At 65.3% G+C, this 56,117-nt stretch carries 51 protein-coding genes, 4 tRNA genes and 1 riboswitch (1 of these 56 running past the window's edge); of the genes, 30 read left to right on the top strand and 25 right to left on the bottom strand.

What is annotated here, in order from left to right:
* Positions 1 to 144: transposase domain-containing protein (locus DW2_RS19465; RefSeq protein ID WP_156102981.1), on the top strand; the 144-nt coding region annotated here is incomplete at its 5' end.
* A gap of 635 nt (positions 145 to 779) precedes the next feature.
* Positions 780 to 1,037 (top strand): helix-turn-helix domain-containing protein, encoded by a 258-nt coding sequence (locus tag DW2_RS13810; RefSeq protein WP_038147783.1) that lies wholly within the window; start codon positions 780 to 782, stop codon positions 1,035 to 1,037.
* Between the two features lie 78 nt (positions 1,038 to 1,115).
* Here DW2_RS13810 and DW2_RS13815 read toward each other — a convergent pair whose 3' ends face one another.
* Genes DW2_RS13815 through DW2_RS19835 form a run of 3 tightly spaced genes read right to left on the bottom strand, consistent with a single transcriptional unit; the run spans position 1,116 to position 6,635 of the window.
* A complete protein-coding gene (locus DW2_RS13815; RefSeq protein WP_038147554.1) occupies positions 1,116 to 1,862 on the bottom strand; it encodes a hypothetical protein in 747 nt (248 codons plus the stop codon).
* A gap of 14 nt (positions 1,863 to 1,876) precedes the next feature.
* A complete protein-coding gene (locus tag DW2_RS19470) occupies positions 1,877 to 5,221 on the bottom strand; it encodes a site-specific integrase (protein WP_081874995.1) in 3,345 nt (1,114 codons plus the stop codon).
* Positions 5,202 to 6,635: a site-specific integrase gene (locus tag DW2_RS19835; protein ID WP_038147558.1), complete on the bottom strand. Its 1,434-nt coding sequence runs from the start codon at positions 6,633 to 6,635 to the stop codon at positions 5,202 to 5,204. The genes DW2_RS19470 and DW2_RS19835 overlap by 20 nt, the downstream gene beginning before the upstream one ends.
* A gap of 200 nt (positions 6,636 to 6,835) precedes the next feature.
* Between DW2_RS19835 and DW2_RS20310 the strand changes: the two genes are divergently transcribed.
* Positions 6,836 to 7,042, top strand: a complete 207-nt coding sequence (locus tag DW2_RS20310) for a DUF2312 domain-containing protein (protein ID WP_038147560.1) — start codon at positions 6,836 to 6,838, stop codon at positions 7,040 to 7,042.
* A gap of 12 nt (positions 7,043 to 7,054) precedes the next feature.
* On the opposite strand, the gene DW2_RS13835 is transcribed toward DW2_RS20310, so the two are convergent.
* On the bottom strand, positions 7,055 to 7,930 hold the full coding sequence (locus DW2_RS13835) for a hypothetical protein (protein WP_038147562.1): 876 nt from the start codon (positions 7,928 to 7,930) through the stop codon (positions 7,055 to 7,057).
* A 109-nt stretch (positions 7,931 to 8,039) separates the two neighbouring features.
* On the opposite strand from DW2_RS13835, the gene DW2_RS13840 reads away from it, so the two are divergent.
* From DW2_RS13840 to DW2_RS13870, 7 genes are all read left to right on the top strand, one after another.
* Positions 8,040 to 9,734, top strand: coding sequence for an ABC transporter permease (locus DW2_RS13840; RefSeq protein WP_081874996.1), 1,695 nt, complete (start codon positions 8,040 to 8,042; stop codon positions 9,732 to 9,734).
* A gap of 48 nt (positions 9,735 to 9,782) precedes the next feature.
* Positions 9,783 to 9,858 (top strand) — tRNA-Thr (locus DW2_RS13845).
* 22 nt (positions 9,859 to 9,880) lie between these two features.
* Positions 9,881 to 10,585 carry a MotA/TolQ/ExbB proton channel family protein gene (locus DW2_RS13850; protein WP_081874997.1) on the top strand — a complete coding sequence of 235 codons (705 nt, stop codon included), beginning with the start codon at positions 9,881 to 9,883 and terminating at the stop codon, positions 10,583 to 10,585.
* Positions 10,585 to 10,968 (top strand): ExbD/TolR family protein, encoded by a 384-nt coding sequence (locus DW2_RS13855; protein WP_337588245.1) that lies wholly within the window; start codon positions 10,585 to 10,587, stop codon positions 10,966 to 10,968. The genes DW2_RS13850 and DW2_RS13855 overlap by 1 nt, the downstream gene beginning before the upstream one ends.
* Positions 10,965 to 11,378, top strand: coding sequence for an ExbD/TolR family protein (locus tag DW2_RS13860; RefSeq protein WP_038147566.1), 414 nt, complete (start codon positions 10,965 to 10,967; stop codon positions 11,376 to 11,378). Before DW2_RS13855 ends, DW2_RS13860 begins: the two co-directional genes overlap by 4 nt.
* Complete coding sequence (locus DW2_RS13865) at positions 11,375 to 12,214, top strand: cell envelope integrity TolA family protein (protein WP_038147568.1); 840 nt, start codon at positions 11,375 to 11,377, stop codon at positions 12,212 to 12,214. Before DW2_RS13860 ends, DW2_RS13865 begins: the two co-directional genes overlap by 4 nt.
* A 56-nt stretch (positions 12,215 to 12,270) precedes the next feature.
* Complete coding sequence (locus DW2_RS13870) at positions 12,271 to 13,443, top strand: M20 aminoacylase family protein (RefSeq protein WP_038147570.1); 1,173 nt, start codon at positions 12,271 to 12,273, stop codon at positions 13,441 to 13,443.
* Positions 13,444 to 13,446: 3 nt separating this feature from the next.
* Here the strand turns inward: DW2_RS13870 and DW2_RS13875 are convergent, their stop codons facing one another.
* A complete protein-coding gene (locus tag DW2_RS13875; protein WP_038147572.1) occupies positions 13,447 to 13,854 on the bottom strand; it encodes a universal stress protein in 408 nt (135 codons plus the stop codon).
* An 87-nt stretch (positions 13,855 to 13,941) separates the two neighbouring features.
* Positions 13,942 to 14,949: a GTP 3',8-cyclase MoaA gene (gene moaA / locus DW2_RS13880; protein WP_038147573.1), complete on the bottom strand. Its 1,008-nt coding sequence runs from the start codon at positions 14,947 to 14,949 to the stop codon at positions 13,942 to 13,944.
* 197 nt (positions 14,950 to 15,146) lie between these two features.
* Between moaA and DW2_RS13885 the strand changes: the two genes are divergently transcribed.
* The 3 genes from DW2_RS13885 (at position 15,147) to DW2_RS13895 (ending at position 18,909) form a co-directional block, all read left to right on the top strand.
* Positions 15,147 to 15,599, top strand: a complete 453-nt coding sequence (locus tag DW2_RS13885) for a methyltransferase family protein (protein ID WP_038147575.1) — start codon at positions 15,147 to 15,149, stop codon at positions 15,597 to 15,599.
* A gap of 288 nt (positions 15,600 to 15,887) precedes the next feature.
* Positions 15,888 to 17,462, top strand: coding sequence for a Re/Si-specific NAD(P)(+) transhydrogenase subunit alpha (locus tag DW2_RS13890; protein WP_038147577.1), 1,575 nt, complete (start codon positions 15,888 to 15,890; stop codon positions 17,460 to 17,462).
* Positions 17,463 to 17,475: 13 nt separating this feature from the next.
* Complete coding sequence (locus tag DW2_RS13895) at positions 17,476 to 18,909, top strand: NAD(P)(+) transhydrogenase (Re/Si-specific) subunit beta (protein ID WP_038147578.1); 1,434 nt, start codon at positions 17,476 to 17,478, stop codon at positions 18,907 to 18,909.
* A gap of 242 nt (positions 18,910 to 19,151) precedes the next feature.
* Here the strand turns inward: DW2_RS13895 and DW2_RS13900 are convergent, their stop codons facing one another.
* On the bottom strand, positions 19,152 to 19,580 hold the full coding sequence (locus DW2_RS13900; protein ID WP_038147580.1) for a SufE family protein: 429 nt from the start codon (positions 19,578 to 19,580) through the stop codon (positions 19,152 to 19,154).
* A gap of 139 nt (positions 19,581 to 19,719) precedes the next feature.
* On the opposite strand from DW2_RS13900, the gene DW2_RS13905 reads away from it, so the two are divergent.
* Positions 19,720 to 20,220 carry a hypothetical protein gene (locus DW2_RS13905; protein ID WP_038147581.1) on the top strand — a complete coding sequence of 167 codons (501 nt, stop codon included), beginning with the start codon at positions 19,720 to 19,722 and terminating at the stop codon, positions 20,218 to 20,220.
* A 71-nt stretch (positions 20,221 to 20,291) separates the two neighbouring features.
* Here the strand turns inward: DW2_RS13905 and rnd are convergent, their stop codons facing one another.
* From rnd to purM, 4 genes are all read right to left on the bottom strand, one after another.
* A complete protein-coding gene (gene rnd, locus DW2_RS13910; protein ID WP_038147583.1) occupies positions 20,292 to 21,455 on the bottom strand; it encodes a ribonuclease D in 1,164 nt (387 codons plus the stop codon).
* A 125-nt stretch (positions 21,456 to 21,580) separates the two neighbouring features.
* Entirely contained in the window at positions 21,581 to 22,333 is a 753-nt protein-coding gene (locus DW2_RS13915; protein ID WP_038147586.1) for an acetyltransferase domain-containing protein, read from the bottom strand.
* A 71-nt stretch (positions 22,334 to 22,404) separates the two neighbouring features.
* Positions 22,405 to 22,992, bottom strand: coding sequence for a phosphoribosylglycinamide formyltransferase (gene purN / locus DW2_RS13920; RefSeq protein ID WP_038147589.1), 588 nt, complete (start codon positions 22,990 to 22,992; stop codon positions 22,405 to 22,407).
* A complete protein-coding gene (purM, locus tag DW2_RS13925; RefSeq protein ID WP_038147592.1) occupies positions 22,989 to 24,035 on the bottom strand; it encodes a phosphoribosylformylglycinamidine cyclo-ligase in 1,047 nt (348 codons plus the stop codon). The genes purN and purM overlap by 4 nt, the downstream gene beginning before the upstream one ends.
* 133 nt (positions 24,036 to 24,168) lie before the next feature.
* Here purM and DW2_RS13930 point away from each other — a divergent pair.
* The 3 genes from DW2_RS13930 (at position 24,169) to ybaK (ending at position 25,717) form a co-directional block, all read left to right on the top strand.
* Positions 24,169 to 24,245 (top strand) — tRNA-Ile (locus DW2_RS13930).
* A gap of 154 nt (positions 24,246 to 24,399) precedes the next feature.
* Complete coding sequence (locus DW2_RS13935) at positions 24,400 to 25,227, top strand: aldo/keto reductase (protein WP_038147595.1); 828 nt, start codon at positions 24,400 to 24,402, stop codon at positions 25,225 to 25,227.
* Positions 25,228 to 25,237: 10 nt separating this feature from the next.
* Complete coding sequence (gene ybaK / locus DW2_RS13940; protein WP_038147598.1) at positions 25,238 to 25,717, top strand: Cys-tRNA(Pro) deacylase; 480 nt, start codon at positions 25,238 to 25,240, stop codon at positions 25,715 to 25,717.
* Here ybaK and DW2_RS13945 read toward each other — a convergent pair.
* Positions 25,711 to 27,000, bottom strand: coding sequence for a DUF3422 family protein (locus DW2_RS13945; RefSeq protein ID WP_038147786.1), 1,290 nt, complete (start codon positions 26,998 to 27,000; stop codon positions 25,711 to 25,713). The genes ybaK and DW2_RS13945 overlap by 7 nt on opposite strands.
* Before the next feature lie 326 nt (positions 27,001 to 27,326).
* A riboswitch (glycine riboswitch) is annotated at positions 27,327 to 27,417 on the top strand.
* 165 nt (positions 27,418 to 27,582) lie between these two features.
* Here DW2_RS13945 and gcvT point away from each other — a divergent pair.
* The 3 genes from gcvT to gcvP are packed head-to-tail and all read left to right on the top strand — an operon-like array spanning position 27,583 to position 31,914.
* A complete protein-coding gene (gene gcvT, locus DW2_RS13950) occupies positions 27,583 to 28,686 on the top strand; it encodes a glycine cleavage system aminomethyltransferase GcvT (protein ID WP_038147599.1) in 1,104 nt (367 codons plus the stop codon).
* A 24-nt stretch (positions 28,687 to 28,710) separates the two neighbouring features.
* Entirely contained in the window at positions 28,711 to 29,070 is a 360-nt protein-coding gene (gene gcvH, locus DW2_RS13955; protein ID WP_038147602.1) for a glycine cleavage system protein GcvH, read from the top strand.
* 6 nt (positions 29,071 to 29,076) lie between these two features.
* Complete coding sequence (gene gcvP / locus DW2_RS13960; RefSeq protein WP_038147605.1) at positions 29,077 to 31,914, top strand: aminomethyl-transferring glycine dehydrogenase; 2,838 nt, start codon at positions 29,077 to 29,079, stop codon at positions 31,912 to 31,914.
* A gap of 105 nt (positions 31,915 to 32,019) precedes the next feature.
* Here gcvP and glpX read toward each other — a convergent pair whose 3' ends face one another.
* The 4 genes from glpX to DW2_RS13980 form a co-directional block, all read right to left on the bottom strand.
* The gene (glpX, locus tag DW2_RS13965) at positions 32,020 to 32,985 is read right to left on the bottom strand and encodes a class II fructose-bisphosphatase (RefSeq protein ID WP_038147608.1); all 966 of its coding nucleotides are present in this window, start codon (positions 32,983 to 32,985) and stop codon (positions 32,020 to 32,022) included.
* Between the two features lie 84 nt (positions 32,986 to 33,069).
* Positions 33,070 to 33,480, bottom strand: coding sequence for a VOC family protein (locus tag DW2_RS13970; protein ID WP_202900119.1), 411 nt, complete (start codon positions 33,478 to 33,480; stop codon positions 33,070 to 33,072).
* A gap of 3 nt (positions 33,481 to 33,483) precedes the next feature.
* Positions 33,484 to 34,788, bottom strand: a complete 1,305-nt coding sequence (locus tag DW2_RS13975) for a homoserine dehydrogenase (protein ID WP_038147611.1) — start codon at positions 34,786 to 34,788, stop codon at positions 33,484 to 33,486.
* Between the two features lie 73 nt (positions 34,789 to 34,861).
* A complete protein-coding gene (locus DW2_RS13980) occupies positions 34,862 to 35,077 on the bottom strand; it encodes a hypothetical protein (RefSeq protein WP_038147613.1) in 216 nt (71 codons plus the stop codon).
* Positions 35,078 to 35,186: 109 nt separating this feature from the next.
* Between DW2_RS13980 and DW2_RS13985 the strand changes: the two genes are divergently transcribed.
* On the top strand, positions 35,187 to 35,777 hold the full coding sequence (locus DW2_RS13985) for a TetR/AcrR family transcriptional regulator (RefSeq protein ID WP_038147615.1): 591 nt from the start codon (positions 35,187 to 35,189) through the stop codon (positions 35,775 to 35,777).
* A gap of 57 nt (positions 35,778 to 35,834) precedes the next feature.
* Here DW2_RS13985 and DW2_RS13990 read toward each other — a convergent pair whose 3' ends face one another.
* Together DW2_RS13990 and hisA are read right to left on the bottom strand one after the other, a co-directional pair.
* Positions 35,835 to 36,287, bottom strand: coding sequence for a hypothetical protein (locus tag DW2_RS13990; protein ID WP_038147616.1), 453 nt, complete (start codon positions 36,285 to 36,287; stop codon positions 35,835 to 35,837).
* Positions 36,288 to 36,398: 111 nt separating this feature from the next.
* The gene (gene hisA, locus DW2_RS13995; protein ID WP_038147617.1) at positions 36,399 to 37,118 is read right to left on the bottom strand and encodes a 1-(5-phosphoribosyl)-5-[(5-phosphoribosylamino)methylideneamino]imidazole-4-carboxamide isomerase; all 720 of its coding nucleotides are present in this window, start codon (positions 37,116 to 37,118) and stop codon (positions 36,399 to 36,401) included.
* Positions 37,119 to 37,273: 155 nt separating this feature from the next.
* On the opposite strand from hisA, the gene DW2_RS14000 reads away from it, so the two are divergent.
* Positions 37,274 to 37,660 (top strand): DUF2147 domain-containing protein, encoded by a 387-nt coding sequence (locus DW2_RS14000; RefSeq protein WP_038147618.1) that lies wholly within the window; start codon positions 37,274 to 37,276, stop codon positions 37,658 to 37,660.
* A 9-nt stretch (positions 37,661 to 37,669) separates the two neighbouring features.
* On the opposite strand, the gene DW2_RS14005 is transcribed toward DW2_RS14000, so the two are convergent.
* From DW2_RS14005 to DW2_RS14030, 6 genes are all read right to left on the bottom strand, one after another.
* Positions 37,670 to 38,335 (bottom strand): Dph6-related ATP pyrophosphatase, encoded by a 666-nt coding sequence (locus DW2_RS14005; RefSeq protein ID WP_038147619.1) that lies wholly within the window; start codon positions 38,333 to 38,335, stop codon positions 37,670 to 37,672.
* Positions 38,335 to 38,973 (bottom strand): imidazole glycerol phosphate synthase subunit HisH, encoded by a 639-nt coding sequence (hisH, locus tag DW2_RS14010; protein ID WP_038147620.1) that lies wholly within the window; start codon positions 38,971 to 38,973, stop codon positions 38,335 to 38,337. The genes DW2_RS14005 and hisH overlap by 1 nt, the downstream gene beginning before the upstream one ends.
* The gene (gene hisB / locus DW2_RS14015; RefSeq protein WP_038147622.1) at positions 38,973 to 39,560 is read right to left on the bottom strand and encodes an imidazoleglycerol-phosphate dehydratase HisB; all 588 of its coding nucleotides are present in this window, start codon (positions 39,558 to 39,560) and stop codon (positions 38,973 to 38,975) included. Before hisB ends, hisH begins: the two co-directional genes overlap by 1 nt.
* A gap of 129 nt (positions 39,561 to 39,689) precedes the next feature.
* Positions 39,690 to 39,764: transfer RNA gene (locus DW2_RS14020), tRNA-Gly, on the bottom strand.
* Positions 39,765 to 39,786: 22 nt separating this feature from the next.
* A tRNA-Gly gene (locus tag DW2_RS14025) sits at positions 39,787 to 39,861 on the bottom strand.
* Between the two features lie 280 nt (positions 39,862 to 40,141).
* Positions 40,142 to 43,576: a pyruvate carboxylase gene (locus DW2_RS14030; RefSeq protein WP_038147624.1), complete on the bottom strand. Its 3,435-nt coding sequence runs from the start codon at positions 43,574 to 43,576 to the stop codon at positions 40,142 to 40,144.
* A 162-nt stretch (positions 43,577 to 43,738) separates the two neighbouring features.
* Between DW2_RS14030 and DW2_RS14035 the strand changes: the two genes are divergently transcribed.
* On the top strand, positions 43,739 to 45,187 hold the full coding sequence (locus DW2_RS14035) for a TrkH family potassium uptake protein (RefSeq protein ID WP_038147625.1): 1,449 nt from the start codon (positions 43,739 to 43,741) through the stop codon (positions 45,185 to 45,187).
* On the opposite strand, the gene DW2_RS14040 is transcribed toward DW2_RS14035, so the two are convergent.
* Complete coding sequence (locus DW2_RS14040; protein WP_038147627.1) at positions 45,188 to 46,999, bottom strand: trypsin-like peptidase domain-containing protein; 1,812 nt, start codon at positions 46,997 to 46,999, stop codon at positions 45,188 to 45,190.
* 208 nt (positions 47,000 to 47,207) lie between these two features.
* Here DW2_RS14040 and DW2_RS14045 point away from each other — a divergent pair, with 208 nt between their 5' ends.
* From DW2_RS14045 to folP, 7 genes are all read left to right on the top strand, one after another.
* Complete coding sequence (locus DW2_RS14045) at positions 47,208 to 48,131, top strand: glycine--tRNA ligase subunit alpha (RefSeq protein WP_038147629.1); 924 nt, start codon at positions 47,208 to 47,210, stop codon at positions 48,129 to 48,131.
* Entirely contained in the window at positions 48,128 to 48,604 is a 477-nt protein-coding gene (locus DW2_RS14050) for a DUF6446 family protein (protein WP_038147630.1), read from the top strand. The genes DW2_RS14045 and DW2_RS14050 overlap by 4 nt, the downstream gene beginning before the upstream one ends.
* Position 48,605: 1 nt before the next feature.
* Positions 48,606 to 50,840 carry a glycine--tRNA ligase subunit beta gene (glyS, locus tag DW2_RS14055; protein ID WP_038147632.1) on the top strand — a complete coding sequence of 745 codons (2,235 nt, stop codon included), beginning with the start codon at positions 48,606 to 48,608 and terminating at the stop codon, positions 50,838 to 50,840.
* 165 nt (positions 50,841 to 51,005) lie between these two features.
* Positions 51,006 to 53,546 carry a putative PEP-binding protein gene (locus tag DW2_RS14060; protein WP_038147634.1) on the top strand — a complete coding sequence of 847 codons (2,541 nt, stop codon included), beginning with the start codon at positions 51,006 to 51,008 and terminating at the stop codon, positions 53,544 to 53,546.
* Between the two features lie 243 nt (positions 53,547 to 53,789).
* A complete protein-coding gene (locus tag DW2_RS14065; protein WP_038147636.1) occupies positions 53,790 to 54,479 on the top strand; it encodes a cell wall hydrolase in 690 nt (229 codons plus the stop codon).
* Between the two features lie 93 nt (positions 54,480 to 54,572).
* A complete protein-coding gene (locus DW2_RS14070) occupies positions 54,573 to 55,493 on the top strand; it encodes a dihydroneopterin aldolase (RefSeq protein WP_038147639.1) in 921 nt (306 codons plus the stop codon).
* 40 nt (positions 55,494 to 55,533) lie between these two features.
* Positions 55,534 to 56,117, top strand: partial view of a dihydropteroate synthase gene (folP, locus tag DW2_RS14075; RefSeq protein ID WP_038147641.1) — the 5' portion only. It continues 436 nt past the right edge of the window; only the first 584 of its 1,020 coding nucleotides appear in the window; its start codon is at positions 55,534 to 55,536; the stop codon falls past the right edge of the window.

Consider the following 56,117-nt stretch of genomic DNA (forward strand, 5'->3'; position numbering starts at 1 on the left):
ATCGCGTCGCTCATCGAGACCGCAAAGATCAACGGCGTCGAGCCCTTCGCCTATCTCAAGGCCACCCTCGAAGCCATCGCCGCCGGCCATCCGCAAGGCCGCATTGATGAACTTCTCCCGTGGAACTTCAAGCCGTCAAGCTGAACCTGGGGTGGGATGCAGCCGCCGCTTACGAAGAACGAAACCGAGTATCACTGGACGAAGGAGGCCACTGCTTGATCTGAATTCTCGCCGGAAAGGCGGGAAGCGAAGTCCTGATGGGACGGAGGCAGATTGATCTCGCAAGACACGTTGGGGCGAACGATCATCCTAACCCCGCTAACGACATTGGAGACAATCCGCCCTCGAACACCATTGTGAGGCGCAAAGGCTGCGACCTCGGAGAGAACCATGACCCGGACGGACGTCGCGATCCGCACTTGACGAAGCCGCAATCAGAGAACAGCCGGTTGGAAGAGTGTCCGCTCAACCGGCACTGCGAGAAGGTTTTCGATAAGCAACCGGGCTCCAACCAAGCTAGTGCAGTGGTTTGTGACCAGCTCAGCTAAAGATAGAAGGTAAGGGTGATCGACAAGTCGAGCGAACGCTTCAGCGTCCTTCGGTTCTTGGAGCACCCTTAGAAGCTCTCCGTCCCGCGCACGGCGAGCCTCTCTAAGAGCCAGTGCGATCGTGTTTTGCTTCCGAATAGTCATCACTTTGGCTCGCCTGCGAATTATCTGAATTTTAGATAATCTGAAAAGCAGATTACGGCAACCATGATCCTTTAGATGTTGGTTGCTTTGCCGAAAACAATCAGAAGTGCAGGACAGCTTGCACTGATCCAGTTACTTGTAGACGAGAGGAAGCGGGCGGGGCTGACGCAAGCTGACCTCGCGCTGCGGCTGCGGTGCCATCAGTCGCTCGTTGCCAGGATTGAAAGCGGCGAGCGTAGGATCGACGTGGTGGAACTTGTCATACTGTCCCGCGCGATCGGTGTCCTGCCCGAAGATCTGACCAAGCGGGTCGCTGTCGAGGTGAGCGATGACGAGAGGTTATGATCGGCAAGTTTCCCGGCTCACGACTGATCCACACAAGGCCAATACTCCTGGCCAAAGCCATAGCGAACGAAATTTGGCTTAATTATCTGATCTTCCTAAGATTGATCGAAGCGCGTCCAATTCAGACTTCGACACGACGAGGGAATTGCTGAAGCTGAGAATGTCCCCTTGGTCCATCTTCAGCCCGAGATGGCGTAGCCTATCGATGTCGTCGAAACGATTCAGCATGCTTTGGATGGACGACAGGTGCTCCTCCGCAATATCTCCGTTCGACATATCTGAGTGAAGAAATGTCCTGTCAGTGCCCGGCTTGCGTGCTGCCAATAGCAATGTCTGAAGGTCGATCTGCGGGATGCGTTTTAATCCATTCTTGATCATATTTAATTCTTGCTCGATTTTCTTTCGGAGCTCGAGTTGATGTCTGAAAAATTGCCGCGTCTCAATATCTTCAATCTGGTCCAGAAGGCTTTCATACTGCGTCTTCGGCTTTCTCTTCTGCTCCGCACCAACAGCGGCACGCTCATTTTCTCGAGCGCGAATATATTCTATCAGGCCATTGCTTCTGTTGCTTAGGAAAGTCCTGGTAGGTCCGCTCCAACCTTGGCGCTTGGCATACGCTGCTATGTTCTGCGCAGTAATGCGGAGCAATCTTGGGTCGTGGCGATTTTGGCTTCCGTCCTGAGCTCTGACAAGTTCGCCGCGCGCGATGGCGCTGCAAGCGACTGTCAATCTATCGATCGTCGCGATGCGTCGCTCAGGTTGCGCAAATTCCTGTGCTTCGTTTCTTAGGCGCGCCTCAATGACACTGCTTGTTGTCGGCTCCATGATCTACAACCGCCTCATCCGTAGGTGGGCTCAAGGAAAGTTGGGGGCATGTTCTCCAATTGCTCTCGGAGCGAGCTGACCGAAACTTCTGCGCGGCGGTTTTCGGGCACAGCCGCTAAAAGTGCCCCATAACGGTCCATTGCCTCTTTTCGTTCGATCTCTGGCAATGAGAGCAGATACTGTCCAACGTCTCCGTTGCGCGCCGCAATCTCCCAGAGCATCTCATTTCTTCGTTCGACTAAGCCGGTTGGCATGTCCATGCGTGCACCAACGATCATATCAGTATTTGACACGATCGTCTGGACGAGGTCAAAAAGGTCGCCCTCTCTGATGTAATGCGAAACGTGTCCTAGCTCGACAGGCATCGATGAATTCTCTTGTTCCTGTAGCTTCACGCACTCTTCGATCGTCTTATATTCAGCTGCCCAGTCCGCCCAGAGTTCGTCTCGAAAGCTCCGCTCCTGAGAGATCCTGGTTTCGATAACGCCGACAGGCTCGCCTTCACGGCCGGCGTTCAAGAGTTCCATATTCAGCTGTTGTTCCTTGCGAACGGAGTCGCCAATCTCCAAGATCAAGATGTTCGCGTTCATTACCAGTCCGTTAAGGAATGCGGGCCCTGTCAGTCTGAAACGACACCGCGAGCATGCCTTGTCGCGATGAACCCCGAAGTAATAGTTCCCCTTTTTCTCTCCGCCGGACGAACACGACGCACCAGGACATATACCATGGCTAAACACAGAGATGGCGTCTGGGGAGTTTGCCAGCGGGCCGCGCTTGGTGAGTAGCTCTTTGGCCAGCTGCAAACCTTCCCCCGATCCGACTTGTGCGGCGAGCCCGCCGAACAGCCCGTGGATAATCGAATCGAGTTCCTCTTCGCTCTCCGCTTCAGACAGCGCTCGGGCGGCCTTCACACGTCGTGCTTCGCGTGCGGCGTTGATTTCAGCGTGCACCCGTTCAGGACTGTAGGCATGATAGTGTAGAGTCATTACGAGTGATGCGTGACCCAAGAAGTGCTGCACAACAGTAGGCGGCACTCCTTGATCCAGCAGCGTCGTGGCAACAGCCACCCGAATGCTGTGGATGTCCCAAACAGGGCTTCCTGACTTGTCGAAGAACGTGAGCCTTACCGCGTTCGGCCCAAGCTCTTTGACCCGCTTCTCATGAACTATATCCTCACATATCTTTAGCAGCTCGCGCCACCAGTAATGTAGAGAATTAGCGGAGATTGGATCTTCACCAGTTAGCGGGTTCAAGAAGAGAGGGTAAATATATAAATTGTTCGCCTGAAGGCTGGCGGAGGATTTTTCATCTACAGCCGCCACGGGTTCAGAGATTGGGTTGTGCAGTGATTGTGCGTCAGCGATGTATTCGAGCCTCCCGTGTATGTCATCCGGTAGGAACGGAATCTCAAGCGGTTGATCGTTCTTGGTCTTCAAGAGGAGTAGAGAGAAAATCTGATTGTCATCAGATATATCCATTATTTGAATGGCTCCAGCACGCCTTCCTTTCGTGGCGCTGATGTTAGTGTTCTGAACGAGTGCGCGACTCATCTTTTCGACACTAAATTCGTCTCCTTGCCCCGAGTCCATCCATCTGGCGGATGAACTGCGCATGCCAAAATTTAGGATGCAGTCGAGTGCAGCCGCCGTTGCGGGAATGATTTCCTCGGGTTGCTTTCCGTCAAGCTTAATGAGTGAACGCCCCTTGCTTCCTGACTTCCACCGTCTATACCGGGCATATGGTAATCCGTCATCGTCGGGCTTTGCATTTTCTTCGATTAATGTCTCTACGATCAAAGTTGGAATGGCTTTTCGACCTGTTCCAAATTTTTTGGGTGGGTTCCTCCAATCCCTTCCGGATTGGATTGGATTTCGATACTCGCCCTTCTGATCGCTTGCCCACAAGTCAAAGAGTTGCTGCAAGCTTCTAAGCGGTTCGCGAGTTGTAACTCCCCATTGCTCCAGAGCGGCTTTGAATGTAAAAATCCCTTGTTTGGAATGACCGGATATGTGCTCAGACCTAACTACTTCGGCGAAATCACGTGGCGGATTTCTAAGCATGAAAATATACATTAACCAAAGTCGGCAGGATCGATAAATTTCATCGAATTTTCGACGTGGTGCGAGTTTAACAAGCCTGTCAAGATCATGGGCCCAGGATACTATCTCGGGCGGAAATGAGTCAGGGAATTTCTTTCCGGTTTTTTCTTCGAAGTTGCGAACTTGAACTGACATCGCGATCTTTATTTTATATGGCTCCTCAGTAAAAAAGGCGAGAGGGGCTTCCATGTATGCTTTTGATTTGCGCTCTTTGAACTTCTGCATCCACTGTCGGGTCGTGTCTGAGGTTATCCCGTGAAAGTTTGCACATCCGTTCAGATATAACCTGAGGTCGTGCCTTTCTCCCTTCATCACGCCTCTGGTCATATAAAGATATTCTGGTTCAAATCCAGAACTATCGAAGTATGTCGTCCCACAGAAAATAGAAAAATTGTTAAGTGGAGATACTGATCGACATGCGTGATTTGTTCTAATATATTGGTGCGCGTGAAGAAACTCGGATGTCCTCTGACGGGTCATGCGGAGAATAACTGGTCCTCGCATAATTGCCGGATAGAGATTTGACATCGCGCTCCGGGTATCTGCCATTCTTGATGTTGGCAGAAGTATCTGTCCGTCGTGCGCCAAGTAGTGCAAAATATGTAGTTGAGCACGGCGGATCGCGCTGAACCCAGGCTTCTTGTTTTGGTCCTTCTCAACCTTGAGAGCGTCTTCAAGTAAATGGTTCAGCGCCGTCGGTATATCAACTCGATCGGATTCCTGCCTTTCAAGGTCTTTGATGACCTGATCGAAGTCTATCTCCAGGCTGGCTTCAAGAAACCCAGCTGTGAGCCCGACACGTGTATCGGGTTCAAGAATGTGTTTGGATAGAAAGGAGTCCAGTTTTGTATCAGACATTTCAAAGAAGTTTTGAGCAATGGGGAAGCCTTTCGGTAGACGGCTATAGGGTTGACCTCGGAAATTCTTGGATGGCAGATACCCTTCTTGCTGTAGCCAATCTTTGCAGAGCGCGAAGCTCTTTATGTAGAAGAATTTTCTGGTATTCGCGGTTTCTGTGGATGACCGGATTAGTTTATCGTTATTCCCCTTGGTTTTTGGCTTTCGCTTTGCTGAATTAAAGGGGTGCCTATGTGCTTCATCCGCTGGGCCTGATAGTGTCGAATGCAATGCTTCTCTATAAAGCTGCTCGGAGGCACCTATGGCGCAAATTAAGTCATCGTATGAAATCTTCCGACGAATGAAGAGTTCCTGCCCGCTATTGACGACAAACTTCCCGTCATCAGATTCCAAAATAGTCATTAGTTTTCTCCTGCGGAAAACCGCGCTTTAGAGCTGTCCGTAGTGCGTCGATGCTAACGCCGTAATCTTCTTGAGACTGTATGTTGGTGTCTCCTCTCATGACTTGGATCAATCGAGGCGGGAGTCCCAGCTCTTCGGCATAGGCTTTAGTAAAGTGGCGAAGGCCCTGAATATTCCTGCCCCGAATATTGGGCTCTATACCGACCCGCTTGCATGCGGCTTTCCAAGCTGCATCAACACGCGATTTTTTTATCGGCGAGCCATAGTGCGAACCCTTGGTGAGCATGTTCACGAAGAAATACGGGTGATACCGGCTTGTTCGGTGGTGTAGGTGGAAGGCTCGAATTTCATCGGCGCATTCGTCGAACTGTTGAGCTGCCTTCTTGCTCAACCAATACGTATCTGCCGTAGAATGTAGGCCGGACAGAACTTTGGTCTTAAAGCCGGCATATAGTTTATGTCTATTCGGTAATGTGCTGCGCGGGCGAAACCCGTAGCGTTCGATCATGAAGGCTTCGCGGGTCTGCTTTCCTCTATTCTGAAAGTCTCCCAAGTAGGTGCTATCGGTCGGATGGGCGATTAGAACTAAAGGCCCTTCATCGTCGAAATAGGAGCCGAAAAACTCGCTACGATACTCACCGGGTAAAACGTCGGCTTGCCACAAGTTGAGCATCTCGGACACACGATGTGAACCACCGTAGGCCAAAACGAGCCAAAGTGCGCGGAACACCGGGTTCGCTTCCCTTTCAATAATGAGGTCAACTTCTGATTTTGGCGGAAAAGGTCGGACTGTTCTCAGCGTGGGGTTGATGCGACCGCGTGATGGCATCTGCATAGTGGAAGTCGAGCGATGTTTTTCCCAGAACGAGCGAGATTTGTTAAGGTGCACCAACATGTCTCTCGAAGATGACTGAGCCTTCACCAGAGTAGAGAGCTTGGCGCGAGGCAGAGAAAGGACCTTGTTTCCGAGGGCACGGGTATCACCGGCACTTGTCTCCTCGATGAACTGGAAGAAACGGATCAAGTCGGTGAACTCAATCCTGATAGTATTTCGCGAGACTGGTTTCCATTCCAAGGGACGAAGAGGGTGTCCGGCTGCCATGCGTTCGGTGCCAGCTCTTCGGTAGTCGAGATAGGTAAAGATCAGTGCTGTCTGCTCATCGACGCTTTGGGGTGATCCATCTCCGAAAAGCCTTGAGAAGTTAATGAACCGGCACAGTGTTTGGACGCTTCGCAACACGGTCGGGAACTTCACGAATTGGGACAGGCTGATGGCCCAGGAGCATGCCAGCGGGTCCAGTTCTATGGTCGAGCCATCCGAACCTTCGTGGAAGATCACTGGGACCGCGGAGAGAGCGACGTCCTTGACGGCTAAAGTGACGATAACAGCGAAAGGATATCGGCTGATTGTCATGCAGGCACCTGTGGTTCTGAGTTCGTCGGCCGAAAGCCAATCAGCTGAGATTTCGCTAACTCTTCAATTAGGTCGTGCTTGCGATGGCTAGAGCGCTCGAAGGATCCGGGTGGCAGCGGTGACGCGCGCCAAGCGCTTGAGCTATTTGAGGGCTCCGCGCTTGGCGCGCTCGCTCCCCTCGAACCTTTCACTGTGTGGAGATGTTTTTTGGTGTCCGCGATTTCGACCATACTTTCAGCCTATGGTGCGGTGATAGGCCCCGCAATACATTTTGCAAGACGGGGGTAAAAGGCTACGACACCAAGGTGATGAAGAAGCTGATCGCGATGCGCAAGCGCGACAAGAACGATCTGGCCGAGGAAGAGGCGATCCTCGATCTCTACAAATCCGCATTGGGGATGGGCTGAGCCCACCCCCGATCAGGGTGCGATGAACTCGACCCCCGGGATCCGCGCGATCTCGGCCACGTCGGCATCGTATTGCTCGGTGATTTCCTCGACCAGCGCCTCGGTCCAGCCGGGGAGGGGCGCCTCGATCTCGATCGCCTCGGGCCGGACGAACTTGTCGAGGAAGGCCGAGACGACCTTGCGCCGCTGAAGCGCGGATTTCGGCGGCCGGCTTTGCAGATATTCCTTGAGACGCGCGATTCCGTCGGGCGGCATGATCTGCTCGAGGATCATCAGCTCGCCCTGCAGCGGCTGGGTCTCGGGCAGTCCCCCGACCGAGCGCAGCACCTCGGGCCAGATCATCGGCAGATCCTCGTTGCACCAGACCACGAAGCGCCGCCCGCCTGCGGCCGCCGCCATCTCGCGGATCACCGGCTCCCACCTGAGGTCGCGCGGATCATGCCCGGCCATCAGTTGATCGTAGCTCGCCTTGGGCAGCCGCTGCGCGAGCTGCGGGATCAGGCTCGCGGGGTTGATCAGGGCGAGGTGGAACTCGGTCTCGGATTGCGGAAAGAGATTGGCCAGCGGGGCGAGCTTGCCCGGCGCCATCACGTAGAACCCGTTCTCGGTCACCACCCGTTCGGGGATGCACAGAAAGAATTCGTGGCTGAAGACCAGCCGTTCGATCGAGGGCTCGTCCGTGCAGGCTTCGAGGATCGCATCCTGCACGTCCTGCCCGGCGGGCCCGCCCTTCAGGGAGACGAGCGCGTCGCGCAGCACCATCCGGTACCGGCGCGGCGGCGGCACGGCGATATGGTATTGCTCAAGCACCTTGGGATTGCCGGCCAATACGCGGACGATCCGGTCCTCGTCGGTGGAATGCGCCCCGAGATGAAATACGACCTTCATGCTCCGCACCCCTTGGAAATTCGCTTGGTGTCCAAGCTCTTATGATTTCGGCTCACTCTAGCTTCGGAATTCTGGACAGGCAAACGCGTTTCGGGTTAGACCGGAGCACATGAATTCCGACCAAACCACTCAGGCAATCGGGCGCGGTCAGCGCCTCTCGCAGGCCGCGGGCCGCGCTCGGGGGACGACCTTGTGGTCGCTGGGCGCACTGGCCATCGCGGCGCTGATCGTCGCGCCGATCCTCGCGGTGGGGTGGATGGCGCTCGATCCGCGCGAGAATGTCTGGCCGCATCTGATCGCGACGACCCTGCCGCGCTATCTGGTCAACACGGCGGTCCTCACGCTGGGCGTCGGCGCGCTTGCCTCTGCGGTGGGGGCGGGCGCGGCTTGGCTCGTGGTGATGTACCGCTTTCCCGGTCACCGGCTGCTCGAATGGCTGCTTCTCCTGCCACTCGCGATCCCGGCCTATGTCGGGGCCTATGCGCTGACCGACTTTCTCGATTATTCCGGCCCCGTCCAGGTGGCCCTGCGCGAGGCCTTCGGCTGGGCATCGGCGCGTGACTACTGGTTTCCCGAGATCCGTTCGCGCGAGGCGGCCGTCGTCGTGCTCGCCGCGGCGCTCTACCCTTATATCTACCTGATCACCCGCGCCGCGCTGCGCGAGCAATCGGGGGCGAGCTACGAGGTCGCGCGCGCGCTCGGCACCGGACCCTTCCGCCTGTTCTGGCGCGTCGGCCTGCCGCTCGCGCGCCCCGCGATCGCAGCCGGGGCGGCGATCGCGATGATGGAGACGGTGGCCGATTACGGGGTGGTCGATCATTTCGGCGTGCAGACCCTGACCACGGGGATCTTCGCGACATGGCTGTCGGGCGGAAATGCCGGGGGGGCGGCGCAGATCGCGCTGGTGATCCTCGGGATCGTCTTCGCGCTCTTCGCGCTCGAGAAAGCCTCGCGGCGCAAGGTGCGTTATTTCCAGACCGCGCGACAGTCCCGCCCGGTCCTGCCGCAACAGCTGCGCGGTCCGGCCGCCTGGGGGGCGGCGCTGCTATGCGCGGTGCCGGTGGCGATGGGCTTTGTCCTGCCGGTCGCGGTGATGGGCGCGCATGCGGCTGCCAACCCCGAGGCGTGGTTCGGTCGCGGCCTCGGGCTTGCGCTCTGGCACACGCTTTTCACGGGCGGGATGGCGGCGCTGATCACGGTGAGCCTCGCGCTCTTCATGGTCTATGGCGTGCGGCTTTCGGGGCGCAGACTGCCGCGTCTCGTGCTGCCGCTCACGACGCTCGGCTATGCCGCGCCGGGCGCGGTGCTCGCGGTCGGCATCCTGATCCCGCTCGCCGGTGTCGATCATGCGCTGGCCGATACCATCCTCGCGCTGACCGGGCACGATCCGGGGCTGTTGCTCACCGGTTCGGCGGCGGCGATCATCCTCGCCTATGTGGTGCGTTTCTTCGCGATCGCGCAGGGGGCCTCGGATGCCGCTTTCGGGCGGGTGCCGCCCTCGCTGCCGATGGCCGCACGCTCGCTTGGCCGCACGCCGGGCGGCGTGTTGCGCGTGCTCTACCTGCCGCTGATGCGCGGTTCGGTGGCCTCGGCGCTGCTCCTCGTCTTCGTCGATTGCGTGAAGGAGCTGCCCGCGACCTTGCTGCTGCGCCCGTTCAACTTCGAGACGCTGGCCACCCGCACGCAGGAAAAGGCGAGCCTCGAGAACCTCGGCGACGCCTCGCCCGCGGCCCTGCTGGTGAGCGCGGTCGGCCTTGTCGCGGTGGCGATCCTTGCGCGCGCCAATCTCGGCCGGCGCGGCTAAGCCGCCGCTTGCGTGGCCGCGCGCGTCACGCTATTGCGGGCAAGATGCGCCGGCGTAGCTCAGTTGGTAGAGCGTCTGATTTGTAATCAGGGGGTCGGGGGTTCGAGTCCCTCCGCCGGCACCAGTTGTTTCCTGGAGGGGGCGCGATGGGCACCACCGGCCAGATCCCCGGCTCGATCCCGGGCCGCATGCTTGACGCGCTCATCCTGGGCGGGCCGGCGATGTGGGCGATCGCCCTGCTCTCGGTTCTCTCGCTTGCGCTGATCCTCTGGAAAATCTGGGACCTGCTCGCGGCTGGCGCTTGGTCGGGCGGGGCGCATACGCAGGCCGCGATCGAGGCCTGGTCGCGTGGCGATATCGACGCTGCCGAGGCACGGCTCTCGGGCCGCCGCTCGCTGCGCGCGCAACTGGCCCGTGCCGCGATGTCCGCCCTGCGCGACCCGCAGCTTCACCGCGACGGGGCCGAGGCCGAGACGGCCCGGGTCGCGCGTGCGCTTCTCGCCCGTGCCCGGAGCGGATTGCGGGGGCTCGAACTGGCGGTGGTGATCGGCCCGCTTCTGGGGCTTCTGGGGACGGTGGCGGGCATGATCGCGGCCTTCCGCGCCCTGCAGGAGGCGGGCGTTCAGGCCGATCCCGCGACGCTCGCGGGGGGCATCTGGGAGGCGCTGCTCACGACCGCTGCGGGCATGGCGGTCGCGATCCCGGCGCAGATCGCGCTGTCGGGCTTCGATGCGGTGGTGGACCGGCTGCGCCACGACATGGAGGATGCGGCGACGCGGATCTTCGCCCGCGCGCCGAAATCCGAAGCTGCGAAGGCGCTCGAGGAGCGGCCCCGCGCCGCGGCGGAGTGATGTTTTCCTTCGGGCCCGATCGCCCGCGCCGCCGCCCGGCGCTCACCCCGATGATCGACGTGGTGTTCCTGCTGCTCGTGTTCTTCATGCTCGCCTCGCGCTTCGGGGTGGAGCGGACCTTGCAGCTCTCGCTTGGCGGAACCGGCGCGCAGGCCACCTGGTCCGGCCCCCCGCGCCTTGTCGATATCGGGGCGCAAGGCGAGCTCAGCCTCAACGGCCGGAGCGTCGCGCTCGCCGATCTGGCGGGCGATCTCGAGCCGCTGATGGACGCCCCCGCCGATCCGGTCGTGCTGCGCCCAAAGGGCGGCGATCTGTCGGCGGTGACCGCGGTGATCGACGCCTTGCGCGCGGCGGGGCTTTCGCAATTGGTGCTCGTGCCATGAGGTTGTTCGACGACCCTCCGCGGCGCAGCCTCCCCGAGCCGCTCCTGCCGATGATCAATGTGGTGTTCCTGCTTCTGATCTTCTTCCTGCTGGCCGCGACGCTCGCGCGCCCGGCGCCGTTCGCGGTCACCCCGCCGGAGGCAAGCGGGGAGGGCGAGGCCGACGCCGCAGGGCTGACGCTCTTTGTCGGTGCCGATGGCGAGTTGGGTTTCGGCTCGACGCGGGGAGAGGGGGCGCTCGCAGCGTTTGGCGCTGCAGCGCAAGAGGCGCGCGCGCAATGCGGGGACTGCGCGGACCGGCTCACCTTGCGCGCCGATGCGGCGCTCTCGGGCGAGACGCTGGCCCGGCTGATGCCGGAACTGGGCGGGCTGGGTTTCACCTCGCTCGACCTGGTGGTGCGGGGCAAATGAGCGCGCGGCGGCTGGCTTTCGCGCTGGCGGTTCTGGCCGCGCTCGCGCTTCATGCGGCGGCCTTCGCGATCTGGCGCCCGCCAGCGGAGGGGGCGCAATCGGCCGGGAACGCGGGCGAGGCGCTGATTTCGCTCGCGCCGTCCTCGCCGGCGATGGCCGCGCGGGTGGCCGAGTGGGAGACACCGCCTGCAACCGCGACCGAGGCGCCGCAGATGACCCCGACCGAGCCCCGGCAGGCAAGCGCGAACCTGCCCGTCCCCGACGAGGCCCCCGCACCCCCCACCGCGCCCCCCTCCGCAACGCCGCTGCCCGCGCTCACCGCACCGCCGCAGCCCGACGCGCCGCTGCCCGCGCAGGCCGCGCCTGCAGCGCCGGCGCCGCAACGTCCGCCCGAGAAACCGCCGCGCCCCGATCCGCAGCCAAAATCTGCCCCGAAAGCGAAGACGGCCTCGCGCCCTGCGCCAGCCCAGCCGGAACAGACCGCCAAGGGGCAGGGGGATCAGGGCGCGGCCGGAGCGTCGCAACCGGGCGTTTCGGCCACGCTGTCGCCTGGGGCCGAACGCGCCCTGATCGCAAGCTGGGGCGGCGAGATCCGCGCCGCGATCGAGCGCCACAAGACCCCGCCCGCCGGCGCGGGACCGGGCCGGGTCCTGCTGGCATTGCGGATCGGACAGGACGGGCGGTTGCTGGGAGTTTCGGTCGCGCAAGGGTCGGGCAAGCCCGCCCTCGACCGGGCCGCGCTCGATGCGGTGCGCCGCGCGCGCCGCTTTCCCGCCGCGCCCGCCAGGCTGGACCAACCGAGCTACGCCTTCACGCTCCCGATGGCCTTCCGCTGACGCGCTTGCACCTGCCGCGCGGCCAATGCAGGGTGTGCGCGAACCAAGGAGCCGCCATGCCGATCAAGAACCGATTTGCCGAGATGCTGCCCGAAGCGGTGGAATGGCGTCACGATTTCCACCGCAACCCCGAGCTGCTCTATGACCTGCCGCGCACCTCCGCGCGCGTGGCCGATCTGCTGCGCGCCTTTGGCTGCGACGAGGTGGTCGAGGGGATCGGCCGCTCGGGCGTCGTGGGCGTGATCGCAGGGACGGGCGCACGGGCATCGGGCCCGCGGGTGATCGGGTTGCGCGCCGATATGGATGCGTTGCCGGTGCGCGAGAAAACGGGCGCGCCGCATGCTTCCGAGGTGCCGGGCAAGATGCATGCCTGCGGCCATGACGGCCATACCGCGACGCTGCTCTCGGCCGCGAAATATCTGTGCGAGACGCGGGCCTTTGCGGGCCGCGCGGTGGTGATCTTCCAGCCGGCCGAAGAGGGCGGGGCGGGCGCGCGAGAGATGATCCGCGACGGCCTGATGGAGCGGTTCGGGATCGAGGAGGTCTATGCGCTGCACAACATGCCCGGCATGGCGCCCGGCAGTTTCGGCATCCGTCCCGGCGCGATGATGGCGGCGGCCGATTTCTTCGAGATCACACTCGAGGGCAAGGGCGGCCATGCGGCGAAACCGCAAGAGACCGTCGACCCGGTTCCGGTCGCGGCGCATCTGATCCTCGCGCTGCAAAGCATCGTCGCGCGCGCCGCCGACCCGCTGCAGGAGATCGTGCTTTCCGTGACCACGCTCGAGAGCGACTCGCAGGCGCTCAACGTGATCGGGAACTCGGTCAAGCTCGGCGGCACGGTGCGCACGATGAGCGCCGAGACCCGCGATCTGGCCGAGACCCGTCTGCGCGAGATCGCCCAAGGGGTCGCCGCCACCCACAATGCCCGCGCCAGCGTCGATTACCGGCGCGGCTATCCCGTCACCCGCAACGATCCCGAGCGGGCCGAGGCGGCGGCGCAGGTGGCCGAGGCGGTGGCCGGAGAGGTCGACCGGATGGTCGATCCGATGATGGGAGCGGAGGATTTCGCCTATATGCTCGAGGCGCGCCCGGGTGCCTATGGCTTCATCGGCAATGGCGACAGCGCCCCGCTCCATCACGCGCAATACGATTTCAACGACGCGATCCTGCCCGCGGGTGCGAGCTGGTTCGTCGGGCTGGTCGAGGCGCGGCTCGCGGCGGAGTGAGGCTCAGCGCATCACCATGACCGCGCAGGTCGCGTGACGCACCACGCGCCCGGCGGTCGAGCCGATGAGATAGTCGCCGAAGCCGGGGCGGTGCGAGGCGATGACGATGCAATCCGCGCCGATCTCCTCGGCATAGGTCAGGATCTCATGCGCGGCCTGGCCCGCGAGGATCTTCCAGGCCCCGTCATCGAATTCGGCGGCGCGCGATCTCAGCTCGCTCTCGATGGCGCCCTGCAGCTCCACGGCATACCCTTCGGGCATGTAGCTGATCGCGTAGGCCGGCACGTCCTCCATCACATGCAGCAGCGTCACCCGCGCGCCGTCGCTGGACAGGGCGCGCGCGACATTGAGCGCGGCGTCGGGATTGTGCTCTTCGTCGAAAGCCACCGGCACGAGGATATTCGAATACATGGTCTCACTCCGCTTGTCTGGCGTGTACACTCGCCCGAGCGGACCTGCGGTGCCTTGATTCAGGTCAGGTCGACCTGAGGCCGGTCCTCAGCCGCCGGTATGGCTCATATGGCGCGTCATCCGGCCCGAGACCGTCTGGCGCGAATAGTCGAAATCGTGGCCCTTGGGCTTGCGCGCGATCGCGCCGCGGATCGCCTCGATCAGCGCGGCGTCATCCGCGCTCGCGCGCAGCGGGGCGCGCAGATCGGCATTGTCTTCCTGGCCGAGGCACATGAACAACTCGCCCGTGCAGGTCACCCGCACCCGGTTGCAATTCTCACAGAAATTATGGGTGAGGGGCGTGATGAAGCCGATCTTCTGCCCGGTTTCCTCGAGCCGGACATAGCGCGCCGGCCCGCCCGTGCTCTCGGCAAGCTCGGTCAACGTGAACCGCTCGGCCAGACGTTTGCGCAGATCGGAAAGCGGCCAGTACTGATCGAGCCTCAAGTCGTCGCCCATCTCGCCCATCGGCATGACCTCGATGAAGGTCAGGTCATGGCCCTCATTCGCGCACCAGTCGATCAGCGGGAACAGTTCGTCCTCGTTGAAGCCCTTGAGCGCGACGGTGTTGATCTTGACCTTCAGGCCTGCCCGCTTGGCGGCCTCGAGCCCTTCCTTGACCTGTTCGAGCCGGCCCCAGCGGGTGATCTGCGCGAACTTGTCGGCATCGAGCGTGTCGAGCGACACGTTGATCCGCCGCATCCCGAGCGCATGGAGATCGGCTGCGAAGCGTCCGAGCTGCGAGCCGTTCGTGGTCAGCGTCAGCTCGCGCAGCGCGCCGCTCTCGAGATGGCGCGACATGGCGCGGAAGAAGGTCATGATGTCACGCCGCACCAGCGGCTCGCCCCCGGTGATCCGCAGCTTCTTCACACCGAGTTCGACGAAGGCGCTGCACAGTCGGTCGAGTTCCTCGAGCGTGAGCAATTCCTTCTTGGGCAGGAACTGCATATGCTCGGCCATGCAATAGGTGCAGCGGAAATCGCAACGGTCGGTGACCGAGACCCGGAGATAGTCGATCGGACGGGCAAACGGGTCGATGAGGGGCGCGTATGTCATGCGCGAGAAGGTAATGCGCGGCCAAGGGGGCGGCAAGGGGCAAGCCGCCACACAGGGGGGTGTGCACGGGGATGGCGCGGGCGCCGCATCGGGGCTATGGTCGCGATACAACCCTTGCGGGAAGGGTGTGCGGCAATCCGGGCCCGGGCGGGACCGGCGAGCCGTGGCTCCGCTTTCCGCGCTGCCCGGGAGGTTTCATGCTCCTCGATCTCTGGCGTGATGTCGACATTCCGCCGCTCTGGCTGGGCCTGTGCCTCGCCCTGGTATGGAAGCTGGGGCAGGTGATGCCCATGGCGTTCCCCTTCGAGCCCATCATCGGCGCGGCCCTCATCCTGATCGGGCTGGTTCTGATGGGCGCGGCGCTCATTCAGATGTTGCTGCACCGCACGACGTTCATTCCCCGGCGCGATCCCCATGCGCTGGTGACCGGCGGGGTGTTCTCGCTTTCGCGCAATCCGATCTATCTGGGCGATGCGCTCGTGCTCGCCGGTGCGGCCCTGTGGTGGAACGCCCCCTACGCGCTGGCGCTCGTGCCGGTGTTCATGTGGTTTCTCACCTGGCGCTACATCCGCGGCGAGGAGGCGACGATCGCGGCCCATTTCGGCGAGGAATACGCCGCCTACAGGTCCCGGGTGCGGCGTTGGATCTGAGTGCGGCGTGATGAAAATGTTTCAGCGGAAAATTTCTCTTTTTCGCGACTGCTGAGGTTCCTGGCGTCCGCGCGCCTTCAAGTGACTGAATTGAAATGAAAAACACCGAATAAATACAGTATTCTTAGGTATACAATCAGGAAAGGAAATCATTCAAAGCGATTAAGATCCTTTTACGCCCTATCCGTGCTTGTGAAACATTCTTGCGCGATGCTAAGGAAGGCGTCGCCAGATTCCGGGCTCGCAAATTCGTGAGAGAAGCGGGCCGCTATCGAAGGGGGAGTTAGAGTGAAAATCGGAGCTCCGAAGGAGATTTTCGAGGGCGAGGCGCGTGTCGCCATGACGCCCGACTCGGCTCTGCAACTGCAGAAGCTGGGCCATGAATGCTTCATCGAGACGGGGGCGGGCCTGAAGGCCGGCTTCACCGACGAGGCCTATGAAGCCGCCAACGTGACCGTGATCAAGACCGCCGCCGCGCTCTTCAAGGAGGTGGATTTCCTGATCAAGGTCCGTCCGCCGACCGATACCGAGGTCAAGCGGCTCAAGCCCGGCCAGACCCTGATCTCCTTCTTCTATCCGGCGCAGAACGAGGCGCTGCTGAAGGCCGCCGAGAAGACCGGCGCGAACGTGATCGCGATGGACATGGTGCCGCGGATCTCGCGCGCCCAGAAGATGGACGCATTGTCGTCCATGGCCAATATCGCGGGCTATCGCGCGGTGATCGAGGCGGGCAACAATTTCGGCCGCTTCTTCACCGGCCAGGTGACGGCGGCGGGCAAGGTGCCCCCGGCGAAGGTCCTCGTGGTCGGTGCAGGTGTGGCGGGTCTCGCCGCGATCGGCACCTCGACCTCGCTCGGTGCGATCACCTATGCGTTCGACGTGCGTCCCGAGGTGGCGGAACAGATCGAGTCGATGGGCGCCGAATTCGTCTATCTCGAATTCGAGGAAGAGCAGACCGACGGCGCCACCACCGGTGGCTACGCCGCGCCCTCTTCGCCGGAGTTCCGCGAGGCGCAACTCAAGAAATTCCGCGAGCTTGCGCCCGATATCGACATCGTCATCACCACCGCGCTGATCCCGGGCCGCGACGCCCCGGTGCTCTGGACCAAGGACATGGTCGAGGCGATGAAGCCCGGCTCGGTCATCGTCGACCTCGCCGCCGAGCGCGGCGGCAACTGCGAACTGACCAGGCCCGACGAGAAGATCGTCAGCGACAATGGCGTGACCATCGTCGGCTATACCGACTTCCCCTCGCGCATGGCCACGCAATCCTCGACCCTCTACGCGACCAATATCCGTCACATGATGACGGATCTGACGCCCGAGAAGGACGGTGTCGTCGTCCATAACATGGAAGACGATGTGATCCGCGGCGCGACCGTCGCCTATCAGGGCGAGATCACCTTCCCGCCGCCGCCGCCGAAGGTGGCTGCGATCGCGGCGAAGAAGCCGACCGAGAAGCCGAAGGAACTGACGCCCGAGGAAAAACGGGCGCAGGAAATCGCGGCCTTCAAGAAGCAGACCAAGAACCAGGTCACGCTGATCACGATCGGCGCGGTGCTGCTGCTCGGCGTGGGCCTCGTCGCGCCCGCCAGCTTCATGCAGCACTTCATCGTCTTCGTGCTGAGCTGCTTCGTCGGCTTCCAGGTGATCTGGAACGTCTCGCATTCGCTGCACACGCCGCTGATGGCGGTCACGAACGCGATCTCCTCGATCATCATTCTCGGCGCGTTGCTGCAGATCGGCTCGGGCTCGTGGCTCGTGATCCTGCTCGCCGCGCTCTCGGTCTTCATGGCCGGGATCAACATCTTCGGTGGCTTCATGGTCACCCGGCGCATGCTCGCCATGTTCCAGAAATCGTAAGGGGGCCGGGATTATGGAAAACGGATTCTCGACCGCCGCCTATGTCGTCGCGGCTGTTCTCTTCATCCTCTCGCTCGGCGGCCTCTCGGGGCAGGAGAGCGCGAAACGCGCCGTGTGGTACGGCATCGTGGGCATGGCGCTGGCGGTTGTCGCCACGCTGATCGGTCCCGGCTCGGGCCTGTGGCTGCTTTCGGTCGTTCTGATCGCGGCGGGGGGCATCATCGGCTGGTTCGTCGCGAACCGCGTGCAGATGACCGAGATGCCGCAGCTCGTCGCCGCGATGCATTCGCTGGTGGGCCTCGCGGCGGTCTTCGTGGGCTATAACGCCTATATCGAGGCCGCGCGCGTCGGCGCGATGGACGAAGCCGCACGCGCTTCGCTGACCGGTTTCGCCGCGATCCTCGCGCATAAGAGCCCGGTGGAGCTGTCGATCCTGCGCGTCGAGCTGTTCCTCGGCGTATTCATCGGGGCGGTGACCTTCACCGGCTCCGTGGTCGCCTTCGGCAAGCTCGCGGGCAAGGTGACCTCGAAGGCCACGAAGCTGCCCGGCGGTCACATGCTCAACGCGACCGCCGCGATCCTCTCGGTTCTGCTGCTCATCGCCTTCCTCAACGGGGCAGGGGCCTGGGCGCTGATCGCGATGACGCTCCTAGCCTTCTTCATCGGTTTCCACCTGATCATGGGCATCGGCGGCGCCGACATGCCGGTCGTGGTCTCGATGCTGAACTCCTATTCGGGCTGGGCCGCGGCGGCGATCGGCTTCTCGCTGGGCAACGATCTGCTGATCGTGACCGGTGCGCTGGTCGGCTCCTCGGGTGCGATCCTGTCCTACATCATGTGCAAGGCGATGAACCGCTCGTTCATCTCGGTCATCCTCGGCGGCTTCGGCAATACCTCGGGCCCCGCGATGGAGGTCGAGGGCGAGCAGGTGTCGATCGACGCGGACGGCGTGGCGAACGCGCTCAAGGATGCCGACTCGGTCATCATCGTGCCGGGCTACGGCATGGCGGTGGCGCAGGCCCAGCAGGCGGTCTCGGAACTGACCCGCAAGCTGCGCGCCGCCGGCAAGGAGGTGCGCTTCGCGATCCATCCGGTCGCCGGTCGCCTTCCGGGCCACATGAACGTGCTTCTGGCCGAGGCGAAGGTGCCTTACGACATCGTTCTGGAAATGGACGAGATCAACGAGGACTTCCCCGATACCGACGTGGTGATCGTGATCGGCTCGAACGACATCGTGAACCCCGCAGCCCAGGAAGACCCGAACTCGCCGATCGCCGGCATGCCGGTTCTCGAAGTGTGGAAGGCCAAGCAGGTGTTCGTCTCGAAGCGTGGTCAGGGCACGGGCTATTCGGGCATCGAGAACCCGCTCTTCTACAAGGAGAACACGCGGATGTTCTATGGCGATGCGAAGAACTCGGTGAACTCGCTGCTGCCGCTGATCGACTGATCTTCGGGCAAAGGAAATGGAAACGGCCGGTCGCTGGACCGGCCGTTTTTCTTTGGAGGGACAAGGGCTGCGCCCGACCCTTGGGTGGGCGCTTTGCTGCCCTTGAGGTCTACGCTTTATCTCAAAAGCCCGAATGTCGCTTGAACCCGCGAGCCATCGCCAACGCGCTCTCCCGGGGGGAGGGTCGGGCGCAGCCCGGGGCTGGTCGCCCCGCGCCAAGCGTTTAATGGAGAGGTGCCGACTTAGGCGCTCGCCGCTTCGCCAGCCAATTTCCGGATCCGCTCGACCATCGCGCGCAGCCCGTTCGAGCGTTGCGCCGAGAGATGCTCGTTCAGCCCCAACCGGCCCAGCTCGGCGGCGGCATCGACCTCGAGAACCTCGGTGACGCTCAGCCCGGAATAGAGCGCGTGCAGGATCGCGATCAGCCCCTGCACGATCATCGCGTCGCTCTCACCGTCGAAATCGAAGATCGCCTGCGGGCCCGTACCCTCGATCCGGGGCAGGAGCCAGACCTGGCTCGCGCAGCCCTCGACCTTGGTCGCGGGCACCTTCACCGCCTCGTCGAGCGGTGCCATCTCGCGTCCGAGCTCGATCACATGCCGGTAGCGATCCTCCCAGTCGTCGAGGAATTCGAAGGTCTCGGCAATCTCTTCAAACGCTTCGCTGGCCATCTCTCGCATCCTCCGGATCTAGGGGGCGCCGCCCATGGGACGCCCCTTGCCTAGCGACTTGCGAAGCCAGCGTCCAGACGCGCCTTTTCAAAAGCCGCGCGATCGGCTACCAGAGGTCAGGGACAGCTCCGGAGCAACCATGAAAAAAGCCCTGATCGCGGCATTTGCCCTGACCCTCGCCACCGCCGGCTGCGGCACGATCCGCGAGAGCAGGCTCAACCCGTTCAACTGGTTCGGCAAGGATCGCGCCGAGGCGCAGGCGACGACGCTCGCGCCGCGCGGCGGCTACCCGGTCAAGGTCGGCAAGCCCGGCCAGCAGCCGGTCGCCACGGTCTCGAGCCTGAGCGTCGAGAAGATCCCGACGGGGGCCATCATCACCGCGATCGGCTTGCCTCCGACGCAGGGCTTCTGGGATACCGATCTGGTCGCGCTCAACGACGGGCTGCCGGATGCGAATGGCACGCTGACCTATCGTTTCATGGTCACTCCGCCCCCCGCCGAGAGCCTCGATGCGCGCCGCGTCTCGACGCCGCAATCGCGCGAGCTCTCCGCCGCCGCCTTCCTGAGCAACTACAAGCTCGAAGGCGTGCGCAAGATCGTGGTCGAAGGCGTGGGCAATGCACGTTCGGTGCAGCGGTAAGCCACTTCACTGACCTGGTGTGACGACGGCAGGCACGGCCCGGGGGATGCCCCGGAGGCTGCGCGCCGGTGTCAGACGTCGATCAACCGCACCGCGCCGCTATCCGCCGTCAGCGCGACTTCGCCCTTGGCGAGCCGCAGCGCATCCTTGCCGAAGACTTCCGCACGCCAGCCATGAAGCGCGGGGACATCACGCTTGCCGGCCGCGATCCGGTCCAGATCCGACGAGGTCGCGATCAGTTTCGCCGCGACGCCGGTCTCCTGGCTCTTGGCCTTCAGAAGCACCCGAAGAAGGTCGCCAAGCGCGGTGTCGACCTGCAATTGCTGCGCCTGGTCGGAGGGACGCGGCAGCTTGTCGGCGGGGGCTTCGAGCCCTTCCTTCACCGCGTTCAGGATGCCTTCGGCGATCTCGCCGCGCCGCGCCTCGCGCAGCAGCAACCGCGAGCGGCCAAGCTCGTCGATCGAGGTCGGCTTGGTCGAGGCCAGCTCAAGCAGCGCGTCGTCCTTGAAGATTCGGCTCCGCGGGATGTTGCGGTTCTGGGCATAGCCTTCGCGGAACCGCGCCAGCTCGCGCACGATGGCGAGGAAGCGGCCCGAATTGGTCCGGGTCTTCACCCGCGTCCACGCATCCTCGGGGCGGTTGATATAGGTCTCGGGGTTCAGCAAGACCGCCTCTTCCTCCTCGACCCAGGGCTCGCGGCCCGACTTCTTGAGCTGCTCCGACAGGAATTCGTAGATCACCCGCAAATGGGTGACATCGGCGATCGCGTATTTCTTCTGCGCCTCGGTCAGCGGGCGGCGCGACCAGTCGGTGAAGCGCGACGACTTGTCGAGCGACTGCTTGGCGATCTTGCGCACCAGCGTCTCGTAACCCACCTGCTCGCCGAAGCCGCAGACCATCGCGGCGATCTGCGTGTCGAAGAGCGGATCGGGGAAGACCTGCGCATCGGTGAAGAAGATCTCGAGATCCTGCCGCGCGGCGTGGAAGACTTTCACCGTCTCCTTGTGGCGGAAGAGATCGTAGAGCGGCTCGAGCGACAGCCCGTCAGACAGCGGATCGACCAGCACCGCATCGTCATCCTGACCCTCGCGCTCGGGAAGTGCCATCTGCACGAGGCAGAGCTTGGACCAGTAGGTTCGCTCGCGCAGGAACTCGGTGTCGATGGTGACGTAGGGCTCGGACTTCGCCTTTTCGCAGAAGGCTGCGAGGGCGTCGGTCGTGGTGATGGTCTGCATATCGTGCTTTCAAGATGGTGCGGGGTCATCCCGCTCGATCCATTTCCCCTAAACGCTCGGAGGCGGAAAGGGAAGGGTGGGGCGGAACGGGTCTTGAAAAGCGTGTCCCGAGTGCCCAGTCGGCCTCAGAGATGCAACATGTAGGCCGCCCAGACGAGGCCGTAGAGCACGGGTTGGTGAATGAGATAGATCGGCAGGGTATGGCGCCCCGCAAAGAGCGCGATCTTCAGTGCGCCGGTAACCTCCTCGGGCCGGTAGCGCGCGGCTCGCGCCCAAAGGCCCGTCCGCTCGAAGAGCTTGGCCGCCGCCATCCCCCACAGGAAGGGGCCGAGCCAGGGAAAGACCGGCTCGAAATCCATCGAGGGCCGCCAATGGGTCGAGAGCCCGAGCCACCACAGCCAGGGATGGTCGAAGGCGGGCGAGACGAAAGCGAGGTGTATCCAGATCGCGCCCGCCCCGAGCGCCGCGAGAACGGGCCAGGGCAGCCATAGCAGCGCCGCCCCGATCAGCGAGCTGACCGCGATCGAATGCAGGATGCCGTAATAGATGAAGACCTGCGGCATCATCACATAGGTCGCCGCGCTCACCAGGGCCGCTGCGCCCGCCACCTTGCCCAGACGCCGCCAGAACGGCCCCGCGCGGAAACCGCGGCGATGGGCGAGCACGAGGCTCAGCCCCGCCATGAAGACGAAGGTGCCCGCGACGAGCCGCGCGAAGTTCATCCAGGGGGCGGAGAAGATCGTGCCCGGCGGCGCGAAGCCGAAATTCTCCAGATCAAAGGTGAAGTGGAACGCCGCCATGCCGATCAGCGCCACCGCCCGCACCAGGTCGGGCAGGATCAGCCGTCCGCGCGGGGGGGTAGGGCTCTGCGTGTCCATTCCGCTTTCATGCGCGAAGCCGGGCGCGCCCGCAAGCGGGCCTTGCGCATTTCGGCGTGAGCGTGCCGCTTTCAGAGAAAGACCGGCTCGCGTTTGCCTTCGGCGAAGCGGCGCAGCACGGCCGGGTAGAGGCGATGCTCCTGCACCAGCACCCGCGCGGCCAATTCGTCGGGGGTGTCGCCCGGCTCGACCGGCACCCGCGCCTGCCCCAGGATCGGCCCGTCATCGAGCACCGGCGTGACTTCGTGGACGGTGCAGCCCGCCTCCGTGTCGCCCGCCTCGATCGCGCGCCTGTGGGTGTGCAAACCGGGATATTTCGGCAGGAGCGAGGGATGGATGTTCAGCATCCGGCCCGCGAACCGTTCGACGAATTCGGGCGTCAGGACCCGCATGAAACCCGCAAGGCACAGGATGTCCGGCTTTACCGCGAGGATCGGCTTGAGAAGCTCGGCCTCGAAACCGGTGCGGTCCTTGCCATAGGGGCGGTGGTCGATCGCCGCGGTCGGCACGCCCATCCGCGCGGCCTTGTCGAGACCCGTGGCCCGGGCGTCGTTCGAGGCGACCAGAACCGGGCGGGCAGGGTGATCGTCCACCATGCTCTCGACGAGGCGGACCATGTTCGACCCGCCGCCCGAGATCAGGATCGCGACGCGGATCACAGCAGGCGGCCCTCATAGGCCACGCCCTCGCCCGCAGTGACCGTACCGATGCGGGTGACCTGCTCGCCCTCTGCCGCAAGCAGCGCCGCGATCTCGTCCGCGCGCTCGGCGGCGACCACGACGATCATGCCGATGCCGCAGTTGAAGGTCTTGAGCAGCTCGCGCTCCTCCATCGCCGCGGTCTCGGCCAGCCAGCGGAAGACGCCCGGCAGTTCCCAGCTATCGAGGTCGATCTTTGCGCCCATCCCCTCGGGCAGCACGCGCGGCAGGTTCTCGGTCAGGCCGCCGCCGGTGATATGGGCGAGCGCATGAACGCCGCCCGCGCGCACCGCCGCGAGGCATTGCTTGACGTAAAGCCGCGTGGGCGCCAGCAGCGCCGCGCCCAGCGTGCCCTCGCCGAAGGGGCAATCCGCCTCCCAGCCGAGGCCCGACATCTCGACCACCTTGCGCACGAAGGAATAGCCGTTCGAATGCACGCCGTTCGAGCCGAGCCCGAGCAGCACGTCGCCCTCGGCCACGCCGCTTGGCAGATCGCTGCCACGCTCCATCGCCCCCACGGCAAAGCCCGCGAGGTCGAAATCGCCCTCGGAATACATGCCCGGCATCTCCGCCGTCTCGCCGCCGATCAGCGCACAGCCCGATTGCGCGCAGCCCTCGGCGATGCCCTCGACGATGCGCGCGGCCTGATCGACCTCGAGCTTGCCGGTCGCGAAATAGTCGAGGAAGAACAGCGGCTCGGCGCCTTGGCAGACCAGATCGTTGACGCACATCGCGACCAGATCGATCCCGATCGTGTCGACATTGCCGGTGTCGATCGCGATGCGCAGCTTGGTGCCCACCCCATCGGTCGCGCCCACGAGGATCGGGTCGGAATAGCCCGCCGCCTTCAGATCGAAAAGCGCGCCGAAGCCGCCCAGGCCCGACATCGTGCCGGGGCGTTGCGTGCGCTTGGCCGCGGGCTTGATCCGTTCGACCAACGCGTTGCCCGCGTCGATATCCACGCCCGCATCTGCATAGGTCAGGCCCGGCTTCTTCTCACTCATCGCGGCGCACTCCGTCAGGGATTCTTGCGGCGAAGCCCTAGCGTAATGCCACGCCTCCCGCAACGTCTCAGCCCCCGTATGCGCGGCTTTTCTTGACGCCCGCGCCCTCCGTGATAGAGGAAAACGCAATGGTGGGCCTGTAGCTCAATTGGTTAGAGCAGGGCGCTCATAACGCCTTGGTTGGGGGTTCGAGTCCCTCCGGGCCTACCAGTTCACCTCTCCTTCCCCGTGGAAATCCGGTGCGCCCGAGCCCCGGCGCGACCCGCTCCCGCATCTCGCCGGGATGTGAAGCCCGGAGCGCGTCCTGTCCGGAACCGGCCCGCGCGCTAGCTGTTGGCCCGATGACAGCAACAAGGAGCGCGCGATGACCGTCCCGACGATCACCCTCAACGATGGCACCCGGATCCCCCAGCTCGGGCTCGGGGTCTGGAAGATGGAGGATGGCGCGGTTTCCGGCATCATCCGCAGCGCCCTCGGCGCGGGCTATCGCCATATCGACACCGCCGCCGCCTATGGCAATGAGGCGGGCGTCGGTCGTGGCATCGCGGAATGCGATCTCCCGCGCGAGGAGATCTTCGTCACCTCCAAGCTCTGGAACGACAAGCAGGGCTATGACGCCGCGCTGCGGGGCTTCGACGAGACGATGGGCAAGCTCGGTCTCGACCGGCTCGATCTCTACCTGATCCACTGGCCGATGCCGCATCAGGGCCTCTATGTCGAGACGTGGAAGGCGCTGATCCGTCTGCGCGAGGAGGGGCGGGTGCGCGCGATCGGCGTGTCGAACTTCCTGCCCGACCATCTCGAGAGGCTGATCGAGGAAACCGGCGAGGCCCCGGCGATCAACCAGATCGAGCTGCATCCCCGCTTCCAGCAGGCCGCCCAACGCGAGGTGCATCGCAAGCTCGGGATCGCCACCGAATGCTGGTCGCCACTGGGGCAGGGCGAGGCGCTCGCGCATCCGGACCTGAAACGGATCGGCGCGCGCTACGCCAAGTCGCCCGCGCAGGTGATCCTGCGCTGGCAGATGCAGCTGGGCTGCGTCTCGATCCCGAAAAGCGCGAACCACGAGCGGCTGCGCGAGAATATCTCGATCTTCGATTTCGAGTTGACCGAGGAGGAGATGGCGCAGATCAAGGAACTCGACGCCGGAGAGGGCCGGATCGGCCCGGACCCGGCCACCGCGAGGTTCTGAGAGGGCGCCGATGGGCCATGCCACCCCGGCGACGCGGGCGCTGGATCGTGCCGGGGTCGCCTATCAGCTGCACGAATATGCCTATGAGGCCGGTCAGGAGAAGATCGGCCTCCATGCCGCCGAGGCGATCGGGGCCGACCCCGCCCGTGTGCTCAAGACGCTGATGGTCGAGGTCGATGGCAGGCCCGCCTGCGCCGTGATCCCCTCGGACGCCTCGCTCTCGATGAAGAAGGTGGCCGCGGCCTTCGGCGGCAAGTCCGCGGTGATGATGGTGCCCGCGAAAGCCGAGAGGCTCACCGGTTTCCATACCGGCGGCATCAGCCCCTTCGGCCAGAAACGTGCCAGTCCCTTAGCTTTTGAGGCCGGCGCGCTGGATTGCGCGCGGATCATCCTCAACGGCGGCAAGCGAGGGCTGATGGTGGAGCTGTCGCCCGACGATGCGCTGGCGGCCGCCCGCGCCGAGGCCCGGCCCCTGATCGCCGATCAGTGACCGCCCATGCCCTTGCGGATGCGCCGGATCATCAGCCAGACGAGCACGATCACGACGGGCGTGAGCCCCGCCATCAGGATCTCCTTGGCCAGCCCGATCTGCTTGGCGACCGGATAGGCGAGGTAGCCCGCCACCGAGATCGCGTAATAGCTGATCGCGACGACCGAGAGCCCTTCGACCGTGTGCTGGAGGCGCAATTGCAGGTCCGAGCGGCGGTCCATGCTCTCGAGCAGCTTCTGGTTCTGCGCCTGGCGCTCGACATCGACCCGGGTGCGCAACAGCTCGCCCGCGCGCGCCGCCCGCGTCACCATCTGCTGCAACCGCGCCTCGGCCGATTTCACCGTGCGCACCGCCGGATCGTAGCGCCGCGCCATGAATTCGCTGAGCTTCTGGCGCCCCTCGAACCGGCTTTCGCGCAGGCTCTCGACACGTTCGCGCACGATCGCCTCATAGGCGCCGGTCGCCGAGAAGCGGAAGGAATGCTGCACCGCGAGGCTCTCGAGCTCGGCCGAGATCTCGAGCAGTTCGTGCAGCGTCGTCTCGGCCGAGCGCGCATCGTCGACCATCCCCGCGACCAGTTCGGTGAGCTTCGGATCGAGCGCGTTCAACCGCTTCGACAGGTCACGCGCCCGCGCCAGCCCCAGCATCGACATCGCCCGGTAGGTCTCGAGCTCGCAGATCCGCTGCACCGTGCGCCCGATCCGGCCCGGGCCGGTGCCCGGCCGGGCGAAGATCGCAAACCGCATCTGGCCGTTCGGATCGATGCGGAAATCGCCCGCCACCACCGCCGCCCCGTCGAGCACCCAGGTGCACACGAGGCTCTCGGCCACGAACCACTGCCCGAGCAGCGGCGCGATATCGTCCGGGTCCTCGGGCAGCGCCTCGATCCGGATCTGCACCGCCGCGAGACGGCCGCCGGGTCCCTCCGCGATCCAGTTCTCCGGGAAGATCTCGGTCTCGGCCGGATCGAACGCGCGTGACGAGACGCCGGGCCCGAAGGCGAGATAGGTGGTGAACTCGGTATGGCTTTCCCATTTCAGCTGGTGCCGGCCGATCTTGCCCGCGTAATGGGTGATCCCCGCCTGCGGCAGTTCCGCCCCGTTGCGGGTGAGTAGATCGACGAGATGCGCATGGTCGCGCGCGCGGTCGCGGATCGCGGCGTCGCGCGGCTCCTTGAACGCCAGATAGACCGCATGGCCCGGAACGCCGATCTTCGGATAGGGCCGGGCATGAAGCTCGTTGACGAGCGCATAGCGCTGAGGATGGTCTGAAGTCTGGGTCATGTCGCTCGTCGCAGTCACGCGGGTGTTACCCTTTGCCTGCTGCGAAACCGCGTCGCGATCAAGCATTCGGGGGCATGCATCGGCATACCGTGCAAATCTGCCACAGGGCAGCGAGGCGGCCAAGCGGGCAGGGGGGGCGCTGCCCCCTCTTTCCTGACGGAAATTCACCCCCGGGATATTTGGATCAAGAGGAAGGAAGGGCGCGGGATTTTTCTCGCGCCTTTTGACTGTGCGTTCGCGCCGCGGGGAGGCCGTTTTCGGCGGCGAAGGGGCGGTTTCGGCGATTGGGGCTTGTCAGCGCGGCGCGCGCTCGGCTATGCGAGTCTGTGTCGGATACGGGAGAATCCGGGCTCAGCCCCGGTGCCGAAGGAGCAACCGCCCCGGTAAACTCTCAGGCAAAAGGACCGCATCCGGCAAAGGACTCTGGAGAGAGGCGCCCCGTCGCGAGACGAGCGCGCCCGCCGAAGGGATAACGATCTCAGGCGCCCGCTTGCCGGGCAGGGACAGAGGGGGCATCGGGCGGGCCGGGATCGGCCCATGGATCGATGCCGGGTCATCCGGCTTTGGAGAGAGAGGGCCGCGATGAGCGATTTGAAACGCACGCCGCTATACGATCTGCATGTCGAGCTGGGCGCGAAGATGGTGCCCTTCGCGGGCTACGATATGCCGGTGCAATACCCGCTGGGCGTGATGAAGGAGCATCTGCATACCCGCGCGCGGGCCGGGCTCTTCGATGTTTCTCACATGGGGCAGGTGATCTTGCCGGGTGCCGATGCGGCGCGGGCGCTCGAGGCGCTGGTTCCGGTCAGCCTGCTGGGGCTCAAGGAGGGGCGCCAGCGCTATGCGATGTTCACCAATGATGCGGGCGGCATTCTGGACGACCTGATGGTGGCCAATCGCGGCGACCATCTGTTCGTCGTGGTGAACGCGGCCTGCAAGGAGGCCGATCTGGCCCATATGCGCGCCCATATCGACGGGGTCGAGGAGATCACCGACCGGGCGCTGCTGGCGCTGCAGGGGCCGGCGGCCGAGGGCGTGCTCGAGGCGCTCGTGCCGGGTGTGGGGGCGATGCGCTTCATGGATGTCGGCGTCTTCGTGTGGAACGGCGCGGAGCTCTGGATCTCGCGCTCGGGCTATACCGGCGAGGATGGCTACGAGATTTCCGTGCCCGAGGGCCGGGCGGTCGACTTCGCCCGTGCGCTTCTGGCCGATGAGGCGGTGGAGCCGATCGGGCTGGGTGCGCGCGACAGCCTGCGCCTCGAGGCCGGGTTGTGCCTGTACGGCCATGACATCGACACCGCCACCAGCCCGGTCGAGGCGAACCTGGCCTGGGCGATCCAGAAGGTGCGGCGCGCGGGCGGGGAGCGCGAGGGCGGCTTTCCGGGCGCGGATCGGATCCTGAAGGAACTGGAAGACGGGCCCGTGCGCCTGCGCATGGGGCTGCGCCCCGAGGGTCGCGCACCGATGCGCGAGGGCGTCGAGATCTTCGCCAGCGCCGAGGGCGGGGAGCCGATCGGCCGCGTCACCTCGGGCGGCTTCGGCCCCTCGATCGAGGCGCCGATGGCGATGGCCTATCTGCCCGCCGACACGGAGGAAGGCACCACCGTCTATGGCGAGCTGCGCGGCAAGCGCCTGCCCGCGCAGGTCGTGCCGATGCCCTTCCGCCCCGCCACCTACAAACGCTGAAAAAACAACCGGGAGACCTGAGAGATGAAATTCACCGAAGATCATGAATGGCTGAAGGCGGAAGGCGATCTGGTGATCGTCGGGATCACCGAGCATGCCTCCGAGCAACTGGGCGACGTCGTCTTCGTCGAACTGCCCGACGTGGGCGACGAGGTGTCCAAGGGCGACGAGATCTGCGTGATCGAGTCGGTCAAGGCCGCCTCTGACATCCTCGCGCCGCTCGATGGCGAGATCGTCGCGATCAACGAGGATCTGGCCGACAATCCGGGCCTCGTGAACGAGGATCCGCTGGGCAAGGCCTGGTTCTTCAAGATGAAACTCGCCGATCAATCGGCGCTCGAGGGCTTCATGGACGAGGCCGCCTACAAGGACTTCATCGGATAATCAGCCATGTTCACCCCCACGAGCTATGACACCTATGACTTCGCCAATCGCCGCCATATCGGGCCCTCGCCGTCGGAGATGGCAGAGATGCTCAAGGCCGTGGGGGCGCGTGACCTCGACGCGCTGATCGACGAGACGGTCCCGAAGAGCATCCGGCAGGAGACGCCGCTGAGCTGGGCGCCGCTGACCGAATACGGGCTGCTGCAGAAGATGGAGGAGGTCGCCAAGAAGAACCGCGTGATGGTCAGCCTGATCGGGCAGGGCTATTACGGCACGGTCACGCCGCCCGCGATCCAGCGCAACATCCTGGAGAACCCGGCCTGGTATACCGCCTACACGCCTTATCAGCCCGAGATCGCGCAGGGCCGCCTCGAGGCGCTTCTGAACTTCCAGACCATGGTGTCGGACCTGACGGGGCTGCCGGTGGCGAATGCCTCGCTGCTCGACGAGGCGACGGCGGCGGCGGAAGCCATGGCGATGGCGCAGCGCGTCGCGAAATCGAAGGCGACCGCGTTCTTCGTGGATGAGAACTGCCACCCGCAGACGATCGGGGTGATCGAGACCCGCGCGCAGCCGCTCGGGATCGAGGTGATCGTGGGCGCGCCGGAGGATCTCGAGGCCGAGAAGGTCTTCGGCGCGATCTTCCAGTATCCGGGCACCTATGGCCATGTGCGCGACTTCACCGCCCAGTGCGAGGCGCTCCATGCGGCGAAGGCCGTAGCGGTGGTCGCGACCGATCTGCTGGCGCTGTGCCTGCTCAAGGAGCCGGGCGCGATGGGTGCCGATATCGCCGTGGGCTCGGCGCAGCGCTTCGGCGTGCCGATGGGCTATGGCGGCCCGCATGCGGCCTTCATGTCCTGCACCGACGGGATGAAGCGCGCGATGCCGGGTCGTATCGTCGGCGTGTCGATCGACAGCCACGGCAACCGCGCCTATCGGTTGAGCCTGCAGACCCGCGAACAGCATATCCGCCGCGAGAAGGCGACCTCGAATGTCTGTACCGCGCAGGCGCTTCTGGCGGTGATGGCGAGCTTCTATGCGGTCTTCCACGGCCCCAAGGGGCTGCGTTCGATCGCGGAGCGGGTGCATTTCACCACCGTGCAGGTGGCCGAGGCGCTGAAAGCGGCAGGGGCCATCGTCGAACCCGATGCCTTCTTCGACACGATCACCGTGAAGGTGGGCGTGGGCCAGCAAGGCATCCTCGCCGCCGCGCGCCATCGCGGGATCAACCTGCGCAAGGTCGGGCGCGACCGGGTCGGGATCTCGATCGACGAGGCCACCGATGCGGCGATCGTGACCCGCCTTCTCGACGCGTTCGGGATCACCGAGGCGGCGCCCGAGGCCAGCGCACCGGGCGTGCCGGAGGCGCTGTTGCGCGAAAGCGAGTACCTGACCCATCCGGTCTTCCACATGAACCGCGCCGAATCCGAGATGATGCGCTACATGCGCCGCCTGTCGGATCGCGACCTCGCGCTGGACCGGGCGATGATCCCGCTCGGCTCGTGCACGATGAAGCTCAACGCGGCGGCCGAGATGATGCCGCTGACCTGGCCGGAATTCGGCTCGCTCCATCCCTTCGTGCCGCTCGATCAGGCGCAGGGCTATCACGAGGCGATCACCGACCTGACCGGGAAACTGTGCGAGATCACCGGTTATGACGCGTTCTCGATGCAGCCCAATTCGGGCGCGCAGGGCGAATATGCCGGTCTTCTGACCATCGCGGCCTATCACCGCGCCAATGGCGACGATCAGCGCGATATCTGCCTCATTCCGATGTCGGCGCACGGGACCAACCCGGCCTCGGCACATATGGCGGGGATGAAGGTCGTGGTGGTGAATTCCGCCCCCAATGGCGACGTGGATCTCGAGGATTTCGAGGCCAAGGCGCGCGAGGCGGGCGACCGTCTGGCGGCCTGCATGATCACCTATCCCTCGACGCATGGCGTGTTCGAGGAGACCGTCCGCAAGATCTGCGACATCACCCATGACCATGGCGGCCAGGTCTATCTGGACGGGGCGAACATGAACGCGCTGGTCGGGCTCGTGAAGCCGGGCGAGATCGGCTCGGATGTGAGCCACCTGAACCTGCACAAGACCTTCGCGATCCCGCATGGTGGCGGCGGCCCGGGCATGGGGCCGATCGGGGTGAAGGCGCATCTCGCGCCCTTCCTGCCCGGCCATCCCGAAACCGGCGGCGAGGAAGGCCCGGTCTCGGCCGCGCCCTATGGCTCGGCCTCGATCCTGCTGATCTCCTGGGCCTATGTCCTGATGATGGGCGGTGAGGGGCTCACCCAGGCGACCCGCGTGGCGATCCTGAACGCGAACTACATCGCGGCGCGTCTGAAATCGGCCTATCCGATCCTGTTCATGGGCAATCGCGGCCGGGTGGCGCATGAATGCATCCTCGACACCCGGAAGTTCGCCGAAGTGGGCGTGACCGTGGACGACATCGCCAAGCGGCTGATCGACAACGGCTTCCACGCGCCGACGATGAGCTGGCCGGTGGCGGGCACGCTGATGGTGGAGCCCACCGAATCCGAGACCAAGGCCGAGATCGACCGCTTCATCGCCGCGATGCTGGCGATCCGCGACGAGATCGCCACGGTCGAGGCCGGCGAGATCGCGCCCGAGGACAGCCCGCTGCGCCATGCGCCGCACACGGTCGAGGATCTGGTGGCGGACTGGGACCGCAAGTACACCCGCGAACAGGGCTGCTTCCCGGCGGGTGCCTTCCGCGTCGACAAGTACTGGCCGCCGGTCGGGCGGGTCGACAATGTCTATGGCGACCGCAACCTGATCTGCATCTGTCCGCCGGTCGAGAGCTACGCCGACGCGGCGGAATAAGAGGCCGCCGAAATTGCGAAAGGCCGGGGCATCGCGCTCCGGCCTTTCCACTTTTCCTTGATGAAGTAGCCCCGCGAGGGGACGCGACGCCCCTTCGCGATCCGATCAGCGCACCGGGTTGCGGTAGATCATCCGCCGTACCGAGCCGGTTTTCGAGCGCATCAGGATGGTCTCGGATTCGATGAAGGTCGGCTCGCGCTTCACGCCCTTCACGATCGAGCCGTTGGTCACGCCGGTCGCCGCGAAGATCACGTCGGCGCGCACCATCTCGTCGCGGTTGTAGACCTTGTCGAGATCGGTGATCCCGGCCTTCTTCGCCCGCGCCCGCTCGTCATCGTTGCGAAACAGCAGCTTGCCCCACATCTGGCCGCCCATGCATTTGAGCGCCGATGCCGCCAGCACGCCCTCGGGTGCGCCACCCGCGCCCATATACATGTCGATGCCGGTGAAATCGGGCTCGGCGCAATGGATGACGCCGGCCACGTCGCCATCGGTGATCAGGCGGATCTTCGCGCCGGTCTCGCGCACCTCGGCGATCATGTCCTCGTGGCGGGGGCGGTCGAGGATGCACACCGCGATATCCTTGGGCTGCACGCCCTGCGCCTTGGCGAGCGAGAGGACGCGCTCGGTCGGGCTCATGTCGAGGCTGACCACGTCCTTCTCGTAGCCCGGGCCGACCGCGAGCTTTTCCATGTAGGTGTCAGGCGCGTGCAGCAGCGTGCCGCGCGGCGCCATCGCGATCACGGTGAGCGCGTTGGGCATGTCCTTGGCGGTCAGCGTGGTCCCTTCGAGCGGGTCGAGCGCGATATCCACCTCGGGGCCCGAACCCTGACCCACTTCCTCGCCGATATAGAGCATCGGCGCCTCGTCGCGCTCGCCCTCGCCGATCACCACCACGCCCCGGATTTCCAGCTTGTTGAGCTGGTCGCGCATCGCGTTCACCGCGGCCTGGTCGGCGGCCTTCTCGTCGCCGCGCCCGATCAGGTCGGCGGAGGCATGGGCCGCGGCTTCCGAGACGCGGGCGAGGCCCAGCGAAAGCATGCGGTCGTTGAAATCACTCGGAGGGGTCATCTGTCTCTTCCTGTCTGCCAAGGGGCGGTTTCGGGCCGCGCACAGGTAAAGCCTGCCGCGTCGGCAAGGGCAACCCTGTGATCGCTAACGGGTTGCTTCGGGTACAAAATGGCACGCGACGCAGAGCTTGTTGCCATCGAGGTCGCGGAAATAGGCGCCGTAATAATCGGGATGGTAATGGGCGCGCAGCCTCGGCGCCCCTTCATCCGCGCCGCCTAGCTCCAACGCAAGCGCGTGAACGGCATCGACGGTCTCGCGGTCAGGCGCGTTGAAGGCGACCATCGGGCCGTTTCCGGGGGCAGGCGCGTGTCCGTCGAAGGGGCGGGTGATGAAGAAGATCGGGCGATTGCCCGCCGCGTCGGTCCATCCCGCCCAGGCCTTCTCCGGTTCGGCAAAGCGCAGGCGCAGGCCGAGCCGCTCCATCAGCGGGGTGTAGAAAGCCAGCGCGCGGTCGTAATCCGAGATGCCCAGCGAGAAATGGCTGAGCATCTCCATCGCTCAGACTTCCTCGATGCGGATCGCGACGGGCTCCCCCTCGACGACGCGGGTCGCGGGCAGGCCTGCGATCGCGACGTCGATCGCGTCGCGGGTGGTCTTGTGGGTGACGATCAGCACCGGCGCGGAGGTGTCGGCGTGCCCGTATTGCCGCATCCGGCTGATCGAGACGCCCGACTCGCCCAGCACCGTCGCGACCTTGGCCAGCGCGCCCGGCTTGTCGGAGAGTTGCAGCCGCAGGTAGTAGGGCGCGGCGATCGAGGTTGCGGCCGGAGTCGGGCGGGCGAGGCTGTCGGCGGGCTGGCCGAAGACCGGCAGGCGCATTCCGCGCGCGAGATCCATCACGTCGCCCATCACGGCGCTCGCGGTCGGGCCTTCGCCCGCACCCGCGCCGCGCAGCACGATCTGGCCGACCGAGTCGCCTTCCAGCACGACCATGTTGGTGCCGCCCGTGAGCTGGCCCAGCGGCGAGGTCGCGGGCACGAGGCAGGGCGTCATGCGCTGTTCCAGCCCGCGGCCGGTCATCTGCGCCACGCCGAGGAGCTTGATCTTGTAGCCCATGTCGCCCGCGCGGCGGATATCGTCGATCGAGATCCGCCCGATCCCCTCGAGCACCACATTGTCGAAGCTCACCTGCGTTCCGAAGGCGATGGAGGCGAGAATGGCGAGCTTGTGGCCCGCATCGATCCCGCCCACGTCGAGGTTCGGGTCGGCCTCGAGATAGCCGAGCTGGCGCGCCTCCTCGAAGACCGTGTCATAGGGCAGGCCCGCATCCTCCATCCGGGTCAGGATGTAGTTGCAGGTGCCGTTCATCACGCCCATCACGCGGCGGATGCCGTTGCCGGCGAGCCCCTCGGTCAGCGTCTTGATCACCGGGATGCCGCCCGCGACCGCAGCCTCGTAGCGGATCGTGCGGCCGAGGCTCTCGGCGAGTTCCGCCAGCGCCTGCCCGTGATGGGCCAGAAGCGCCTTGTTCGCGGTCACCACGTCCTTGCCCGCGCGCAGGGCCGCTTCGGTCGCGGCCTTCGCCGGGCCGTCATGGCCGCCCATCAGTTCGACGAAGACATCGACATCCGCGCGGGTCGCGAGCGCCACGGGATCTGTCTCCCAGGCGTAGGCGGACAGGTCCGCGTCGCGGTTCTTGGTGCGGTCGCGTGCCGAGACGGCGGTGATCTCCACCGGGCGGCCGGAGCGCGCCGCGAGCATCTCGGCATGGCGCTGGACGATCTTCACCACGCCGATCCCCACAGTGCCGAGCCCTGCGATGCCAAGGCGCAGCGGTGCAGCTTTGTCGGTGACGCGGGACATGGAGGACCTCATGAAAGGATGGTTTGCGCCCTGTTAGCGGGAAAGGCGCGCCCACGCAACGCGGCGAGGGCGCTCACGGGGCGGCTGTGGTGCTTTCTTCGGCCCGCAAGGCATCGGCGCGGGCGCGCAGGGCGTCGGCGCGGGCCGAGAGCTCGGCGCTGGTATCGGGTTCGGGAGGCGTCTCGACGAGGATCTCGTCAAGCGGCAGGAGCGTGGGATACCCCTCGCCCGAGAAGGCGGAGCAGCCCGTGAGGCAGGCCATCGCAGTGATCAGGGCAAGCGCGCGCATGAGGGCTCCTTTCACGGCGGCACGTTATTGCGCCGGGGGCCGCTTTTCCAGCGCCGAATGCGTGCAGATCGGGTTTGATAATGAACGCCCGTTCAGTTAGCGTCGCTCCATGGCACGCAAGACAGGCTCCCATTCCGAGATCACCGGCCCGAAGATCCGCGCAGAGGCGCAGCGGCTCTTCGCACGTCATGGTTTCGCGGCGGTCTCGATGCGCCAGATCGCGGCGGCGGTGGGGGTGCAGGCGGGGGCGCTCTATCTCTACACCTCCGACAAGGAAGCGCTGCTCTTCGATCTTCTCAAGACCCATATGGACGAGTTGATTGCGGCCTGGCGCGCCGAGGCGCCCGCCGGAGCGGAGCCGCTCGCGGCGCTCGAGGCTTTCGTGCGCTTCCATATTCGCTTCAACCTCGAACGCGCCGAGGTGGTGTTCCTCAGTTACATGGAGCTGCGCAATCTCTCGGAGGAGAATTTCGCGGTGATCGAGGGGCTGCGGAAGACCTACGAGACCGAGCTTGAACAGATCCTGATGGCGGGGCAGGCGGCGGGTGTCTTCCTGATCCCCGACACCAAGCTCGCCACGATGGCGATCATCGCGATGCTGACCGGGGTGAACACCTGGTATCGCGAAGGCGGGCGCCTGAGCCGCGCGACCGTCGCCGATATCTACTGGGACATGGTGCGCAAGGCGGTCGGCGCCTGAGCGATGGAAAAGGGGCGGCCGGGCCGCCCCTCACGCGGCCGGTGCGGCGTGACGCACTTAGCCGGGCGTCGGTTCCGGAACCGGCGCCGGTGCCGGGGCCGGCTTGTCGATCTTGAGCGTGTGCAGGCCGAGATAGCCTTCCCAGCCGCCGTTGAAATAGAGATCGCCGCCGAGATTCCAGTGCTCGCCCCAGACGCCGCCGGTGCCGAAGAAGCCGTGGCTGCCATAGCCGAGGCCGAGTTCGCCCATCGCGTCGTTCTTGCCGGTCAGCCCGGTGAGCTTGATCTTGCCCTGAACAGGGCCCGGGCCGAAGCCCAGGTGCAGCGCGAGTTTGGCGCCGTTCGTGTCGCCGTCCGGATCGACGTCGTAATTCATCGCGCCGATGAAGCCTTCGAGCCCGCTCGCGTCCGGCCCGAAAGTCCAGTTCAGGCCGACGAAACCTTTCGTCTCATTCGCGGATGCCGCCCCCGCCAGGCAGATCGCCGCTGCTGCGATTGTGAGTTTGTTCATGTCGCTTCCCTCCACACATGGTCTCAACACAACCAGATCGTGCAGGAAAGCGGCGTCGTCGCGCAATGATCTGGATCATTCCGCCGAGGTGGTGCGCCGGGGCCGGAAAGCTCAGCCGCGCAGGGCGGCGAGAGCCTCTTCGAGATCGAGCGCCCCGTCATAGATCGCCCGCCCCGAGATCGCCCCCGCGATCACGCCGGTATCGCGCAGCGCGATCAGGTCGGTCAGCGACGACACGCCCCCCGATGCGATCACCGGGATCTCGACCGCGCGGGCCAGGGCCTCGGTCGCCTCGATATTGGGGCCGCCCATCGCGCCGTCGCGCATGATGTCGGTATAGATGATCGCGGCCACGCCGGCATCCTCGAAGCTCTTCGCCAGGTCGGTGACCATCACGTCGGTCTCCTCTGCCCAGCCCTTCGTCGCCACGCGGCCGTTGCGCGCGTCGATCCCCACCGCGACCTTGCCGGGGAACGCCTTTGCCGCCTCGCGCACCAGCTCGGGGTTCTCGACCGCGACCGTGCCGAGGATCACCCGCGCGAGGCCCTTGTCGAGCCAGCGTTCGATCGTGGCCATGTCGCGGATCCCGCCGCCGAGCTGGGCGGGCACCTTGATCCGGGCGAGGATCGCCTCGACGGCCGCCGCATTCACCGGCTCGCCCGCGAAAGCGCCGTTCAGGTCCACCAGATGCACCCATTCGCAGCCCGCCGCCTCGAACTTGGCCGCCTGCGCCGCCGGGTCGTCGCCGAAGACGGTGGCCTTGTCCATCTCGCCATGCAGCAGACGCACGCATTGGCCATCCTTGAGGTCGATCGCGGGGTAGAGGATCATGTCGGCACTCCTGTACTGTCGCCGCGCCTATTGCCACGGGCACGCCCGCGCGGCAAGCCGCCGATCCCGGGTGACGCGGACGTCACGTCAGTCTTGCCGGGAATCGGGGCGCATGGCCTGATGAGCGCCAACAGGCAAAAGGGAGGAGATTTGCCATGAAGAAACTGATGCTGGCCGGGGTGGCGCTGGCCCTGAGCGCGGGCGCGGCGCTCGCCGATCCCATCGAAGGGGTCTGGAAGACCCAGCCCGATGACGGCTCCTATGCCTATGTCACGATCAAACCCTGCGGCGCCAATTTCTGCGGCGACATCACCCGCACCTTCAAACCGGAGGGCGAATACAAGTCGCCCAATCTCGGCAAGCAGATCGTGATCAACATGGCGCCCAAGGGCGGCGGCAAATACGAGGGCAAGGTCTGGCGTCCGGCGAACAACAAGATCTATCTCGGCAAGATCAAGGTGAACGGCAACGGGATGGCGCTGGCCGGCTGCGTGGCGGGCGGTCTCTTCTGCAAGTCGCAGGACTGGCAGCGGGTGAAGTGAGCCCCCGCCCTAGTCCGGAATGAGATCGGCATAGGCGAAACCGTCGCGCATCACGGTTTCGCCGACCCGGACCGGGATCGGGGCCGAGAAGATCGGCCCCGCCGAGACCGCGGTGTGGAACTCGCCGTTCTCGCCGCAGGGATCGACGCCTTCGGGCAGATCGGCCAGCAGGCTTTCATCGAATCGACGGCCCGCGAAGCTCGGGTCGAGTTGGTTCGGATCGACGGTGACCAGATGCGTCTCGAAACCCGCCGCGATCATTTCGCGCGCAAGCCGGTCGGTGGGGCGTTTCCACAGGGGGAAAAGTGCCGCGACCCCGAGCGGTTTCAGCTTCTCGATCCGGTAGTCGCGCACGTCCTCGAGAAACAGGTCGCCGAAGACCATCGTATCGACGCCGAGCGCCTTCACCCGGTCCATCGCGCCCGCCATCCGCGCCTCGTAATCGTCGTTCGAGCAGGGCCAGGGCAGCGGGACCTCGATCAGCGGCAAGCCTGCGGCCCTGGCCTGGGCGCGCAGGAGCTGGTTGCGCGTGCCATGCATCGCGACCCGGTCGAAGGCCTCGTTGGTCGTCGACAGCAGCGCCACGATATCGGCCAGCCCTTCGCTGCGGCAGACATGCAGTGCCATCGCGCAATCCTTGCCCGAGGACCAGCTCAGGACCGCCTTCGGCGCCATCAGGGCTTCCAGCCGAGGAAGTTCGCGATCAGCCGCAGCCCGACCGCCTGCGATTTCTCGGGGTGGAACTGGGTGCCCACCACATTGTCGCGCCCGACGATCGCGGTGATCTCGCCGCCGTAATCGACATGGGCGAGTCGATGTTCGCGCTCGGCCACGTTGAAGTGGTAGCTATGCACGAAATAGGCATGATCACCGGTCGCGATGCCGTCGAGCACCGGGTGCGGATGGTCGATCACCAGATCGTTCCAGCCCATATGCGGCACTTTCAGCGCCGGGTCCGACGGCTCGATCTTCACCACCTCGCCGGGGATCCAGCCGAAACCTTCGGTCTCCTCGAATTCGAGCCCGCGCGTGGCCAGCATCTGCATCCCGATGCAGATCCCGAGGAAGGGGCGGCCCTTGACGGTCACCGCCTCCTCGATCGCCTGGGCGAGTCCCTGAAAGCGGTAGAGAGCGGCGCGGCAGGAGGGATAGGCCCCGTCGCCCGGCAGCACGATCCGGTCGGCGCGGACAACGACATCGGGCTCCGAGGTCACGACGATCGTGCCGTGCCCGGTCTCGTTGGCCATGCGCTGGAAGGCTTTCTCGGCCGAGTGCAGGTTGCCGCTATCGTAATCGACAAGCGCGGTGAGCATCAAAGCGCCCCTTTCGTCGAGGGCAGCACGTCGCCCATGCGCGGATCGGTCTCGACCGCCATGCGCAGCGCGCGCGCGACCGATTTGAATGCGGCCTCGGCGATGTGGTGGCTGTTGAACCCGTGCACGCGGTCGATATGCAGCGTGATCCCGCCATTGGTGGCGAGCGCCTGGAAGAACTCGCGCACCAGTTCGGTGTCGAACGTGCCGATCTTCGGCGTGGGCATGTCGCAATTCCACACGAAGAAGGGGCGCGCCGAGAGGTCGAGCGCGCAGGACACCTGCGTGTCGTCCATCGCCAGCGCGAAATGGCCGTAGCGCCGGATGCCGCGCTTGTCGCCGAGCGCCTTCACTAGCGCCTGACCGAGCGCGATCCCGGTATCCTCGACCGTGTGGTGGTCGTCGATATGCAGATCGCCCTCGGCGCGGATCGTCATGTCGATCAGCGAATGCCGCGCCAGCTGGTCGAGCATGTGGTCGAAGAAGCCCACGCCGGTCTTGTTGTCATACTGACCGGTGCCATCGAGATTGATCTCGACGGTGATGTCGGTCTCGGCGGTCTTGCGGCTGATCGTGGCCTTGCGCATCGCTCGCGCCTCCTTGATTTTCACCGCCTTATAGGCCGGGGCAGGGGGCACGCTCAAGCCGGTCGGTCGGAATCGGGCGCGGCTGCGACGGAAAAGACAAAAGCCTCCCCGAAGGGAGGCTTGTTGTAATGGAGCGGGCGAGGCGATTCGAACGCCCGACCCTAACCTTGGCAAGGTTATGCTCTACCCCTGAGCTACGCCCGCATCCTTGGGTATATGGCCGAACTGGAGCGGGCGAGGCGATTCGAACGCCCGACCCTAACCTTGGCAAGGTTATGCTCTACCCCTGAGCTACGCCCGCATGCCCGGTTCGGTGGAGGCGGATTTAGGGGATAGCGCCGTGGGCTGCAAGAGGAAATTTCACCGCGAGCGGAAATTTCCTGCGCGGCGCGGGTGGCATGGGCGAGGGGGCGCTGCCTCCGTCGCCGCATGGCGACAATTATCGGTGTAAGAGGGGGCGCTGCCCCCGCTGGCGTGCCGCCAGCCCCCCGGGATATTTGGATCAAGAGGAAGGAGCCGGAAATGCGAAACGCGCGCCGGGCGAGGGCCGCGGCGCGCGTCGGGTTGAGGTCGGCTGCCGATCACTCCAGCTCGATCAGCAGGTCCTTGGCGTCGATCTGGGCGCCCGGCGTCACGTGAAGCGCCTTCACCGTCGCTTCGCGATCGGCGTGGATGCCGGTCTCCATCTTCATCGCCTCGATGGTCAGGAGCATGTCGCCCGGCTTCACCTTCTGCCCCGCCGAGACCGCGATCGAGGCGACCGAGCCCGGCATCGGCGCGCCGACATGGTTCGGGTTGGCCGGGTCGGCCTTGGGCTTGGCGGCCGTCGTCGCCTTGACCGCGCGGTTCGGCACGCGCACGGCGCGGGGCTGGCCGTTGAGCTCGAAATAGACCTTCACCTCGCCCAATTCGTCGGTATCGCCCTGGGTGAGATAGCGGATCTCGAGCGTCTTGCCGGGGTCGATCTCGGCCGAGATCTCGTCTTGCGGCTCCATCCCGTAGAAGAAGACCTTGGTGGGCAGCGTGCGCACCGGACCATAGGCCTCGTGCCGGGTCGCGTAATCGGTGAAGACCTTGGGATACATCAGGTAGCCCGCGAGGTCCTCGTTGTCGATTTCCACGCCGCCGAGCTGCTCGGACAGATCCTTGCGGGTCTTTTCCAGATCGACGGGGGGCAGATGCTTGCCCGGGCGCACGGTCGAGGGCGTGTCGCCCTTGAGCACCTTCTTCGCGATCGCCTCGGGCCAGCCGCCGGGCGGTTGGCCGAGATTGCCGCGCATCATGTCGACGACCGAATCGGGGAAGGAGACATCCTTGTTCGGATCCAGCACGTCTTGCTTGCTCAGGCCCTGCGCGACCATCATCAGCGCCATGTCACCCACGACTTTCGAGGACGGCGTGACCTTCACGATATCGCCGAAGATCTGGTTCGCATCGGCATAGGCCTGCGCCACCTCGTGCCAGCGTTCCTCCAGCCCCAGTGAGCGCGCCTGCGCCTTGAGGTTGGTGAACTGCCCGCCCGGCATCTCGTGCAGATAGACCTCGGAGGCCGGGGCCTCGAGACCGCTCTCGAAGGCCGCATATTGATGGCGCACCGCCTCCCAGTAGTTCGACACCGCGCGGATCGCGCCGATATCGAGCCCGGTTTCGCGATCGGTATGGGCCAGCGCCTCGACGATCGAGCCGAGGCAGGGCTGCGAGGTGCCGCCCGAGAAGGCGTCCATCGCCGCATCAACCGCATCGACCCCGGCATCGGCCGCGGCCAGCACGGTCGCGCCCGCGATGCCCGAGGTGTCATGGGTGTGGAAATGGACCGGGATGCCGATCTCGTCCTTCAGGGCCGCGATCAGCTTGCGCGCGGCGGCGGGCTTGAGAAGACCAGCCATGTCCTTGAGGCCGAGCACATGGGCGCCCGCGGCCTCCAGTTCCTTGGCCATGCCGACATAGTAGTTCAGATCGTATTTTGCGCGGTCGGGATCGAGGATGTCGCCGGTGTAGCAGATCGTGCCCTCGCAGATCTTGCCGCTCTCGATCACGGCATCCATCGCGACGCGCATGTTCTCGACCCAGTTCAGGCTGTCGAAGACGCGGAACACGTCGACGCCGGTCTCGGCGGCCTGCTTCACGAAGAACTGCACCACGTTGTCGGGATAGTTCGTGTAGCCCACGCCGTTCGAGGCGCGCAGCAGCATCTGGGTGAGGATGTTGGGCATGTGGCTGCGGATGTCGCGCAGGCGCTGCCAGGGGCATTCCTGCAAGAACCGGTAGGCCACATCGAAGGTCGCCCCGCCCCAGCACTCGACCGAGAACAGATCGCCGAGGTTGGAGGCGTAGACCGGCGCGGCCTCGATCATGTCGATCGAGCGCATCCGGGTCGCCAGCAGCGACTGGTGGCCGTCGCGCATCGTCGTGTCGGTCAGCAGCAGCTTGGTCTGGGCGAGCATCCAGTCGGCCACGCCCTTCGCGCCCTTCTCCTCGAGCAGCTGGCGCGTGCCCGGCTTGGGCTCGCCCTTCAGGTCGGGCAGGCGCGGCGGCTTGGCCTCGGCATGGGGCTTCGGCCGGCCCGCGGTCTCGGGGTGACCGTTCACGGTGATATCCGCGATATAGGTCAGGATCTTGGTGCCCCGGTCGCGACGCTGCTTGAAGTCGAACAGATCGGGTGTCGTGTCGATGAATTTCGTCGTGTAGCTCATGTCCAGGAAGGTCGGATGCTTGAGCAGGTTGATGACGAAATCGATATTGGTGCTGACGCCGCGGATCCGGAATTCGCGCAGCGCGCGGTCCATCCGGCGGATCGCCTGATCGGGATCCTGCGCCCAGGCAGTGACCTTGACCAGGAGCGAGTCGTAATAGCGGGTGATGACGCCGCCCGCATAGGCGGTGCCGCCATCCAGCCGGATGCCGTTGCCGGTGGCCGAGCGATAGGCGGTCAGGCGGCCGTAATCGGGGATGAAGTTGTTCTGCGGGTCCTCGGTCGTGACCCGGCATTGCAGCGCGTGGCCCGAGAGGGTGACGTCCTCCTGCGCGGCCGTGCGGGTGGCCTCGGCCAGAGTCGCGCCCTCGGCGATCCGGATCTGGGCCTGCACGATGTCGATGCCGGTGACCTCCTCGGTCACGGTATGCTCCACCTGCACGCGCGGGTTCACCTCGATGAAGTAGAACTTGTCGGTTTCCATATCCATCAGGAATTCGACGGTGCCCGCGTTCTGATAGCCGACCGCGCGGCCGATCCGCAGCGCGAGATCGCAGACCTCCTGGCGCTGCTCTTCGGAGAGATACGGGGCAGGGGCGCGCTCGACGACCTTCTGGTTGCGGCGCTGAACGGTGCAGTCGCGCTCGTAGAGGTGGTAGAGATTGCCATGGGTGTCGCCCAGCAGCTGCACCTCGACATGGCGCGCGCGGGTGATCATCTTTTCCAGGTAGCCCTCGCCATTGCCGAAGGCGGCCTCGGCCTCGCGGCGGCCTTCGCGGACCTTCTCGATCAGTTCCTCGGGGCCGAGGATCGGGCGCATGCCGCGCCCGCCGCCGCCCCAGCTCGCCTTGAGCATCAGCGGGTAGCCGATCTCGGCGGCCTCTTTCTTGATCGCGTCGAAATCCTCGCCCAGCACGTCGGTTGCCGGGATCACCGGCACGCCGGCCTTGATCGCGACCTTGCGGGCCGAGGCCTTGTCGCCAAGCGCGCGCATCGTCTCGGCCTTGGGGCCGATGAAGGTGATGCCGGCCTTGGCGCAGGCTTCCACGAATTCGGGGTTTTCCGAGAGCAGCCCGTAGCCCGGATGGATCGCATCTGCGCCCGATTCCTTCGCCACGCGGATGATTTCGGGGATCGAGAGATAGGCGCCGACGGGGCTCAGGCCCTCGCCGATGCGATAGGCTTCGTCCGCCTTGAAACGGTGCAGGCCGAGCTTGTCTTCCTCGGCGTAGACGGCGACGGTTTTCTTGCCCAGCTCGTTGGCGGCGCGCATCACCCGGATCGCAATCTCGCCGCGGTTGGCCACAAGAATCTTGTTGAACATGCGTTCGCTCCCCCTACGTCAGATCGGCGCAAACCTAGCGTTGCCGCGCCGCAGCGCAAGGGTATTTTGCGAAACCGAGCAAATTTACTGACCAATCCTAGAGGGTTTGCAAACCTTCTCGCGGCTATTGACTAGGGCCGAGCGCTGGGCAAGGTGGGGCGCATGATCGATCTGCGCCCGGTTGGATATATCATCGGAATGCTGACATCCGTGCTGGGGCTGACGATGCTGATCCCGGCGGCGGTCGATCTGGGTTATGAACGGGCCCATTGGAAGGTTTTCGTCGAGAGCGCGATCCTCACGACGACGGCGGGCGGGTTGCTCGCCCTTGCCTCGCGCGACGCGCTGCGGCGCACGCTCTCGATCCAGCAAAGCTTCATCCTCACCACGCTGGTCTGGATCACGCTGCCCTTCTTCGGGGCGCTTCCCTTCATGCTGGGCGTGCCGCATCTGAGCCTCACCGACGCCTATTTCGAGGCGATGTCGGGCCTGACGACGACCGGCACCACGGCGATCCCGAAACTCGACGGGCTGCCGCCGGGGGTGAACCTGTGGCGCGGCATCCTGCAATGGCTCGGCGGCCTGGGGATCATCATCGTCGCGATGATTTTTCTGCCGGTGATGAAGGTCGGCGGGATGCAGTTCTTCCGCTCGGAAGGGTTCGACACGCTGGGCAAGATCCTGCCGCGCGCGATGGATATCTCGAGCGCGCTGATCCGGATCTATGTCGGGCTGACCCTCGCCTGCATGGCCACCTATATGGCGCTCGGGATGAAGGGCTTCGATGCGGTGATGCACGCGCTGACCACGCTCAGCACCGGGGGGTTCTCGAATTACGATGCGAGCTTCGCGACCTACAAGGGCGCGCCGGAATATGCCGCCTCGATCTTCATGGCGCTCGCGGCGATGCCCTTCATCCGCTTCGTGCAGGTGATGCGCGGCGATGTGGTGCCGCTCTGGCGCGACCCGCAGGTGCGCGCCTTCCTGCGCTGGATGGGCTATGCGGTGGCGGTGATCGTGATCTACCGGATGGTGCGCCACGAGGCGGCGTTCTGGCCGACGCTGCGCGAGGTGACCTTCAACGTGGTCTCGACCTTCACCGGCACGGGCTACGCCTCGGAGGACATCACGCAATGGGGGCACCTGGCCTTCACCGTGCTGATCATCTCGGGGCTCATTGGGGGCTGCACCTCCTCGACCGCCTGTTCGGTCAAGGTGTTCCGCTACCTGATCCTGCTCGAGGCGATCAAGACGCAGATCCAGCGGCTCTATTCGCCCCATCGCCTGCTCAAGGTCCATTACGACCGGCGGCCCGTCGAAGACAGCGTCGTGAACTCGGTGATGGCCTTCTTCTCGCTCTTCATCCTCAGCTATGGCGTGCTGATCATCGCGCTCACCTTCACCGGGCTCGAGACCGAGACCGCGATGACCGCCGCCTGGACCTCGATCGCCAATATCGGCCCCGCCTGGGGGCCCGAGATCACCGCGAACGGCTCGGTCGCGGATTTCCCGGCCTCGGCGAAATGGCTGATGAGCGGCGCGATGTGTCTCGGCCGGCTCGAACTGATGAGCGTGCTCGTGCTGCTCCTGCCGCGCTTCTGGCGGAGCTGATCACTTCCAGCAGGTGACCTGGACCACCATCCCGCGGGCGAGTTTCTGCAGCTCCTCCGGCGCGCGCGGAATCGCGAGGCCGGATGCCTCGGGCGCGAAACCCTTCGCGGCGAGATCGGGGGTCATCGCACCGGCCTGCAATGCGACCGTGAGCCCCTTGGGCAGAACGCGGCTGTCATCGCCCGGGACCGGCAGCAACATGCCCACTACCGCGCCCGACCCATCGAGCACCGGTCCGCCGACATCGCCCTTGCGGGTCTGCGCCTCGAGCCGCGCCTGGCCGGTTTCGCCGCCGAGGCCCTTGAGCGCGGTAAGCGTGCCGAAATTGAGAACCGGCGCGGGCAGGGCTTCGGGGTAGGAGAAGCCCGCCACCGCGATCTGGCTCCCGGCCTGCGGCTCATCGGGGCGGAATTTCGCGACCTGTTTCGGGGAGAGCTGATCGCGCGGCGTGAGCACGGCGAAGCCCGCATCGGTCGCGTCGACGCTGAGATCCGCGGGATGATCGTCGACCGTGACCCGGCCGCATTCCGACAGGCCCGCGCCCGCCGTCAGGACATGGCCCTGCGCGTCGATATAGAAGCCCGAGCGCGCGAAGACCGGCGCGCGTTTCTCGATCCCGGCCATCAGCGCGGCGCGGCTCACCGACATCGGCTGGCCGAGCGTGCTGTCGAGCGTGGTCGTGCCAACGGGGCGGAAGCTCGACTTCATCGCCTCGAGAACGCGGGACATGCGGGCATCGTCGCCGACGGGCCAGACGAGGGTGAAGCCCTTGATCAGCCCTTTCGAGAGCGTCGCCTGGGTGAAGGAATGGACCTTCGCGTTCTGCCCCTCGATGGTGAAGCTATCGCCGCGCAGGCTGCGGTCTCCGTCGAGCGGGACGACCTCGAGCGTCTGCATCGCGTCGTAGAGGCCGCGCAGGCGCGCCTGATCGCCGGGTTGCGAGATCAGCAGCACCTGCACGCCGCTGCCGTCCTTGGGCGCATAGGTCACGAAAGGCGGGTTGTAGCGGGCGAACTGCACCAGCCCGAGCGGCAGCTCGATCGAGATCCCGGCCTCCTTTTCCTCGACCGGTTGCAGTCCGAGCGCGGCGCGCTGCGTGGCCACCGTGTCCATGAGCTTCATCTGCTGCGCCGAGGAGAGCACGCCGGTCGGCTCGAAGCCGTTCTTCATCTGCCAGTCCGCGATCGAGGAACGGGTGCCCGCCCCGAAGATCCCGTCGATCGCGCCCGCATACTGGCCTTCCCATTCAAGCGCGCTCTGGATGTCCATCCGCTCCGAACGGGTGAGATTCGCCTCGCGGCGGCGCGACTCGGCCAGTGTCTCGACCTGCGTCACGGCCTGCGGGTCCGGCTGTGCCTCCGGGGCAGGGGTGTCGGCCTGCGGCAGATCCTGCACCTGGACCGTTCCCTGATCGGGGGGCGTGGGCAGGTCGGTCGCGGGGGGCGTGCCGGGCGGGGTCACCCCGCCGAAGCTCGCGCCGACGGGCCAGAACTGCTGGCCGTAATTGCCGCCGTCCGAGATGTAGCTGTCACGCTGGATCAGGCCTTCGCGGCGCAGCACCTGACGGCGGTCATTCGCGCTCTGATCGTCGGCGAAGGGCCCGAGGGCGATCGCATACCAGCCGGTCGCCATCCGGAAGCCCGCGACGTCGGGAAACATCCCCGCCCAGTCGCGCGCCCGGGCCTCGGCCTGGGCCAGCGAGGGTTTCGCTTCGATCTGGAGCCACGATTCCGCCCAGGCGCTGCCGGTCCAGACCATGCCGGTCAGGGTGGCGCCAACGATGATCGAAACCGTGCGGGAAACTGCGCTCATGCCTCATGCCCTTTTTGCAATGCATTTTTATTTACCGCGACCTTAGCGGAACTGCGCCTGCCGTCACCCCCTTGCAAGTGGGTTTCGCCCGGGAAAATCGGGGATGTGGGGTGCGGGTCGCAGATCGTGGGGGCTTCCCCCCGTGCTGGGCGTTGACGCTCGCGCCCCCCTTGCCTAGAGAGAAGGCGCTTTGAGAGAGGTGCGAGACATGGCCAAACCCGACGCTCCCAAGTCGTTTCAGGAGATCATCCTGCGGCTCATGACCTATTGGGCCTCGAAGGGATGCGCGGTGCTGCAACCCTATGACATGGAGGTCGGGGCGGGGACGTTCCACCCGGCCACGACCCTGCGCGCTCTGGGCGAGAAGCCCTGGGCCGCCGCCTATGTCCAGCCCTCGCGCCGTCCGACCGACGGCCGCTATGGCGAGAACCCGAACCGCTTGCAGCACTATTACCAGTATCAGGTGCTCATCAAGCCGAGCCCGCCCGATCTGCAGGAACTCTATCTCGGCTCGCTCGAGGCGATCGGGGTGGATCTCGACCTGCACGACATCCGCTTCGTCGAGGACGATTGGGAAAGCCCGACGCTCGGCGCATGGGGCCTGGGCTGGGAAGTCTGGTGCGATGGCATGGAAGTCAGCCAGTTCACCTATTTCCAGCAGGTCGGCGGCCATGATTGCAAACCGGTCTCGGGCGAGCTGACCTACGGGCTCGAGCGCCTCGCGATGTATGTGCTGGGCATCGACCATGTGATGGAGATGCCCTTCAACGATCCCGCCGCGCCGATCGCGCTGAGCTATGGCGACGTGTTCCGCCAGACCGAGCAGGAATATTCGCGCTGGAACTTCGATCAGGCCGAGACCGACATGCTGCTGCGCCATTTCGAGGATGCCGAGGCCGAATGCGAACGCATCCTCGCCGCGCCCGCGACCGACGATGCGGGCCGCCAGATCATCATGGCGCATCCGGCCTATGACCAGTGCATCAAGGCCAGCCACCTGTTCAACCTGCTCGACGCGCGGGGCGTGATCTCGGTCACCGAACGTCAGGCCTATATCGGCCGCGTGCGCGCGCTCGCGAAGAAATGCGCCGACGCCTTCGTGCAGACCGAAGCGGGCGGGGCGGCAGCGTGAAGGGAAAGCTGATCGGAGGCGGCATCGTTGCGATCGCGCTCGTCTTCGGCGCGGTCGTCTACTACACGCAGGAATACTACTATTACGAGCCGGTCCCGGCCGATGCGCCCGCCGCCGCGATCACGCTGACCGAGCAGGACGGCGCCACGCGCGACCGGCTCGCGATCTCGGGCTTCGAGGGGATCGACGCGTCGAGCTCCCCGTTGCGCTACCGGGCCTGTTTCCACACCGATCTGACCCCCGATCAGGCGACGGCGCGCTATCAGCCCTACCCGGACCCGACGCCCCTGATCGGGCCGAAATGGTTCGAGTGCTACGACGCGAAGACGATCGGCACCGATCTCGAACAGGGACGCGCCACCGCCTTCCTGTCGCATCATGACATCCACCCCGGCGTCGATCGCGTGGTGGCCCTTTATCCCGATGGCCGGGCCTATGTCTGGCACCAACTGAATGACGAAGCGGAGAAGTGAGATGCCCGATCTTCTGATTGAACTGTTCTCCGAAGAAATCCCTGCGCGGATGCAGCCCAAGGCCCGCGAGGATCTGAAGAAGCTGATCACCGACGGGGTGGTCGAGGCGGGGCTGACCTATGCCTCCGCCGGGGCCTTCTCGACCCCGCGCCGCCTCGTCCTGACCGTCGAGGGGCTGACCGCCAACTCGCCCACCCTGCGCGAGGAACGCAAGGGCCCGCGCACCGACGCGCCCGAAAAGGCGATCGAGGGCTTCCTGCGCTCGACCGGGCTGAGCAAGGACCAGCTCGAGATCCGCGACGACAAGAAGGGCCAGGTCTATTTCGCCGTGGTCGAGAAGGCGGGCCGTCCCGCCACCGAGATCGTGGCCGAGGTGCTCGAACATGCGATCCGCAACTTCCCCTGGCCGAAATCGATGCGCTGGGGTGCGGGCTCGTTGCGCTGGGTGCGCCCGCTGCATTCGATCCTCGCGATTCTCTCGGACGAGGCGGGCGCCACCGTCGTCCCGCTCGAGGTCGACGGGATCAAGGCCGGCGACACCACGCGCGGCCACCGCTTCATGGCCCCCGAGGTGATCCGGGTCGCGGGTTTCGAAAGCTACGCCAAGCAGCTCAAGGCGGCCAAGGTGATGCTCGACCCGGCCGAGCGCGAGGCCGCGATCTGGCACGATGCCGAGCAGATGGCCTTCGCCAAGGGCTGGGAAGTGGTGCCGGACAAAGGCCTCCTGGCCGAGGTGGCGGGGCTTGTCGAATGGCCGGTGACGCTGATGGGCGAGATCGGCGCCGAATTCCTCGACCTGCCCCCCGAGGTGCTGCAGACCTCGATGAAGGAGCACCAGAAATTCTTCTCGGTGAAGAACCCGAAAACCGGCCGGATCGAGGGCTTCGTCACCGTCGCCAACCGCGAGACCGCCGATCACGGCGCGACGATCCTCGCGGGCAACCAGAAGGTGCTCTCGGCGCGGCTGTCGGACGCGAAATTCTTCTGGGAGAACGACCTGCGCGCGGTGAAGGCGCATGGGCTCGAGGGCATGGCCCGCGGGCTCGACGCGGTGACCTTCCATAACCGGCTCGGCAGCCAGGGCGACCGGATCCGCCGGATCGCGGCGCTGGCGCGCGAGATCGCGCCCCGCGTCGGTGCCAGACCCGGCCTCGCCGCCGAGGCCGCCCGCGTCGCCAAGGCCGATCTGCGCTCGGAAATGGTCTACGAATTCCCCGAGCTGCAAGGGGTGATGGGCCGCTACTACGCCCAGGCCGCGGAGCTCGACCCGGACGTGGCCGATGCCTGCCGCGACCATTACGCCCCGCTCGGCCCCTCGGATGACGTGCCCACCGAGCCGGTCTCGGTCGCGGTGGCGCTGGCCGACAAGCTCGACACGCTGACCGGCTTCTGGGCGATCGACGAGAAGCCCACCGGCTCGAAGGATCCCTTCGCGCTGCGCCGCGCGGCACTCGGGGTGATCCGGCTGGTCCTGACCAACGCGACGCGCTGCAATCTCGACCGCTTCATCGACGCGCAGCTCGTGCGGCACAAGGTCAACCTCACCCAGGAGGAGCTGGACGAGGACCAGATCGAGCAGTTCGAGGCGCTTCTGCACGAGATCGCCGATCACGGCGTCTTCGGCAGCGCCTTCAACGCGCTCAAGGCGCGCTTCCATGTCGACAGCCACGCCGCGATGGAGCGCGTGGTCGGCGGCGTGCCGGATATCTCGGATGATCTGCTCTCCTTCTTCCACGAGCGCCTCAAGGTGCACCTCAAGGGCGAGGGCATCCGTCATGACGTGATCGACGCCGTGCTCGCGATGCCCGGCTCCGACGATCTCACCCTCGTCGTTAAACGCGCCGAGGCGCTGTCGGACTTCCTCAAGACCGAGGATGGCGAGAACCTGATCCAGGGCTTCAAGCGCGCGAACAACATCCTCACCCAGGCCGAGGAGAAGGACGGGGTCGAATACAGTTTCGGCGCCGATGCCAAATTCGCCGAGAGCGAAGAGGAGAAAGCCCTCTTCGCCGCCCTCGACGCGGCCGAGGAGACGATCTCCCCGGCGATGGAGGCCGAGGATTTCGCCGCCGCCATGTCCGCGATGGCGCGCCTGCGCGCCCCGATCGACGCCTTCTTCGAGGCGGTCCAGATCAATTCCGACAACGAGGTGATCCGCCGCAACCGCCTCAACCTGCTCTCGCGCATCCGCCAGATCTGCCTCGACGTGGCGGACCTGACGAAGATCGAGGGCTGATCCTTCCTCTTGAGGAAAATATCCCCGCCGGAGGCTCCTCCCGTCCCCGCCTCTCTCCGGGGGCGGGGCGATGCGCGGGGGTGACGCCGCGTTCTTGGCGGAAAGGACAGCCTTGCGAGTGCCGGGAATCAGCCTATTCTGCGAAAGATGAATAGGCATGCCGCAATGCAGAAACCCGTTGAAATTTCAGAGTTTGTGACGCTGACGCCGACGGCGCGGGTTGAAAAGCCGCGCCATGGCTGGCGTGCGAAATGCCTGCAGCGGCTGATCCGACTCGACCTGCCGGTGCCGAAGACCGTCGCTCTGCCGGTGGAAACGGTGCGCGCGATCGCGGCAGGGCAGGTCTTCGACGCGCAGGCGCTCGCGGCCGAGTTCGGCCCCGAGATGCTGGTTTCGGTGCGCCCGAGCCCGGAAAATCCCGAATGGGGCGGGCCGGGGACCGTGCTCAATGTGGGCATGAATGACGAGATGCACGCGATCTTGTCGAATACCCACGGATCGGAGGCGGCCGACGCGCTCTATCTGCGCTTCGTGCAGGGCTACGCGCTCCATGTGGCGCGGCTCGACCCCGACATGTTCCAGCAGGAGCCGGGCCCGGGCGCGCTCGAGGCCGCGCTCGATGCCTATGAGGAAGAGACCGACGAGCGGTTCCCGCAATCGGGCGCCCAGCAGCTGGCCGAGGTGCTGCGCTCGATGGCGCGGGCCTGGGAAGGCACGACCGCCCGTCTGTTGCGCCAGGCCAAGGGCGCGCCGCCCGATGCGGTGCTGGGGCTTCTGGTGCAGGAGATGGTGCTGGGGATCGGGCCGGGGCTCTCGGGATCGGGGACGATGCAGTTCATCGACAGCGTCACCGGCGCGCCGCAGATCACCGGACGGTTCCGCGGCCAGAGCCAGGGCCGGACCGCGGCGGTCGAGACGCTCTATCTCACCCAGGATCCGCGCGGGGCCTCGCTCGAGGAGGCCGATGCGGAGGTCTTCGACGAGCTCAGGAGCTATGGTGCGATCTGCCGCGAACGGCTGCGCGAGGAGATGCAGATCGAGTTCACCATCGAGAGCGGCAAGGTCCATCTGATCGACGCCGTGCGCACGCCGCGTTCGGCGCGCGCGGCGGTGCGCGTCGCGGTCGCGCTGGCCGAAGACGGGGTGATCTCGCGCGAGGATGCGCTCTTGCGCGTCGAGCCGCGCGCGATCACCGAGCTTCTGCACTACCAGGTCGACCCGCGCGCGCCGCGCGATGTGCTCGCCCGCGGCATCGCCGCCTCTCCGGGCGCGGCCACCGGCAAGATCGTGTTCTCGGCCGCCGCCGCCCAGGCCTCGGCCGCACGCGACGAGCCCTGCATCCTGGTGCGCCGCGAGACCTCGCCCGAGGATATCCGCGGCATGCATGCCGCCGTCGCGGTGCTGACCGGGCGCGGCGGGATGACCAGCCATGCCGCGGTGATCGCGCGCGGCCTCGGGCTGCCCTGTATCGTCGGCGCGGAGATCGAGATCCAGAGCCGCGAGCGCCAGTTCCGCGGCCCGCGCGGGCGCATCTTCCGCGAAGGCGACATCGTCACGCTCGACGGTACCAATGGCGAGATCCTCGTGGGTGCGGCCGAGATGCTGGCGCCGGCGCTCGATGACGGGTTCCGTACCCTGCTGCAGTGGGCCGATCTGGTGCGCGATATCGGCATCCGCGCCAATGCCGACACCCCCGATGACGCGCGCACCGCGCTGATGTTCGAGGCGGACGGGATCGGGCTGTGCCGGACCGAGCACATGTTCTTCGACGAGGATCGCCTGACGGTGATGCGCGAGATGATCTTCGCCGATAGTCCCGAGGACCGGCGCGCGGCGCTCGAGCGGCTGCTGCCGATGCAGCGGGCCGATTTCCTGACCCTGTTCGAGCTGATGAAGGGGCAGCCGGTCTGTATCCGCCTCTTCGACCCGCCGCTCCACGAATTCCTGCCCCACGACCGCGAGGGGATGCGCGAACTCGCCGAGGCGCTCGACCGTCCGCTTTCGGAGGTGACGCGCCGCGTCGCGGCGCTGTCGGAATTCAACCCGATGCTCGGGATGCGCGGGGTGCGCCTTGGCGTGACCGTGCCGGAGATCTACGACATGCAGGCGCGGGCGATCTTCGAGGCGACGGTGGAGGCGGCGCGGCGCGGCGCCGAGGTCGTGCCCGAGATCATGATCCCGCTCGTCTCGGCCTCGCGCGAGGTCGAGATCGTGAAGACCCGCGTCGATGCGGTCGCCGCCGCGGTGCGCAACGAGACCAAGTCCGATTTCACCTACCGGCTCGGCGTGATGGTCGAGACGCCGCGCGCGGCGCTGCGCGCGGGCGAAATCGCCGAACATGCGGCTTTCCTCTCCTTCGGCACGAACGACCTCACGCAGATGACCTACGGGCTCTCACGCGACGATGCGGGGCGCTTCATGTCCACCTATGTGAACCAGCAGGTCTATAGCGAGGATCCGTTCCACATTCTCGATGTCGAGGGGGTGGGCGAGCTTCTCCTGATCGGCGCGGGGCGCGGGCGCTCGGCGCGGCCCGACGTGACGATCTCGGTCTGCGGCGAACATGGCGGCAATCCCGAATCAATCGCGTTTTGCCGCGCCGCGGGCTTCGATTACGTCTCGTGCTCGCCCTTCCGGGTTCCCGTCGCGCGCCTCGCAGCCGCGCATTACGCGCTCCTTGCTCCGCGCCGCGGTTCGGGAGCGTAGACGGAAAGCCACAGCGGCGCGATTCTTAGGATTTTTTCCAAATATGGTTGGCAAATCTCCGCGCGGTGCGTTATCGCCACCATGAGGGACATAGCACGCGTTTTCCCGTGCATTTCGGCGTGAAACCGCCGTGAGCCTGACGGGCTTGCGGGCGTTTCTGGACTCCTAGGCATCTTTCGGCTATTGGCATCGCGGTCGCGGCTCTTGGGGGGGCGCGGCGATTGTCCTTATCGGAAGATAAACATGTCAGTGCTGAAAAGCTGGACGGGGGGCGCGATCGTCCTCCTGGCCCTGGCCGGAGGCTTGCGTGCCGAAGTAACGGTAAGCCAGTCGAACGACCCTACGGAGGTTGCCGAGCAGGGTCTGATGACGGTTCTGTGGCAGGAGCGCTCCGCGATGAGCGCGATCGACAAGCGTCGTGTGACCGCGCTCACCATGGCGCCCGCCCGGTCCAAGAAAGTCGCCAATAAATCCGTGCTGCCGACGGTCCTGTCGGCCAAATGGTTGGCCGAGCAGCCCGCCGCCAAGGGTGGCGAGCAGTTCCAATGCCTGTCGCAGGCGCTTTACTTCGAAGCGCGCGGCGAGGGCGTGAAGGGCCAGCAGGCGGTGGCGGAAGTGATCCTCAACCGCGTCGACGATCCCCGTTTCCCGGGCTCGATCTGCGGTGTGGTCCATCAGTCGAGCAGCCGCGGCTGCCAGTTCAGCTGGTATTGCGACGGCAAGCCCGAGCATGTCGGCAACAAGGCGGTCTATGCGCGGGTGGCCAAGGTCGCGCGCGCGATGATGGACGGAGCGCCCCGCAGCCTTACCGACGGCGCCACCTACTTCCATACGCATTACGTGCATCCGCGCTGGTCGCGCCGCTTCGAGAAGACCGCCTCGATCGGGCGCCACGTCTTCTACGCGGATCCGGTGCGCACCGCCTCGAACTGAGGTCGCCGGGCGGCGGCGAAATGACGCTTGAGGGTGGGCTTCGGTCCGCCCTTTTTCTATGCTCGACATGACCCAAGAATTCCCGAGGCGCGCATGAGTTCCGACATCTCCCTGGCGTTTTCCCATCCCGAGGCGCGGGCGGAGGCCTCCGCGCCCGCCGATCCGCGCGACCGGATCTCCCTGCGCGACCATGTCGTGGAGGCCGAGATCGGCGCTTTCCAGCAGGAGCGCGGCCATACGCAGCGTCTGCAATTCAACGTGGTGGTCGAGGTGCGCCCCGCGCCCGAGCCGCTCGAGGACGATGTCGACCGCATCCTGTCCTACGACAAGATCACCGAGGCGATCGCCGCCGAGCTGGCCGAAGAGCGGGTGAACCTGCTCGAGACGCTCGCCGCGAAGGTGGCCGAGCGCGTCCTGGCCGCGCCGCAGGCGATGCGGGTCTTCGTGCGCATCGAGAAGCTCGACCGCGGCCCCGGCGCGCTCGGGGTCGAGATCGTGCGCTCGCGTGCCTCCGCTCCGGTGAAGGCGACGGATGCGAGCGGGGCCGAGGAAAGCCTGCACCCGGTCGTCGCCTATCTCTCCAATGCCGCGATCGAGGCGCCCGATCTCTCGGCCCGGCTCGATCGCCTGCAGGAGACCGGCGCGCCGGTGATCCTCGCCGTGGGGCTGCCCGAAGGCCCGGTTCCCGAAAGCGGGCAGGGGCCCACGCAGCGCCGCATCGACCTGCTCGCGATCGAGCAGAATGCCTGGCGGCTCGCCGCGAAGGACCGCCGCTGCGTCGTCGTCGCCACCCGCACCGAGATCGACTGGGCGATGCGCCACGGCCAGATGGTGGTCTGGGCGCCGTCGAAAATCGTGCTCGACGCGACCGACGGCCCGAAAAGCCCCGCGCGCGACGCGGTGGCGCTCGCGCTGTGGCTGGCCGAGCAGATGGCCGCGCGCCGGCTCGAACTTCACGGGGATGTTTCAGCTCCGGCGGGAAGCCGCGTGCCGGTGGAGCCCAGGCCGCTCTGATCCGCTTGAAACGGCCGGGTTTTTGGGGTGAATGGGGCGCATGGAGAAGATCTATTACCGCCCCATCGCCCGCAGCGACGATGCCCGCCCCGACACCGCCCTCACGCTGGCCGGCGGCTGGTGCTGGTTCGACGAGGTCGAACTGATCCGCCGCGACGGCCCGTCCGAGATCATTCCCGCCGCGCATCTGCCCGAGGAGATGCATGAGCGCCTCACCGGTTCGCGCGCGCCGCTTGCGGGGCTCGCGATGGATGCGCCGCGGATCATGGGGATTCTCAACATCACCCCCGACAGTTTCTCCGATGGCGGCCGCTTCGATGTCGAGGAGGCCGCGATTGCCCATGCGCTCGAGCTGCGCGCGGCGGGGGCCGACATTCTCGATATCGGCGGCGAGTCGACCCGCCCGGGCGCGCTCGAAGTGCCCGAGGACGAGGAGATCGCCCGCACCGCGCCGGTGATCGCCACGCTGGTCGAGGACGGGTTCGACGCGCCGATCTCGATCGACACCCGCAAGTCTCTGGTGGCCGATCAGGCGCTCGAGGCGGGGGCCGCGATGCTCAACGACGTGTCGGCGATGGAATTCGACCCGGCGATGGTCGAGGTCGCCGCGATCTCCGGCGCGCC

Origin of the sequence: Thioclava atlantica (assembly GCF_000737065.1) — a bacterium.
GTDB lineage: Bacteria > Pseudomonadota > Alphaproteobacteria > Rhodobacterales > Rhodobacteraceae > Thioclava > Thioclava atlantica.

Excerpts from the sequence above, each read along its gene's own strand:
- DW2_RS13815 (WP_038147554.1), bottom strand. The coding sequence starts at position 1,862 with ATGGAGCCGACAACAAGCAGTGTCATTGAGGCGCGCCTAAGAAACGAA.
- DW2_RS19470 (WP_081874995.1), bottom strand. The coding sequence starts at position 5,221 with ATGACTATTTTGGAATCTGATGACGGGAAGTTTGTCGTCAATAGCGGG.
- DW2_RS19835 (WP_038147558.1), bottom strand. The coding sequence starts at position 6,635 with ATGACAATCAGCCGATATCCTTTCGCTGTTATCGTCACTTTAGCCGTC.
- DW2_RS20310 (WP_038147560.1), top strand. The coding sequence starts at position 6,836 with ATGTTTTTTGGTGTCCGCGATTTCGACCATACTTTCAGCCTATGGTGC.
- DW2_RS13835 (WP_038147562.1), bottom strand. The coding sequence starts at position 7,930 with ATGAAGGTCGTATTTCATCTCGGGGCGCATTCCACCGACGAGGACCGG.
- DW2_RS13840 (WP_081874996.1), top strand. The coding sequence starts at position 8,040 with ATGAATTCCGACCAAACCACTCAGGCAATCGGGCGCGGTCAGCGCCTC.
- DW2_RS13850 (WP_081874997.1), top strand. The coding sequence starts at position 9,881 with ATGGGCACCACCGGCCAGATCCCCGGCTCGATCCCGGGCCGCATGCTT.
- DW2_RS13855 (WP_337588245.1), top strand. The coding sequence starts at position 10,585 with ATGTTTTCCTTCGGGCCCGATCGCCCGCGCCGCCGCCCGGCGCTCACC.
- DW2_RS13860 (WP_038147566.1), top strand. The coding sequence starts at position 10,965 with ATGAGGTTGTTCGACGACCCTCCGCGGCGCAGCCTCCCCGAGCCGCTC.
- DW2_RS13865 (WP_038147568.1), top strand. The coding sequence starts at position 11,375 with ATGAGCGCGCGGCGGCTGGCTTTCGCGCTGGCGGTTCTGGCCGCGCTC.
- DW2_RS13870 (WP_038147570.1), top strand. The coding sequence starts at position 12,271 with ATGCCGATCAAGAACCGATTTGCCGAGATGCTGCCCGAAGCGGTGGAA.
- DW2_RS13875 (WP_038147572.1), bottom strand. The coding sequence starts at position 13,854 with ATGTATTCGAATATCCTCGTGCCGGTGGCTTTCGACGAAGAGCACAAT.
- moaA (WP_038147573.1), bottom strand. The coding sequence starts at position 14,949 with ATGACATACGCGCCCCTCATCGACCCGTTTGCCCGTCCGATCGACTAT.
- DW2_RS13885 (WP_038147575.1), top strand. The coding sequence starts at position 15,147 with ATGCTCCTCGATCTCTGGCGTGATGTCGACATTCCGCCGCTCTGGCTG.
- DW2_RS13895 (WP_038147578.1), top strand. The coding sequence starts at position 17,476 with ATGGAAAACGGATTCTCGACCGCCGCCTATGTCGTCGCGGCTGTTCTC.
- DW2_RS13900 (WP_038147580.1), bottom strand. The coding sequence starts at position 19,580 with ATGGCCAGCGAAGCGTTTGAAGAGATTGCCGAGACCTTCGAATTCCTC.
- DW2_RS13905 (WP_038147581.1), top strand. The coding sequence starts at position 19,720 with ATGAAAAAAGCCCTGATCGCGGCATTTGCCCTGACCCTCGCCACCGCC.
- rnd (WP_038147583.1), bottom strand. The coding sequence starts at position 21,455 with ATGCAGACCATCACCACGACCGACGCCCTCGCAGCCTTCTGCGAAAAG.
- DW2_RS13915 (WP_038147586.1), bottom strand. The coding sequence starts at position 22,333 with ATGGACACGCAGAGCCCTACCCCCCCGCGCGGACGGCTGATCCTGCCC.
- purM (WP_038147592.1), bottom strand. The coding sequence starts at position 24,035 with ATGAGTGAGAAGAAGCCGGGCCTGACCTATGCAGATGCGGGCGTGGAT.
- DW2_RS13935 (WP_038147595.1), top strand. The coding sequence starts at position 24,400 with ATGACCGTCCCGACGATCACCCTCAACGATGGCACCCGGATCCCCCAG.
- ybaK (WP_038147598.1), top strand. The coding sequence starts at position 25,238 with ATGGGCCATGCCACCCCGGCGACGCGGGCGCTGGATCGTGCCGGGGTC.
- DW2_RS13945 (WP_038147786.1), bottom strand. The coding sequence starts at position 27,000 with ATGACCCAGACTTCAGACCATCCTCAGCGCTATGCGCTCGTCAACGAG.
- gcvT (WP_038147599.1), top strand. The coding sequence starts at position 27,583 with ATGAGCGATTTGAAACGCACGCCGCTATACGATCTGCATGTCGAGCTG.
- gcvH (WP_038147602.1), top strand. The coding sequence starts at position 28,711 with ATGAAATTCACCGAAGATCATGAATGGCTGAAGGCGGAAGGCGATCTG.
- gcvP (WP_038147605.1), top strand. The coding sequence starts at position 29,077 with ATGTTCACCCCCACGAGCTATGACACCTATGACTTCGCCAATCGCCGC.
- glpX (WP_038147608.1), bottom strand. The coding sequence starts at position 32,985 with ATGACCCCTCCGAGTGATTTCAACGACCGCATGCTTTCGCTGGGCCTC.
- DW2_RS13970 (WP_202900119.1), bottom strand. The coding sequence starts at position 33,480 with ATGGAGATGCTCAGCCATTTCTCGCTGGGCATCTCGGATTACGACCGC.
- DW2_RS13975 (WP_038147611.1), bottom strand. The coding sequence starts at position 34,788 with ATGTCCCGCGTCACCGACAAAGCTGCACCGCTGCGCCTTGGCATCGCA.
- DW2_RS13980 (WP_038147613.1), bottom strand. The coding sequence starts at position 35,077 with ATGCGCGCGCTTGCCCTGATCACTGCGATGGCCTGCCTCACGGGCTGC.
- DW2_RS13985 (WP_038147615.1), top strand. The coding sequence starts at position 35,187 with ATGGCACGCAAGACAGGCTCCCATTCCGAGATCACCGGCCCGAAGATC.
- DW2_RS13990 (WP_038147616.1), bottom strand. The coding sequence starts at position 36,287 with ATGAACAAACTCACAATCGCAGCAGCGGCGATCTGCCTGGCGGGGGCG.
- hisA (WP_038147617.1), bottom strand. The coding sequence starts at position 37,118 with ATGATCCTCTACCCCGCGATCGACCTCAAGGATGGCCAATGCGTGCGT.
- DW2_RS14000 (WP_038147618.1), top strand. The coding sequence starts at position 37,274 with ATGAAGAAACTGATGCTGGCCGGGGTGGCGCTGGCCCTGAGCGCGGGC.
- DW2_RS14005 (WP_038147619.1), bottom strand. The coding sequence starts at position 38,335 with ATGGCGCCGAAGGCGGTCCTGAGCTGGTCCTCGGGCAAGGATTGCGCG.
- hisH (WP_038147620.1), bottom strand. The coding sequence starts at position 38,973 with ATGCTCACCGCGCTTGTCGATTACGATAGCGGCAACCTGCACTCGGCC.
- hisB (WP_038147622.1), bottom strand. The coding sequence starts at position 39,560 with ATGCGCAAGGCCACGATCAGCCGCAAGACCGCCGAGACCGACATCACC.
- DW2_RS14030 (WP_038147624.1), bottom strand. The coding sequence starts at position 43,576 with ATGTTCAACAAGATTCTTGTGGCCAACCGCGGCGAGATTGCGATCCGG.
- DW2_RS14035 (WP_038147625.1), top strand. The coding sequence starts at position 43,739 with ATGATCGATCTGCGCCCGGTTGGATATATCATCGGAATGCTGACATCC.
- DW2_RS14040 (WP_038147627.1), bottom strand. The coding sequence starts at position 46,999 with ATGAGCGCAGTTTCCCGCACGGTTTCGATCATCGTTGGCGCCACCCTG.
- DW2_RS14045 (WP_038147629.1), top strand. The coding sequence starts at position 47,208 with ATGGCCAAACCCGACGCTCCCAAGTCGTTTCAGGAGATCATCCTGCGG.
- glyS (WP_038147632.1), top strand. The coding sequence starts at position 48,606 with ATGCCCGATCTTCTGATTGAACTGTTCTCCGAAGAAATCCCTGCGCGG.
- DW2_RS14060 (WP_038147634.1), top strand. The coding sequence starts at position 51,006 with ATGCAGAAACCCGTTGAAATTTCAGAGTTTGTGACGCTGACGCCGACG.
- DW2_RS14065 (WP_038147636.1), top strand. The coding sequence starts at position 53,790 with ATGTCAGTGCTGAAAAGCTGGACGGGGGGCGCGATCGTCCTCCTGGCC.
- DW2_RS14070 (WP_038147639.1), top strand. The coding sequence starts at position 54,573 with ATGAGTTCCGACATCTCCCTGGCGTTTTCCCATCCCGAGGCGCGGGCG.